Genomic DNA, 57,671 nt, shown 5'->3' with positions numbered 1-57,671 from the left:
GACATCGGCAATATCAAACAGATCTACCCTATCCTCACCCAGGCGGGCGCGGATACGCAGGGCTATAGATTCAGTGTTGCCTTCGTCGCTGCCATAAAACAAGCCGATTTTGCTCACAGTCACTCCTCTCTGCCCTAACCGGGCCACACTAGACACCTATTTGCGGGGCGGCGTATTCTCCCAGCAATAGCGGAATGCAGCAAGCTGACTCTGAAAAGCAAAAGCAGGGGAAACAAAAAGGCCCCCTTGAACGGGGGCAAAGGGTTATGAACCTACCGGGCCTCTGGGGAAGGGCGCGCCCGGTGGATCGCACAAGGAGTCTATAGAAGGGTAATCAGGAGTCTGAAGAGCGGCGCTCAAGGCGGCCTTCGCGCCATTTCATTCGGCGCTCTTTGCGCTCAGCTTTTAGCTCTTCAAACTTGGCTTTCTGCTCATCGGTGAGAATCGCCTCAAATTGCTGGCGCATCTGGTGGTGACTCTGCATTTGCTGTACCTTCAGCCGACCCAGTTCGGCACCCAGCTGATCCACTGTAGCCTGGTCAGCACCTGACTCTATCGCAGTATGGATTTGCTTTCGCAGAGCATTCAGCTGTTCACGCTGGGCATTTCTCGCCTCACGGGTACCATCGCGGTTGGCTTTTAGCTGTGCCTTTTGTCCCTCGGTCAGCTGCAACTCACGGGCCATGTGCTCAAAGCCGCGCTTGTGGTGATCCCCACCCCCGCCAGACGCCATCGTCGCTGCGGGGAAAGCTAAAACACCCGCCAGGGCCAAACTGCTTACCGCCAGTTTCCAGTTCTTCATCATTCTGTCCTCTCGTTTGCATTCAGTGATTTCATAGTAAGTGTGGCCCGTGTAAACAGGGGCAAACCGGGGTAAACAATTGTTAAGAACGGTAAAAAGCCCACAGGGCTGCGATAACTAGCGCCAGTGCTTTGCATATAATGGCACCACAGCAACAGAGAGAACGCCATGAGCCGAATCCTCCTGATCGATGACGACACAGAATTGACCGACCTGCTGAGGGAGTTCCTCACCGGCGAAGGCTTTGAAGTAACAGCGGCCAATGATGGCGGCCGGGGGCTTGAGCTGGCACAGAGCCAAAACTTTGACGCCCTGGTACTGGATGTAATGCTTCCAGTACACAACGGTTTTGACGTGCTGCGTAAACTCCGCGAAGAGGCCTCCCCAACGAGTAGATCCCTGCCTGTCATCATGCTCACAGCCAAAGGCGATACCGTGGATCGCATTGTGGGCCTGGAAATGGGGGCCGATGACTACCTGCCCAAACCTTGTAATCCACGTGAGCTGGCCGCGCGCCTGCGCGCTATATTACGCCGTGGGCGGGTTGAAATAGAAGAAAATGACGACAACCTTAGCAGCGGTCAGTTGCGACTTTTACCAGCTGAACACCAGGCCTACTGGAGCGAACAGGCCCTATCCCTCACTGGTGCTGAATTCTCAGTACTCAAAGTGCTGGTGCAGCACGCCGGGGATGTGGTTGGTAAAGAGGTTCTGACCGAAAGTGCACTAGGGCGCAAGCTTATGCCCTACGATCGCTCAATCGACGTACATGTGAGCAATATCCGTAAGAAGCTCGCCGACAAAGGCGCCAGCCGCGATCTGATTATCAATATTCGCGGCGCTGGCTATATGCTCACCCAGGCCAAGCAGTAGGTAGTATCAAAATGCGCAGCCTCTTCTGGAAAATGTTTTTTGGCGCATGGATCACCGCCATGGTGATGGTGGTTGCCGCCATTTACATTACCCATTTTGGCGAGTTTGGCGACCCACGCCAGGAGGAGCGCTGGGAGGGGCCCGCACTATTTCGAGAAGTCATGCGCAATATGCGTATAGCCCGCCGCCATGGTCCTGAGCAGTTCCAGCACTGGCTGGAGCGAGCGCCTAAGAAAGTCCAACGCCGCGTCTACGCGGTGGACCACCTGGGCAACGATCTGCTTGGGCGCCAGGTTCCTACCGATATGAAGCCTCTGATCAACAGCCTGGATTACCGCAATCGCGAAGCGCACATGTTAGTGGACAATAAACCCACCGTGGGCTTCTTCCTGCCACTACGCACAGGGGACCCTCTACGCATCGCCCTGGTTGCCGGCGATAGCAAGGAAGGCCTTTTGCTGCGCTTCCTATGGCGCAATTTCTGGCCCATGCTGCTGCTTTCAATGATCGCTTCCGGAGTTGCCTGCTACTGGCTGGCCAGCTACTTGAGCCGCCCCCTTGAACAGCTCCGAACCGCCACCAGACGAGTCGCTGCCGGTGAGCTGGACTACAGGGTTGCTCCGAGTTTGCGCACCCGCAACGATGAACTGACAGACCTTGCCCTCGATTTTGACTCAATGACCGCACAACTGCAGGAGTCCATGTCCGAACAGCGCCGCCTGATCAAGGATGTTTCTCACGAGTTGCGCTCCCCCCTGGCTCGGCTCCAGGTAGCTTTGGCTATCGCCCGCCAAAAGCAGGTGGCAGGGCTTGACACCGAGCTGGACAAAATCGGCAAGGCTGCGGATTACCTGGAGGATATCATTGCCGATGTATTGTCCCTGCCAGTCAGTAGCCAGGAGCAGCGTCCACTGGATGATGTGGTCGAGTTGAACAGCCTGCTTTCGGCATTGATTGATGATCTGCACATAGAAGCTGAGGAAAAAAGCCTGAGCTTTGATGTGAGCACCACTGGCGAAGAGCTTTTAATCGCTACTCGCGGCAGCTCACTGACCGCAGCACTGGAGAATATTCTGCGTAATGCCATCAAATACAGCCCCTCAGGCGGCCTCGTACGAGTACTGGTAGAGGAGTCCGGAGAATCCTGTAGCATCTCTGTAATCGACTCTGGCTCAGGGGTCGAGGAGGATGAACTGGAGGCTATTTTCCGCCCCTTCTATCGAACGGACAGCGCACGCACCCGGGAGAGTGGTGGCTTTGGCCTGGGTCTGGCTATTGCCCAACGCACTCTGCTGCACCATGGAGGCAGTATCAGTGCGCGCAATAGCATTGGTGCCGGCCTGTGTGTCGAGATTCAGCTGCCACTTCTGCATATCACCGACGATTGAACGGCGCAAAAACTGCTATAAACAATCTATCGCCAGCACGGGCTGGCGATCATGACTATTTGACCGCCAATAGCAAAGGACCCTGCTATGCGCTGGATCATCTATATCCTCATATTCCTGGTATTGTTACTGCTCGCCGGATATCTGTTCCCTCGAGAGGTAAGCCTTGAGCGGAGCGTCTATATCGATAAGCCTCCCCAGGCCGTCTTTCCCTACGTCAATAATTTTCGCAAATTCAATAGCTGGTCCCCTTGGCGCAATATAGACCCATCTATGCAATACGATTACAGCGGACCTGAAGAGGGCGTGGGCGCGGAAATGAGTTGGCGTGGCGAGAACTCGAAGGCAGGCAGCGGCAGCCAGACTATCACCGCCAGCACGCCAAATTCTATGGTCCGCACCAAACTGGCTTTCGGTGATGGTAGCACTGCGGAGGCGGAGTTTAAGCTCCAACCCGAGGGTGAAGGCACCAAGATAACCTGGGCCTTTATGAGCGATACAGGAGGCGGCCCCAGGGAACGCTGGATGGGCCTGGCTGTGAAAAAAATGGTAGGTGAGTCCTACGAACACGGACTGTCAAAACTTAAGAATTTGTTGGAATCCAGTACTGATGCAATTGAGGGTCCGACGCCCGGCGGAGCAGACCAGGGGAGCAGCAATACTACAGACTCCGTCTCAGATATTCCCTCGGATGTTGATGATGCTATGGGGGGAGGCCCGCAGGGTGTTCAATCGGAAATGCAAAACCAACAGCAGGAGGAAGCTGGGGAAACACCGGAGAATGAACCCCAATCACCATAGACCGCGCTACCAGCCTCATTACTATTTTCAATAAAAAAGCCCGCTAATGGCGGGCTTTTTTATTGGGGCTTACCTGGACTTGTTGCGGCGCTGCGCCGGCACCGGCGACTTGCGTAGCTTTCGGCGCTGGCGCTCAAGAGTCTGTTTTTCTCCCTGTGTGAGCGGTCTCTGACCAAGTTTTGGCAGACCCGCAGTAACACACAGATCATCAATTTCGCGGGGCTCCATCTCAATCCACTGGCCCACACGTACATGGGAGGGGATAAATACACTACCGTAGCGAACTCTCTTGAGGCGGCTCACTCGCACACCCTGCGATTCCCACAAACGCCGCACTTCACGGTTGCGCCCCTCCATTACCACGCAATAGAACCAGCGGTTCCTACCCTCACCGCCGCTCTCGACGATATCAGTAAAGCGCGCAGAGCCATCATCCAGCAATACCCCTTTGACCAAGCGCCTTTTCATCTCATCGTCCACTTCGCCCTGGATTCGTACCAGATATTCGCGATCGATCACCGAGGAGGGATGCATCAATTTGTTGGCCAGCTCACCACTGTTGGTAAACAATAGGAGTCCACTGGTATTAAAATCCAGGCGCCCCACAGAAATCCAACGGCCCGTCTTCAACCTTGGTAATCGATCGTAAACTGTCGGGCGCCCTTCGGGATCGTGGCGTGAGCAAATCTCACCGACCGGCTTGTTGTACAGAATGACGCGGCAGCGATTCTCCTCGGTCGATGGCAGTCGCTGACCATCAAATTCAATGCGGTCCTGATCGGTAACCCGCTCACCTAGCTCCGCCACTTTTCCATTGATTGTCACGCGGCCAGCATCGATCGCGCGCTCCATCTCTCGCCGTGAACCAAGGCCACTGCGTGCCAATACTTTCTGCAATTTTTCGCCTGCTGGCGAGGTGCCATCACTCATGGGGTGGTGTTTTCCACTTGCACTACATCCTGGGAATCATCATCGACATCAGCATTTCCTTCGGCCCTATCTTCCAGTCCGACTTCGCTCGCTGTGTCGTTATCACCAAACAGGCTACTAGGCGGCAGGGTCGCCGCTATCGGGGCTGTGCTATGCGCCTCCGCTACCAGTTCAGTCTCTCTATTATCGTCTTGGGGGGCGGCTTCAGTATCACCTGTGTCAACGGCACCCAAATTCTCTAATACCGTTTCTTCCTGCTCCCGCTCAATCTCCATCGCAACCAGCGATGCCGCAGCCTCAACCGCATCATCCCGATCGCCCTCATCTAATTTCTCATCAATTTTCTCTCGCTCCACTGGCGACACAGGCTCAACTTCTTCAGCAGGCTGGTCTTCTGACTGCGCTACAATTTCCTCTACCAGCGCTTCAACCCGCACATCTCCATCAATATCATCAGGCTCGTTATCAATATCGCCCACTGACTCTTCAGCCGCAATATCAACAACTTCTTCTTCAGAACCCTCCTGGACCTCCGACTCTCCACTTTCTGCAGAAACCTCACCGCTGATTTGCGACACCTCAATATCTGCACTATCAGTCTCTGCCGCAGTAATCTCCTCTGGGGACAACCCCTCTGCTTCAAGGATCTTGTTGAGACTCTCTATATCGCGAATCTCAGCCAGGGTTGGCAAATTATCTAGGGAGCTTAGATTAAAGTAATCCAGAAATTCCCGCGTGGTCGCATACAGCGATGGTTTGCCAGGCACATCACGATGGCCAACTACTTTGACCCAACCGCGCTCAAGCAGGGTTTTAACAATCTGCGAACTCACTGCTACACCGCGAATCTCCTCGATATCTCCGCGGGTTACCGGCTGGCGATAGGCGATGATTGCCAGGGTTTCCAAAGTTGCGCGGGAATACCTCTGCGCTTTTTCCTCCCAAAGGCGGTTTACCCAGGGCGCCAAATCTTCAGGCACCTGGAAACGCCAGCCCGTGGCCACCTTCCTGAGTTCAAAGCCGCGCCCAATACAATCCTGCGCTATCTCCTCAAGGATATCTCTCAAGGTTGTATTGGAGGGCTGCTCCTCTTCTTCAAGCAGCGACAATAACTTTTCTTCACTCAGAGGCTGCCCTGCCGCAAGCAGGGCGCCCTCTACAATTCTGCGCAGTAATTCCGGAGCGATTGTCATCTTCTATTTTCTAACTCTGATGCTTTCTCGGCAATTCATCCGGCACGTCCCACTTTTACGCACCAGCTAACTCTTCGCTTGGCTGCCCATTCTGCTCTACTGCCGACTGCTCATCCTCAGCAGTCAGTGTGTCATTACCCTCCAGCTCACTCTCAATTGGCAGTAATTCACCACTTGGTGCTTCAGCTGGCTGAGCATCGTCGTCTCCTTCCAAGCTACTTTCAGGACCCGAGAGGTACTCGTCATGACTATCAACACTTCCGGAGCCACTCTGCCCGGCTGCCCGTACATGGATCGGGCCGAAGGCCTCGTTTTGTACCAGTTCCGCCAGGGACTCTTTCACCAACTCCATCACTGCAAGGAAAGTAACCACCACACCAAGGCGCCCCTCCTTCACGGTAAACAGGCTCACAAAAGGCACAAATTGGCCGTGGCGAATCTGATCCAGTACCTGGGTCATACGTTCACGGGTAGAGAGCTTCTCCCGTTCGACCTGGTGGCTCTCAAACATATCCGCACGACGCAATACATCTGCCAGAGCAACCAATACCTCTTTGAGATCCACATCCGGATCGGGTCGGGTGATACTGCGATCGGGGCCTTCAGCGCTGGCTTGGTGAATATCTCGCCCCATACGTGGAATCTCGTCGAGATCCTCCGCCGCAGTCTTAAAACGCTCATATTCCTGCAAGCGGCGGATCAATGCGGCCCGAGGGTCTTCACCCTCCTCTTCCTCAGCTTCCGGCGGGCGCGGCAGTAACATTCTCGACTTGATCTCTGCGAGCATGGCTGCCATCACCAGGTACTCGGCTGCAAGCTCAAAACGTATCGACGTCATCATTTCCACGTAGGCCATATACTGGCGGGTGATGTCTGATACATTAATTTCAAGAATATCCAGGTTCTGGCGACGAATCAGGTATAGAAGCAGATCCAGGGGCCCCTCAAAGGCTTCCAAAATCACTTCCAAAGCATCTGGCGGAATAAACAGGTCTGGTGGCAGGTCAGTAAAAGCCTCGCCTAATACCAGTGCCACAGGCGCATCTTCCGAATGACCTGGCGTATCTACACTCTCAGGGGGAGCTTCGGTAGAGTCGCCTTCACTCGCCGCGACCTCGGCAAGCACCTGCTCCTCCACCTCGGCTAGTAATTCTTCACTGGACACCCTGCCCCACCCTCGAAAGCGCAAACGCGCGATTATACACTAGCGTGACACTATTCAGCCCAGAATTTCATCAGCCGTTCCGCAACCCTGGCGAATCAGCTCCGGCTCTTCGCCGGTAAGATCTACAACAGTGGTTGGCTCCATACCACAGAACCCCCCATCAATCACCAGCTCGACCTGATGCTCAAGGGTATCGCGAATATCGTAGGGGTCGGTCAGGGGCTGCTCATCACCTGGCATGATCAGGCTGCAACTCATCAGGGGCTCACCCACTGTTTCAATCAGGGCGAGAGTTATTGCATTGTCGGGTACACGGATACCAATAGTCTTACGCTTCGGGTGAATAAGACGACGTGGCACTTCTGCGGTAGCCGGCATAATAAATGTATAGGGGCCAGGTGTATGATTCTTGAGTAGGCGGAACATCTGATTATCTACCTTGGCATAGGTAGCCAGCTCCGATAGATCCCGACACATTAGAGTGAAATTATGCTGTTTATCCAGCTGTCTCAATGCGCGAATGCGCTCAACGGCCAACTTTTCTCCAAGGCGGCAGCCAATGGCATAGGCAGAATCTGTGGGGTAGACGATAACCCCTCCTGCATTCACGATATCAGCAGCCTGAGAAATCAGGCGCCCTTGAGGATTATCCGGATGAATCTGAAAAAACTGCGCCACAAAAGCCCCCCAAGCCTTTAATGAATTGAAACCTCTTTGCGGACCTTGACTGACCCGCAAGGGATCTCGGTTCGACAGCATCTACAAAACATACGTAAAAAGTACGCTTGGCTAGGCTGTCATGGCATGACCGGGTCGATCCCGGTGCAGAGTGTGCCACAGATTCCATACCGGCTCGACGTCTTCTGGTAGACGCACGCAACCCAATTCCCGCCAGGGCTGGTCTGGCTGGTGAAAATCACTTCCCAGGGAACAGCGCAATTGCGGACCGTTAAGTTCAGTTGTGACCGAAGACATAAGACTCCGCAATTCCTTAGTCTGGGTAGGATTTTGGCGGCCGCACAGCAACTCTATCGCATCGCCCCCGCAGCGCGAAAACTCGCCAAGTAACCGGACCAACTGGGTGCGGGTAAACCCATACTTAAGTGGGTGTGCCAATACAGCACTGCCACCAGCCGCATGAATTGTCTCTATGGTCTCCACCATTTGGGGCCACTCGACCTTCACATCACCTACCTTACCTGCGCCTAAATAACGCTTAAAAGCCCGCGCTGTATCCTCTACATGACCCGCTTCTACTAACCATCGGGCAAAATGCGGTCTGCCCAATACAGATTCCCCTGCAACAGCACGCCCACCCTCTAGAGCACCGATGAAGCCGCGCTTGTGCAGTCGCTCAGCAATACGCTCGGCACGCTCCAGGCGAAGCCCTTCGCGCAAGCTTATGGCATTACGCAGCTCCTGCGACGTCAGATCAACATTGAGACCAACAATGTGAATCGAGCGACGCCCCCAAAGGCTGGAGAATTCAATCCCTGCCAGCACAGTGATGCCCAATTGGTCACCAGCTTCCTGTGCCTGTGCTACTCCATCCACTGTATCGTGGTCCGTGAGTGCCATCAGTGTCACACCTTGGCATTTCGCCCTCGACACCAGCTGTGCAGGACTTAAAATACCGTCAGAAGCGGTACTGTGACAGTGCAGATCGACAAGATCGGTATTCAGATCAGCAGACAGGGCTCTCAATAGTGGGCTCTCACTCAGTTTGGCGACAGTGATCGTCGCAGTATCCATTATTTTGGAACAATTACCCGGTAATGCTGTCACAGCGGCACCCGGCGTTTTCAGGGATAAGGCCCGGACCAATGGTCAGCCTAGGTGACCTCGGGGCCGGAGTCTGACAGCAGTATTGTCAGTGGGGAAGAAATTGTTTTGGAGGGACTATAGAGATATCGCCTCCAGACTGATTTCCTGCGGGCATTATCACCGGAATAGAGTATGACCGAAACGAATTCGACCACAACATCTCCCGAGAAACCTAAAAAGGAAGGGTTTCTCAGCAATATCACCTTCAATGTCATCATTCCGACATTGATACTGACCAAACTTTCCGGGGATGACTGGTTGGGCCCAACTTGGGCGTTAATCGTGGCCCTGGCCTTCCCGCTGGGATACGGTCTTCGCGACCTGCTGCGCCTGGGCAAGGTCAACTTCTTCTCGGCCCTCGGGTTTATAGGCATCCTTCTCACCGGCGGTATCAGCTTGCTAAAGCTGGACCCGCAATACATTGCGATCAAGGAAGCCGCGATCCCCGGCCTGCTGGGCGTTGCAACGGCTCTATCCGTTTATACCCGCTGGCCCCTGGTCAAAACCCTCCTCTACAACGATCAAATTCTGAATACGGCAAAAATTGCCCAGTCATTACAGGCAAATGGCAACCAGCCGGCCTTTGAGCGCACTTTGCGCCAGACTTCATGGATTGTTGCCGGGTCATTCTTTTTCTCCTCGGCGCTGAACTACATTCTCGCCAAAATGATCGTCACCAGCCCACCCGGCACCGAAGCCTACAACACCGAGCTGGGTGAAATGACGGCATATGGATATCTGGTTATTGCAATCCCATCAACCCTGATCTTAATGGGCGCCCTCTTTTTCCTTTTCTCCCGCATCGGCAAGCTGACCGGGTTGAAACTGGAAGAAGTGATGGTCGCGCAATAGCACTTTAAAGAACTAACAAGAGCATTAAATACAATGTGGTACGCAATCATCAGTGAAGATGTTAGCGATAGTCTCCCTTTGCGCAAAAAAGCGCGCGCTGATCACCTGGCTAGACTCGGCCGCCTGAAAGATGAAGGCCGCCTGCTCGCCGCCGGCCCCCATCCATCCATAGACAGTGAAGAGCCAGGTGAATCAGGCTTCAGTGGCAGCCTCGTTATTGCAGAGTTTCCCTCGCTGGAGGATGCAAAAGCCTGGGCTGACAGAGACCCCTATATCGAAGCAGGGGTCTACGCATCAATAAACGTCAAACCCTTCAAGTTAGTGCTGCCCTGATAACAACATAAAAATAGAAGCTGTATGACCATGAGAAAACTAATGTCGGGCCTGCTTGCTGCGGCACTATTAAATGTGGTTCCAGCCTTAGTAAGCGCTGAAACCCGCTATATCACCGACCAACTTCACGTACCCATGCGTTCCGGCAAGGGTAACGGGTTTCGCATTCTCCACCGGGGGCTGCCAAGTGGCACCGAGCTTACGGTCCTGGAGGACGCTGCATCTGAAGGCTGGACACGAGTGCGGACACCGGGCGGCACTGAAGGCTGGGTCAGGCGCCAATACCTGGTATCCGAACCGGTAGCAAAGCTCAAACTGGCCAGCGCCGAAGCCAACCTGGCCCGCTTTGAAAAGATGGAGGGAAATCTCGGTGGCGAGGTCCGCCGCCTGGAAGAGGAGAACAGCCGGTTGAATAGTTCCCTGAGCGCGGCCCAGCAACAGACACAAAACCTTACTACTGAACTCAAAGCACTCAAGACCCTGTCCTCGGACGCTATATCCCTCAATGAGCGTCACCAGAAACTTCTGCACCAGCACGAGCTACTCAAGCAGGAAAAAATTATGGCAGAGGCCGAGATCCAACGTCTTTCCGGCAGTGAATCCCAGAGATGGTATTTGTTTGGTGCCTTATCTGTGGCAGTCGGTGCCATACTCGCAATGATTGCCCCCCGCGTTCGCCCCCGCAAACGCCACTCCGAGTGGGCCAACTGATCTCACTTCCGGGCAAAGAAATCGCATACTATTAAGAGCTGGGATTGCGGCATTTGCCGCCCCCCGCAGCCCTTCATCCAGCATTGGACCGGGCGCGCTGTTAAATCAGATCCCTAAAACAACCCCAAAAGGACAAGGATGATGCGTAAACTTTTTGTGTGTTTTCTCTGTGCTCTCTTTGCGCTTCCCGCACTGGCCAAAAATCCCCAGGTTGAACTGAAAACTGACCTGGGCGTAATCCGGGTTGAGCTGTTCGCTAAAGAGGCTCCGGCCACAGTGGAGAATTTTCTCGCCTATACCGATAGCGGGTTTTATAACGGGATTATCTTTCATCGGGTCGTGCCCGGTTTTGTAGTACAGGCTGGCGGCTTCACTTTTGATTTCCAAAGGAAAGAAACCCGCGACGCAATTGTCAACGAATCCACCAATGGCTTACAGAATCTGCGTGGCACCCTGTCGATGGCGAGGACTAACGATCCAGATAGTGCAACCTCACAATTTTTTATCAACCTGGTGGACAACACCAGGCTCGATGCAAAAGAAGACCAGGCGGGCTATGCCGTATTTGGCAAGGTGATCGAAGGCATGGATGTAGTAGAAAAAATTGTGCGGGAGCCTCGTGGCCTATATCGAAAGCACCCGAGTGCACCCAACGTGCCTATCCGTATCCTCGACGCAAAAAGAATCGATGTCGGCGATAAAACTATCGCCAACAACACTAAGGGAGAATAAGCAGTGATAGCTCTCAGCGTAAATCTCAACAAAATTGCCCTCATTCGCAATTCCCGCGAGGGCAACTTTCCCGACGTTGTCGCCCACGGCAGGATCTGCCTAGATGCTGGCGCACAGGGAATTACTGTGCATCCGCGTCCGGATCAGCGCCATATCCGCCCTGGCGATGTACGCGAACTTGCAACTCTGTGCAGGGAACGACAGGGCATAGAGTTCAATGTTGAGGGCAACCCCTTCGCTACACATTTAGCGGACTATCCAGGCCTGGTGGAATTGGCACTGGAAACCAAGCCCGATCAGTGCACCCTGGTACCAGACAGCAATGACCAACTGACTTCAGACCACGGTTTCAATCTCAAGCTCGACGGCCCGCGCCTAGTGCCACAGATTGCGAAATTGAAGGGGGCAGGAATCCGCGTCAGTTTGTTTATGGACCCTGACCTGGAACAGATCAGCCTGGCCAGAGATATTGGCGCTGATCGTATTGAGCTTTATACCGGTCCTTACGCGGAAGCTGTTGCCAAACAGAGCCCGGATTTGGATAGTATTTTTGCCACCCACTGCGCCGCTGCCGAACACGCACGTCAGCTGGGCCTCGGTATTAATGCAGGCCACGACCTCAATCTCGTTAACTTGCATCGCTATCGTACCCTGCCGGGGCTACAGGAAGTCTCCATCGGCCACGCTCTCACGGTGGATGCCATAAGTATGGGGCTTGAGAATGCCGTAAAAGCCTACCTCGATTGCCTCGCCGGAAACTGATGCAGACACTTAACATTATTGGTGCTGGCCGCCTGGGGAAAACCCTCGGGCGCCTGTGGCAGCAAAAAGGACTGTTCCAACTTAAGTCCATCTTCAATCGCAGCTACGACAGTGCACTGGCAGCGGTTGAATTTATCGGTGCAGGCCAGGCTGCCGAGTCTATAGAATCCATGGCCGAAGCCGACTGCTGGCTGATTTCCTGCTCTGACGGTGACATTGCTGTGATTGCCCAGCGCCTCTCCGATAGACTTGCAGAGCGCAACGACGTTATCGCATTTCATTGCAGCGGAGCTCTCAGCTCGCAGGTTCTCGAAGTTCTGCGCCCCGCCTCTATCGCCAGTGCCCATCCGGTTCACAGTTTTGCCGAGCCCCTGCACTCCCTGGATACCCTCCCCGGCAGCAGTGTCGCACTGGAGGGAGACAGTCTTGCTGTCAGTGCTCTGGAAAATGCTTTCACCGCCCTCGGTTGCGAAATCCTTACCATTGAGGCTCAACACAAGTCCCTGTATCACGCTGGTTCAGTAATTGCCTGCAACTATCTCACCGCTCTGATTGACCTGAGTCTACGCAGCTTTGCCGCGGCGGGTATCGAGCGCAACAGCGCCCTCAAACTGCTTGAACCTATTGTCCTGCAGACCGCACAGAACAATATGTCCCTGGGCCCCGAAAAGTCCCTCACAGGTCCTATTGCCCGAGGTGACCTGGAGACAGTTGCCACTCAAGTGGAGAATCTTGCCTCTGTGGACCCACAATTGGCACTTCACTATCGCCAACTGGGACTCGCCTGTGTAGAGTTGGCGCGGCGCGGCCAGCTATCGGATGAGAGCGCGGCCAGTTTGATCGAATTATTGAGTGAGCCAATGCGGTGAAAGACTCCTCTGAGTACCTGAAAAAAAGAGCCTTCTACGACAGTCTTCTAACCATTTATGGGCGCAAGCCGGTTCTCGAAGCCCTGGAAGATCCCAGCCTACCGGTGCATAAACTACACCTGGCAAGCAGCAACCGGCGCGATCAACTAATCAGTCGTATGGAGGCGCTGGCCGAGGAGCGCCAGGTGGAAATTGTCCATTGGGACCGCAAGGGACTCTCACGAATCTCGAAGAATTCTCGCCAGGACCAGGGAGTGGCACTTGACCTGGCCCTCCCCCACTACAGCACCTGCGAAGGATTTCTTCAGCAGCGTCAAGGCGACAACAATAAAAAGCCCTACGAGCTGTTGGCACTCGATGGTATTACCAATCCACAGAACCTGGGCATGATTATTCGTTCCGCCTGTGCAGGCGGCATAGATGGCATAATCCTACCGCGCAAAGGCTGCGCACAGATTGACCCACTGGTGATCAAGGCCAGTACTGGCACCCTGTTTAAAACTCGCATTTTGCGCTGTGAAACACTGGCGAACACACTGGGAGAATTCCGCAAGGCGGGAGCCCGTGTCTGCGGCCTCTCCTCTCACGCGCAATTGACCCTGGCAGAGGTTACAGGTGAAGTCCCCACCATTTTTGTTCTCGGCAATGAAACACGCGGTGTCAGCGAGGCCGTATCGAAACAGTGTAATGAATTACTCCGCATCCCCATGCACAATGATGTCGAAAGCCTGAATGTAGCGGTTACCGCCGCCCTAATTAGCTTCCGCCACCAACTCTGAAGCTTCCCCGGGGGTTAAACAACTCCCGCTAAACTCTTTAACCCCCAATAAGCTCCCGCATTTGGGCACCTCTCCACGACAGCAGCTGCACTTTATCCACTAGCTACCTCTACTCACAGATTCTGTGGATATCTCTGTGATTAACTCTCAAGCGATCGGCGCAAAGGCCCATGGTTACGTCATTGTGACAATCTGAAGAAAAAATAACCAAAGCTGGAAACGTTCAAAAAATCAACGAGTTACGAATGAAAGTAAATCCTGCTTAAAAGATCCCCTAAGTAAATGACCGAAATAACAGGAAGAGACACGGCTGTGGAAAGTGGCACGCTTGGCGGGAAAAAAGTGGTGCAGGGGTGCCAAACACCCCTGCAAGCGGCGGGGAAGTAATTACTTATTTTATTCCCATTCAATAGTCGCTGGCGGCTTACTGGACACGTCGTAGGCTACGCGCGAGATATGCTCTATCTCATTGATAATGCGATTGGAAACCTTCTCAATCAGTTCGTAGGGCAAATGCGCCCAGCGCGCGGTCATAAAGTCCACGGTTTCCACTGCGCGAAGTGCCACCACATATTCGTAGCGACGACCATCCCCCACGACACCGACAGACTTCACCGGCAGGAATACCACAAACGCCTGGCTGGTTTTATGGTACCAATCGGCCTTGTGTAGCTCCTCGATAAAGATCGCATCTGCTTCGCGCAGGATATCAGCGTACTCCCTTTTTACTTCGCCAAGAATACGTACTCCCAAACCCGGTCCCGGGAAGGGATGGCGGTAGACCATATCGTAGGGCAGACCCAGCTCCAGGCCGATTTTGCGCACCTCATCCTTAAACAATTCGCGTAGAGGTTCTACCAGATCAAACTGCATATCTTCCGGCAGGCCACCCACATTGTGGTGAGACTTAATCACATGGGCTTTGCCCGTTTTGGCTGCGGCGGATTCAATCACATCCGGATAAATAGTACCCTGGGCCAGGAACTTCACATCCTGCAATTTGGAAGCTTCTCGATCGAAAATCTCGATAAAGGTATTACCGATAATTTTGCGCTTGGCTTCAGGCTCATCCACACCTGCCAGACGTGAGAGGAAATCCTCTTCCGCATCGGCTCGAACAACCCGTACGCCCATATTGTCGGCGAACATTTGCATCACCTGATCGCCCTCATTTTTGCGCAACAGGCCGTTGTCCACAAAAACACAGGTCAGCTGATCACCAATCGCCTTGTGCAGCAGTGCCGCCACAACAGAACTGTCGACACCCCCTGAAAGACCCAGTAATACCTTGCCATCGCCCACTTGTTCTCGCACTTTGGCGATGGAGTCCTCGATGATATTGGCCGGGGTCCAGAGCTTTTCACAACCGCAGATGTCGATAACAAAGTGTTCATAGATACGCATTCCCTGAAGGGTATGGGTCACTTCCGGGTGGAACTGCACACCAAAGAAGTTCTTTTCGGCGGAGTACATGCCGGCGATGGGGCAGGAATCGGTGGAAGCCAGAAGTTCAAAGCCTTCTGGCATCTGCACAACTTTATCGCCGTGGCTCATCCATACATCCAGCAGTGCCTCACCTTCATCGTTGAGATGATCTCTGATATCGCGCAGCAGATTCGAAGTGCCCTCTACTTTTACCTGGGCATAGCCAAACTCACGGACATCACTGCCCTGCACTGCGCCGCCCAGCTGGTGTGCCATGGTCTGCATGCCATAGCAAATCCCCAGTACCGGCACTCCCAAGCTGTAAACCACTTCTGGCGCGCGGGGAGAGCCCTCTTCCGGTACAGACTCGGGCCCACCGGCCAGGATAATACCTTTCGGGTTATATTCGCGGATCTCTTCTTCGCTCATGTCGAAGGCGCGAATTTCGGAAAAAACACCCAGCTCGCGCACACGGCGGGCGATCAACTGGGTGTACTGGGACCCAAAGTCGAGGATCAGAATTCGGCTGGAGTGGATATCTTGGCTCATGATTGACTCATTAACAGAATAAATAACGGCAAACGGACCTGAAAGGTCCGTTTGCGGCTTGGTACTGAAAGTTGTTCACCGGGAGGCTTAGCGTCCACCCACCGGGTAGTTGGGCGCTTCTTTGGTAATCTGTACATCATGCACATGGGACTCACCCATGCCGGCGGCAGTTACTCGCACAAACTCCGGACGGGTGCGCATGGTTTCAATATCCACACTACCTGTATAACCCATAGCTGAGCGCAGGCCGCCCAGCATCTGGTGCACTATGGCAGACAGAGGACCTTTGTAGGGGACGCGCCCTTCGATACCTTCCGGAACCAGTTTCTCTGCGCCCTTGCTGGCATCTTGGAAATAGCGGTCAGAAGATCCCTGGGTGCGCGCCATAGCGCCGAGAGAGCCCATGCCCCGATAGGATTTATAAGTACGTCCTTGATACAGTTCTACCTCACCCGGCGCCTCTTCGGTACCGGCAAACATGGAGCCCATCATTACAGAGGAAGCACCAGCGACAATCGCTTTGGAAATATCACCGGAGTAGCGGATACCGCCATCGGCAATCATAGGCACGCCTGTCCCTTTAAGTGCAGTGGAAACCTCGGCAATTGCCGTTACCTGGGGCACACCGATACCAGTCACGATTCGAGTGGTGCAAATAGAACCGGGCCCAATACCTACCTTCACTGCGTCCGCACCAGCTTCAACCAATGCACGAGCGGCTTCCCCTGTCGCAATATTGCCGCCGATGACATCCACTTGGGGGTGCATTTCTTTGATACGGCGTACACGATCAATCACGTTGAGGGAGTGGCCGTGGGCAGTATCGACTACCAACACATCCACACCAGCCTCTACAAGAGCTGCCACACGGTCATCAGTATCAGGGCTTGTACCGACAGATGCGCCGACACGTAGGCGACCATCGGAGTCCTTGCAGGAATTCGGATACTGCTCGGCCTTATTAAAGTCTTTAACGGTAATCAGACCACGCAACTCAAAGTCATCGTTCACAACGAGTACTTTCTCGATGCGGTGCTTGTGCAGCAATTCGCGCACATGATCTGAAGAGGCATCTTCGTGAGCAGTTACCAGACGCTCTTTCGGAGTCATCACACTGGCGACGCTAACATCCAGATCGGTAAGAAAGCGTACATCGCGGCTGGTTACGATACCAACCAGATTGCCTTTATCCATTACCGGAACACCGGAAATATTATGGTGGCTTGTCAGTGCGATCAGCTCGCGTACAGTGGCATCAGACTCAATAGTAATAGGATCTTTTACCACACCAGCTTCGAATTTTTTTACGGCTCGAACCGCAAGAGCCTGCTCTTCAATAGACATGCTCTTGTGGATAATACCAATACCACCTTCCTGAGCCAGGGCAATAGCCAGGCGTGCTTCCGTCACCGTATCCATAGCGGCGGATACAATGGGAATATTCAGGGTGATATTGCGGGAAAGCTGGGTTTTCAGGCTGACATCCTTGGCGGTAACCTCGGAAAAACCGGGCACAAGTAGGACGTCGTCAAAAGTGAGGGCTTCGCGCGCGATGCGCAGATTGGATTCAGACATTGTTGACACTCAAACCTCGAATAGGCGGGATTGGGTATCGGCGCGATTATACCTCTCAGCGCCCAAAGCGCAAATGTCAATTTGCAGAAAAGTGGTTTTCTCGAGTAAAGCCCTTTACCTGTAGGGGGGATACTGCAATATTGCTCCGCCAGTTATTCCCAGTGAGACCCAGATGCAATCCAGCTCCCCCAACCAAAAGCGCAGCGCCCTGTCTGTAAGCGAACTGAATCGCGAGGTGAAACACCTGCTGGAGAGCAACGTACCCCTATTGTGGATCAGCGGGGAGATATCCAATTTTACTGTGCCCAGCTCAGGCCATTGGTATTTCAGCCTTAAAGATGCACACGCACAGGTGCGTTGTGCCATGTTCCGCGGACGTAACCGCAATGTGGCCTTTCGCCCACAGAATGGTCGCGAAGTACTGATCCGCGCACGGGTAAGCCTCTATGAAGGACGCGGGGAATTCCAGCTCATTATCGAGCATATGGAAGAGGCCGGCTTCGGTGCACTGATGCGCCAGTTGGAGCAACTCAAAGCAAAGTTGCAGGCCGAGGGATTATTCGATCCATCACGTAAGCGCAACCTGCCCTACTTGCCCACCAATATTGGCATTATTACCTCACCAACCGGTGCCGCCGTTCGCGATATGATCCATGTATTAGGTCGCCGTTACCCAGCCGCGGAAATCGAGCTATGGCCGGTAGCTGTTCAGGGGCAGGGGGCGGCACAACAAATTGCCGCGGCAATTGAAAAAGCCGGTAGCAGTGGCCGCCATGAGCTGCTGATTGTGGGACGTGGAGGCGGCTCACTGGAGGACCTGTGGCCTTTTAACGAAGAAGTCGTAGCCAGGGCACTGGCTGCCTGCCCCATCCCCACAATTTCCGCAGTAGGCCACGAAACCGATACCACAATTTCAGACTTGGCCGCCGACTTGCGCGCTCCCACCCCTTCAGCCGCAGCGGAGATCGCCAGCGCAAATGCAGCGGAGTTATTTCAACGGCTCGAAAATAGCAGAGTTCGGTTATATCGCGCAATACAACACCAGATGCGCCACTTACAGCAACTGGTCATGTTGAAGCGCAACCGCCTGCGCCACCCTCGCGAGCAGTTACAGAATCGTGCCCAGCACCTGGACCACATTGAAATGCGCCTGTTTGCCGCCGGACAGCTGCAAACCCAGCAGCGTCGAGCCCAACTGGCCTCGGCCCAACGGTCATTTGTCCATTACCAACCAAAGCGTCATATTCAGGAGAAACGTGAAAAGCTGCAACAAGCAGAATCGAACCTGCAACGCGTTACTGAATTTCATTTGAAGCACAATAACGACAAACTCAACCTCCTGGCACAGTTACTTCACAATGTGAGTCCACTGGCGGTTCTACAACGGGGTTATGCTATCGCTATGGACACCAACGGCAGAGCCATTAAAGACAGCCGTACTCTGGAAGCAGACCAGGAGGTCAATATTAAACTGGCCCGCGGGAACTTTTCTGCAAGGGTGGAAAGTATTGGGGACTAAAGTCCAGAATAGAAAAGCGCCCCAGGCACGACACTATAATCGTCCTGTAGAGAGCTTATGGAGCGATCTATGGGATCTGCTAACAGTGCAGTCAGACCCACCTGTTGGGCTGTGATTTTCCTCTCAATACTTGTATTGGCCATTGCCGCATCATGTAGTAAAGAGGGAAAAGAAAGCGACCTTGCCAGCCCGGCAGGGGTTGCTACGAGCCAAGAAAACATACAGCCTGAAAACGTCACTCCCCCTGTTATCCCCGCCAAAGAGCAGCAGGTCAATTACATTGAAACCGGTGATCTGCGTGAAATAAAAAAACACGGCACTATCCGCTTTGTAAACCTGACCGGTGCATCTGAAAATATGCTGCCCCGGGATAGCGTGGTCAGCCTTCGCCACTTTGAATTGGCAAATAAACTGGCCGACAAGCTAAAACTGGAAGCCAAATGGATCAAGGCGGAAACCCCTGACGATGCCATTAAAATGCTCCTCGCCGGAGAGGCAGATATCATCGCCTATGATCTGACAGTCACCGATTCCCGTGAAGAGCAAATTGACTTTAGCGTACCTATTCGCCAGGCCCGGCGACAACTGGTAACCGGCGCCTCAGGACCAGATATCACCGAACCGAGCAAATTAAATAATGTCGAGCTTATTGTCCCTAAAGGTTCCGCCAATGTAGAGACTGCTCAGCAGCTAATCGCGGAATTTCCGGATGCCAACCTGAGCATGAGGGAATATAAAATCCACGGTAACCGCGATGGTCTTGTAGATAAGATGAACGAGGAAAATAACTGGGTGGCAGTTCTCGAGGATTATTCAGCACAAGACCTGCGTAATTACCGCGACGACTTACGCCTTGGTGCTTATGTAAGCGAACCCCAGAACATTGCCTGGGGAATGCGTAAAACCTCCAGGCGCCTGCAGTCCACTGTAGATAATTTTCTCACCCGTAATTTGGTGAAAGCGCAAGAAGAGCGAATCACTGACTGGAAAGGTATTAAAAAATCAGGAGTAATCCGCCTGCTCACCTACAATGGCCCCACCACCTATTTCCTGTGGAAGGGGTTGTTGATGGGCTTTGACTACGATCTAGCTAAGGCTTTTGCAGACAAACACAAACTCCAATTGCAGGTTATCGTGGTGCCCTATGAGGAAAACCTGGCAGATTGGCTCAGAGCAGGTCGCGGTGATTTTGCCGGAGCGGAAATGAATATTACATCAGCGGTAGAAAAACAGGGAATGGTATTTACCAAACCTGTCGTTGAATCTACTGAGCAAGTAGTGAGTGGTAGGGGAACTCCGCCCATCAAACAAATTCAGGATTTAAACGGGCGCAAACTCACCTTACGTGCTTATTCTTCATTTATTGAAACAGCAAAAACACTACAAAATGCGGGCATCGACGTGGATATACGGGTGGCACCACCGGATATTTCCCAGTCTCAGATATTTTCGATGATTGCGGAGGGCTTGGTGGATGCCACTATCGCCCACTCCGGTCGCGCAAAAATTGAAGCATCAGTTCAACCGAACTTAGTGCTAGGCACAGTACTAGGCGATCCAACACCAGAGGGCTGGCTGGTTCTGCGTCAAAACTGGCACTTGCTGCAAAATCTTAATAAGTTCCTGACAAGTTACCGAAAAACCGATAAATACAAAAAGCAATACGCAGCATATTTCGAGCCAAATAAACGTTTTATGCAAAGAGTAAGCACCCGGGTTATCCCGGGGGAAAACTTATCTCCCTACGATGACTTGGTTAAAGAATCCGCCTTTAAATACGATTTTGACTGGCGCATGATCGTCGCCCAAATGTGGCAAGAAAGTAACTTTAATCCCAAAGCGGTATCCCCAGTTGGCGCACAGGGCCTGATGCAGGTGATGCCAGCAACCGCAGAAGAAATGGGATTCCCCCCACCACTGTTTGAGCCAGAGCGTGGTATCAAAGCGGGCGTAAAATATATGGACTGGGTAAGAGACAGATTTAATCCCGCCCTGCCCACGGTGAACAAACTGTGGTTCACCCTCGCTTCCTACAACGCAGGTTACGGGCATCTACTCGATGCGCAACGGCTTGCCGAACAGCTGGGGCTGGACCCAAATGTCTGGTTCGACAACGTCGAGGTGGCCATGCTGAAACTGGCCCAACCCCAGTACTTTAAACGGGCGCGTTACGGTTATGTGCGAGGCTCCGAACCGGTACAGTATGTGCGCAATATCAGCAACCTCTACAAGGCTTATGTAGAGATGATGAGTGATGATGTATCCATGCGGCCATCAACGCAGCAAACACCCGACAGGTTTTGCTCTCCAAGCAACACACCCGAAGGGATGATTGTTCAGGTCTCCCCTCCCCCATCACAATGAGTAAAAGGAAACCGTATAAAAAAGCGCGTTAAAGCGTTAATACAATTTTTCCAATAACTTTACCGGACTCCAATAAACGATGCGCTTCAGCTACCTGCTCGAGAGGGAATTGAGCTGCAATTTGCGGGCGAATTTTTTCTGCTTCAATTAACGGCCAAACTTTGGTTTCGAGCGAATAGGCAATATCCGCTTTCACCTCAGCGGTGCGGGCTCTCAGTGTAGAACCTGTCAGTGTGAGGCGCTTAAGCATTACCGGCAGCATATTGACCTCAACTTTAGAACCTTTGAGGAAGGCAATATTTACAATCCGGCCGTCATGGGCTGCCATACGAATATTACGCTCTATATATTCCCCTCCGACCATATCCAGGATGACATCGGCACCATGGCCTGCCGTAGCTTCGCGCACTACCGCCACGAAGTCTTCTTCGTGATAATTAATTGCCCTCTCGGCACCGAGCCTCTCACAAGCCTCACATTTTTCGGTAGAGCCGGCAGTAGCAAAAACCCTGGAACCCAAGTGATGTGCCAGCTGAATAGCGGTGGTACCAATCCCGGAAGAGCCGCCATGCACCAACAAAATTTCACCGCTCTGTAACTTTGCCCTGTCGAATACATTGCTCCATACAGTAAAGAAAGTCTCAGGCAGGGCCGCCGCTTCAACCTCGGTCAAACCGGCAGGAATGGGTAAACATTGCCCCTCCGGAACTGCTACGAACTCCGCATAACCACCGCCATTAGTCAGAGCACAAACTTTATCGCCCAACTTCCAGCGCTTGACTTCATCCCCCACGGCAACCACTTCTCCAGCCACTTCCAGGCCAAGGATTGAAGAAGCTCCCGCTGGAGCCGGGTAAAGACCATTGCGCTGAACAATATCAGGCCGGTTCACCCCCGCGGCAGAAATCTTCACCAACACTTCATCTGCGGCCGGAATTGGCGTAGGCAGGTCTGCGACCTGCATTTTCTCTGGGCCACCATACTCCGGCAGATCAATTGCGCGCATGTTCACTCCTTCAACAGGGGTTATTCTTAAAATTGCCCTAAGGCTGTCTCAACTTTTTTAAAATGGGGCAGTATGAGAATCTATCAAGGCACCAGCCCAAAAGTCCTGCTTCTTTAATCAGGGAGTAAAACAGTCTATAAGCTGCAAACCAGAAGCGGCCAGGAAATCTCCCAAGAAGTTTCTAGAACTCCCCAAAAGACTGCCTGGCCGCTATTCACCATTTCGGCGAAAACGATTTACCTAACTGAGAGTAAGGGTCAATAAACTATGGCAACTTAGAACTCGTAGAGAAGCTCCAGCCCCATAACACGCCCTTTATTGAGCGGAGTAAAGCTCGCACCAACCCCTCCCATAATAGGCGGCAGCTGAGTATTGTTACCCTCTGTCACTTCATCCAGCATATTCTTACCAAACATGGAGACAGTGAAACTGCCACTATCCGGTGTATAGCCAATACTGAAGTCCAGCATATCGACTTCGGACAACATTCCGCGATTATCATCGGTATAAGGCGCCGCATCCCGATGATTAAAATTAATGCGGGAGGTCAAACTACCATAGGCGCCTAACTGCAGATCATGGACAAATCCGACACCATATGTCCATGGAGCTAGGCGAGGAATCTCAAGACCAAGGTCAGTGCCATCTACAACACCATCCCCATTGAGATCTCCCAGTACTTTGTCGTAGTCACCATCCACGTAGCCGACATTAAAAGTAAACAGCAGGTTCTCAGTTAGAACCGCCATGGCCTCCAACTCAGCTCCCCGAATAGTGGCATCGGCGGTGTTACGGATTATCTGTGCAACACCAGTGAATGGATCAGGCAGGTTTTCCTCCCTCTGCATATCATCAATGGTGTTATGGAAAACCGCCATATTGGTCCGCAAACGTCCATCCAGCCAATCTACCTTGGCACCAATCTCAAAGCTACTTTGCTCTTCCTGATCAGTTACCTGAGGGGTATAGGGCCTACCGGTACTCGGATTAATACCTGCGTTGCGGAAGTTGTAACCACCACTGCGGAAGCCCTTGGTCCAGAACGTATACAGCTGGGTATCTTCAGATACAGTCCACTGCAGTCCAACCTTTGGCGTAAAGGCATTCCAGCTCTGGCTGTCCTCAAAGTCATAGGCCGCACAACCATCCAGAGTGCAGAAATTCAATGGAATTGAGGCAATTTTTGCATCTTTTTCTTCGCTCGAATAGCGTCCGCCCAAGGTCAGTACCCAGGCTTCATTCAGATCAATATCTGCCTGTGCAAAGATGCCATAGGTACTGTGATCCTGCTCTCCTCCCCCCGTTATACTAGTTTGCCCAAACTCTAACAGCCTGTTTTCAAGATAAGTTATATCCTGACTGAACCAGTACACTCCGGTGGTCAGGGCCGTGCGACCAAAACGCCCAGCATAGCGAAGCTCATTACTAAGCTGGCTCTGGTCCACACTGGAATCTGCATGGAAAAGAGTAACCGGTAGTGAATCAATATCGCCAATACCACGGGCCTCGTACTCACGCCAGGCGAGTATATTGGTGATGGTGCCATCGCCAAAGGCTACATCTTTATTGAACTCGGTAATTATCTGGCTCCACTCATCTTTCTGGTAGCCCTCTTCATCCTGAGCTACTTCAAATGAATCTTTGCCGTTATCCCAATCATCCACGCCAAATGCTGCAGCAAATATGGGCGCACTTGGTGCGAACTGCGGCCCCTCCAAAGTCTGAACCATGGTCGATTCGTAGCCGCGGTTTTGCGCCACCACGCCATCGGAATCCATGCGGCCGTGCTCCATGCGCACCAGTAACTCCGCGGTCTCGTCCAACTGGATACTAAAGCTTGGACGAATAAACCAACTGTCGGAGGCTCCGGCATTATCATTGCCTGTTGCCACATTCTCGAACCAGCCCCGGTCATCATTGTAATAAACAGTCAGGCGACCATTGACCGAATCCGCGATAGCTCCATTGATGGAACCTGCAGTTACTGTATCCAGGTTATCTGTAACCGAGACCTTGACTCGGGAAGAAAATTCTTCTGTTGGGCGTGCGGTCTTTATTACCACAGCACCACCGGTGACATTACGACCAAATAACAACCCCTGCGGGCCTCGTAAAACCTCAATACCTTCCAGGTCAAACAGGTCAGTAACAACACCCGCATTAACCCCCAGGTACATTCCATCAACAAAAACCCCAACAGTGGGGTCAATAGATGGAATGGAGCTGTTAATTCCAAGCCCACGCACAGTAAAGTTCGCGGTATTTTTGACGGTGCCCACATCCTCCAGTTGAACATTGGGCATTTTGAATGAAAGGCTTTGCAGATCTTTAGTATGCAAGGCCTCCAGCTGATCGCCGGAGTAGGCAGTTGCCGCTACCGGAACCTCCTGCAATATCTCCGCATCGGCGCGTTTACGTGCGGTGACTTGCACCTCTTCCATAAGAGTACTAACCGAACCCTCAGCGGCAAAACTAGGGATTGCACCACTGGCTAACCAAAGAGTTGCTACTGAACAGGCGGAAAGCAGAGCAGTATGCTGCTTGAGTCTTGACGGACTTCCCATGTTTTCTCTCCATTGTTTTATTTTTTTTATCTACAACAACGGACTTATCGCAATCGGTACTACCTGGCCCCGCCGCTCTACTCTCTTATGAGATTCCGACTTTAACGGAGCTCCGATCTAAGACCGTGCTGATAAAGAGACACAGAATTTGCATGATTTCTGTGACGCAGACAGGTTACAGGCTCATACCCCTGGGTGGAAGTCTATTTATCGTGGATAACGATAAAAATAACTCAATAAGTCTGGAAAGTTCGCTTTCAACAGAAAAATAAAAAAGTAACGGATATAAAAATTGCAAAACGCACTGTTTGAGTGCAAAAAATTCTGTCTTGGGCTGCTAGCAGTCTTTTATAAATCGCACCCTCGATCGACCCTCTATTAATAAAAATAGTAATAATCTGACATCCATTGAAAATGCCAAAATAAAACAGCTCGCAATATGCACAGAAAACAATATCCATTGCCGCAGCGGATTAAAACCAATTGGACAGACTAATTAGTCATATATTTAATTTACTTACCCTAAATAGAGAAAAGTTAAAAACTGGTACTTGTAGATATTTAACTAATACCCAAAATTCATCGAGACTTATCTTGATTTGCCAAAGAATGTTAAGTACTGACCACTAAGTCCGGTTGTACTTTTGTAAATTTTATAAAGATTTTTTTGGATAATTAGTGTGTTGATGAATCAGCATCGTCCACTTGCGCAATGATCTTGTGCATTTCGTTCCCATCCAGAGTTTCATTTTCCAATAGAGCCTCCGCAAGTGCGTCCAATTGCCTGCGATGTTTCCTCAAAAGTTGCTCGACCTCTCGTTCTATGCCACTCACTAGAGCAATAATTTCATCATCGATAATTTCTGAAGTATGCTCACTAAAATCCTTTTGCTGGGCCATCTCCTTGCCCAGGAATATATGTTCTTCTCCACGGCGAAAGGCCACCGGCCCCAATTTGTCACTCATTCCCCAGTGAGTAACCATATGGCGGGCCAGGCGCGTAGCCTGCTTCAAGTCCGATTCTGCTCCAGTGCTGACCTCACCAAAAACCACACGCTCAGCCAGCCTCCCCCCCAGCATTACGCCGATGCGATCCTTCAGGTAACTGGTTCGCATATTGTGGTGCTCCTCAGCAGGAATTTGTTCCGTTGCCCCAAGACTATGCCCGCGGGGGATGATGGTGGCCTTTTCCAGGGGATCAGCATTGGGTAGCAGGCTAGCTACCAGTGCATGACCGGCTTCATGGTAGGCAACTGTTCTCTTATCATTTTCTCCCATCACCATTTCCCGCTCGCCACCGAGCACTACTTTATCCCTGGCACGTAACAGACAATCCATGTCCACCGTTGACTTATTTTCCCTGCCAGCCAATAGGGCGGCCTCATTGATTAGGTTTTCCAGGTCTGCTCCGGCAAAGCCCGCAGTCAGTGCAGCCAGGTGCTCCAAATCAACATCTTTATCAAGGGGAACTTCCCGCGAGTGAATTTGCAGTATCTCCTCCCGAGCCACTTTATCCGGCAAGTCCAGGGTAATCTTGCGGTCGAATCGCCCTGGGCGCAGGAGCGCGGCATCCAACACGTCTGGCCGGTTGGTGGCTGCGACCACAACTACCGCTTCCTGGGGATCGAAGCCATCCATTTCTCCCAGTATCTGATTAAGGGTTTGTTCGCGCTCATCGTGCCCACCGCCAAGACCGGTCCCCCGTGCGCGCCCGACAGAGTCAATCTCATCAATAAAGATAATCGCGGGTGCCTCCTTCTTTGCATCGGCAAACATATCCCTCACCCGCGATGCGCCGACACCAACAAACATCTCGATAAATTCTGAACCGCTGATACTGAAAAATGGAGCCTCACTTTCCCCCGCCAAGGCTTTGGCCATTAATGTCTTACCTGTGCCTGGAGGACCCATCAGGAGTATGCCTTTGGGAATCTTCGCCCCAAGCTTGCGATAATGCTCCGGGTCTTTGAGGTAACCGGCTATTTCCTGTAGATCTTTCTTGGCATTACTTAGACCCGCCACATCGTCAAAGGTCACTTGGGACTCACTGCGTTCATAGCGTTTAGCCGGAGAGCGTGCAAAGCCGAAAGGACTTCCAGGTGCAGCGCCACTCATACGCTCCTGCATACGACGCCCTAACCAGATAAGTAGGCCAATTATTAAGATCCAGGGAAGAAGAAGAATAAGCAAGCGTTGTAAAATACCTCCCTGGGACGACTCCGCCTGGATTTCAACTTTCTGCTTTTCCAATAACGGAAGTAATTCAGGGTCCTGTACCGAGGGTATGGTAGTAATAAAACGCTGGGGCTCGCGAGGCTCCCCCTTCCTGCCTTGTTCAAGCTTTGCCTTGTTAGTGGGTTCTTTGAAAGTTCCAATAATTCGTTCGCCCTCAAAAACCACAGTCGCAACCTTGCCCTCACTGACTGACTTCTTAAATTCACTGTAAGCAAGGGGCTCCTTAGGACTACCGAAGCGACCATTGGAGCAATATTGAAAGGTCATAATGACCAGAAAGATCAGGACCAAGTACTGCAACCAACTTAGAGGACTCTGTTGGAGGGGTTTACTTGAGAGAGGGGATTGCGGGTCCTCTGGCGGCAGCTTTTGCCCTTTATCCTGGTCGTCTGCCATTGCCATAGGATCTCACTAAATCTGGGACGGACAACTTCCTAAACTGAAGCAACCACCATAGTCTGGAGCACTAAGTATAGTTCCCCGCCAGCAAAGGCGGATGTAAGTACCCTCCCCCGCAAGTCCAAAGATTGTTACTTACAGGCGTCGGAGCAACTATTTTTAAAATAGGGCTTGCAAACTCCCTAACCACGCGGCAGAATGCGCGCCCTATCGATCTTCGAAGTCACTTCCTAGAGAGCGAAGAAGTTCGGTAAGCTGCGGATTTTTAAAGAGTTTTCCTTAAAAATTAGTTGACTTAACAGGATCAACTGACTATAGTTCGCAACCACAACGCGCTCGTAGCTCAGCTGGATAGAGTACCTGGCTACGAACCAGGCGGTCGGAGGTTCGAATCCTCCCGAGCGCGCCATACAAGAGGGCTTATATCGCAAGATATAAGCCCTTTTTCTTTTCTCTGATGCTGCATCCAAGCCCAAGTAAGCGCTCGCCTCCCCAACCTTTCCTATTGAGTTCAGTGCCTAGCACTAAAAACCCAGCACGAAGCTATCGTATAAAGTCACAGAATTTATAATGAGACCACCCATTAACGTAGAGACCTGTAGCTGCAAATAGCAATGGCAAATATCAGAAACATCGACCTAAACCTACTCAGGGCCTTTGATACTCTGATGGACGAACGCAATGTATCCCGCGTGGCTGAGCGGTTATCCGTTACCCAGCCAGCCGTTAGCGGCATGCTCACCAGATTGCGCAACAGCCTCAATGACCCTCTCTTTACTCGTTCGCAACATGGCATCAACCCCACCCCTCGGGCACTGGAACTGGCAGATCCGGTTAAGAAAATTCTAAGTGAAATAGAGAGCATCCTGGCGCCTACAACTTTTGACCCAAAAGGGAGCACCATGGCGTTTTCCATTGCGGCCACCGACTACGCACTAAAGGCAGTCGTCACACCACTAATCTACGCCCTACAGGAAGAAGCTCCAGATATTCAAATCTCAATCCAGCCAATAAATGATGTGCAACTGTTTGCCCTAATGGAGCGGGGTCAGCTGGACTTGGCAATCACTACGCCCGATGCCGCGCATAAGGAGCTACGGGCAAAAACACTATTCGAGGAAAGCTATATCTGCATTATGGCAGACGGTCACCCAATGGCCGGCAAAAAACTGACTGTAGGTAATTTCTGTAGCATGAAACATGGAATAGTTTCCTTTTCCGGCAACGCTTTCCACGGAGTTACCGACACTGTTCTGGATTCCCTGGGCAGACACCGACACGTTTCGATCTCTGTCCCCAATTTTTTATCTTTGATAGAAGTCCTGAAAAACTGTGAACTATGTGCAGTAGTTCCAAGGAAACTCATAATCGGCATTGATGGTCTTGCAACAGCTGAACTGCCATTTGATATTCCAGGATTCAGCAAAATAATGGCCTGGCATGAACGTACCCACTATAGCCCTGCACATATTTGGATCAGGGAAAAAGTTAATCAATTATGTAGTGAGGAGTCTTAGTTAACAATAATGTTCAGGGTAAGAGTTCGGGTTGACCACAATCTCGCTACTTGTCTGCTTTGACCCGTACTGACAATCCACTCGCCCATAAAAAGTGCGCTATAAAAGAGTCAATTTAAAGATTGATGTCAGGGTTAATAGGAGAGCTACAGAAAATGACCAATCCCGCACCAGGATTTAAAGAGAACCCCTACCACAAAGTAGAGATTTCACCACTAAATAGAAAGGTGCAAATACACTCTCAGGGGGTAACAATAGCATCGACAGATAAAGCACTCTCTGTAAAAGAATCCGGCCTACCTGAAGTCTTTTATATTCCATTTGACGACGTAAAACAGAAAATGCTAATAGAAAGCAAAACTACCAGCTACTGCCCATTTAAAGGCCAAGCCAGCTACTGGTCAATTCAGGTTGATAGTAACAACATTAGCGATGCTGCTTGGCAATATAAAGATCCGTATGATGAATGCCGTTTCCTTAAAGGGCATATCGCTTTTTATTCCAGCAAAGTAGACATAATTTAAAACTAACAGCCACAAACGGATAAACAAATGAGAAAATTTGAAACTATTTTCATAACAAGATAAAAAGTAGTATTAACCTAAAAAAGACCGGGATGATCCCGGCCCTTCATGTATATATTACCAGTAAAAAGTAATTTGGCCTGTCAATTACTTACAGATATCCTGCTTCTGCACCACATCGTACTTTTTCAATAACTCCTTGTAGCGGCTAGTACGACACAACTCTGCCAATCCACGATTAAAATCATCTCGTACCTTTTGATCTCGGAACCCCACACGGAAATCTGTCATTAGGGGAAAAATCTGGAAAAGGTTGACCTGATCCATTTTGTGCCCCATTTTATTACTGAAAAACTTAAACAGCTCCATATCCACAACCGCCACCACATCTTTCATTTTCCAAAACTGTGCAACCAGGTCGGGGGCAGTTGGCGCCTGAATAATATTCTGACGTTGCGTTCCGTTCGGACCATACATATTTTTAAACTCAGGCCCCAAATCCATTGGAGCACCTTGCCAGGTAATTACCTTCTTACCAGCAAGGTCCGCAATGCTGTCAATCTTCATTTTATCGCTGGCTTTGGTAATGGCGTAATTGGCAAAGCTGATCATATTGTTGGAATAAAAAAGATCATCGTCTTTTTTCATCACATTGACCGCCGCCTGTACTTTGCCCTGCTCCAGAGCCGGAGCGGTTTCCGCAAACCCCATCTGGACAAATTCCAAGGAGTATCCCGGAAGTGCCTCCCGCACAATATCTATTTCCAGGCCACTGGTAGCATTATTGATCACATAAGGCGGAGCATCGCCGGCAATCGCCACTTTCAGAGGCGTACCGCCCGACTGGGCTACCGCTTGGAGCAGGACACCGAATATCAATATGGGAGCAGCAATTAGGGAACGCATACGCATAAATATCTCCACAGTGATAGAAAAATCACCCTGACGTCATAAGTGTTGGCACCTTAAGGCCATTTTTCAAGTCGCTGCAATCAACTAAATGGTAAAACTTTAATAACCAAGAGGCTTGAAAGAAGCGCCTAACTCCCCAATTCTGAAATTATTGAAACAGAAACCGAAAAACAGATAGAAATCACCTGAATCTTAACCAAAGGTCTATTTCTCAGGCAGACTGTAAGGTCAAACTTGCAAAGTGTATGAGTTGGGATACCCAATAATTGCAAGAAAATCCACGAGGTTAAATCCAGAAAGGGAACTGCGGAATGATGTCCGATATAGAGCTGTTGATTGAGTACGAAACCGCCTTACACTGTGCAGGAATCCGTAGAAATCGGACAATAGTGGAGAAGCTATTAAACCCAGCTTTTTATGAGGTAGGGAAGTCTGGGAGCAGTTTTGACCTCAACTCGATAATTACACTGATGCAATCCAAAGAAAGTAGCGAGGGGGAAATCCACAGCCAGGATTACCACTGTACAGCACTCTCTGAATCTGTACGACTGCTACTTTATCGCAGCGCTCACCGCCATCAACAGGGTAACTATTCAGACTTCTGCAAGCGTTCCTCTATTTGGGTACTCAATAATGATCAATGGCAAATGATTTACCATCAAGGCACTCGTTGTGAAGCTTTTGAAATTGGCGAGAATATCTCCACCAAACGGTCAGCAATAAATCTATGAGTGCTTTTATCATTGTTATCCTGCTCGCCCTAGCAGTTTGGTTTGTGCCCCACTTCTATCGCCGCTGGCGTATCAGACACCGTCGCTCACAAGCACTCACTCCGGAACAATTGCAGCTGGTTCGTGAGATGCTCCCCCTATATCGCTACCTAAATGCCGACCAGCAACAAGAACTGCGTGGTAATATTGCACTCTTTCTACACGATAAGGAATTTGTCGGTTGTGATGGCCTGCAGGTTACCGAGCAAATGAGAGTTGCAATCGCCGCTCATGCCTGCCTGCTGCTGCTAGGGCGTAAGAATGAATGCTACCCTAACTTGTACAGTTTACTGCTTTATCCGGATACCTATGTCGCTCACGAGACCCGCAGGGAAGGCTTTATAGAAACAGCCAAGCGCAGTGCTCGGGAAGGCGAGGCCCACTACCGAGGACCAGTTGTACTTTCCTGGGGAGACCTGGAAGAAGACTTGCAATTTCCTCAACGAGGACACAATGTTGCTCTGCATGAATTCGCCCACAAGGTAGATGAGGAAGATGGTTTCTTTGATGGTCGCCCTCTATTTGAAAAAGTAGACGAAGGGGCCAACTGGGCCGAGGTAATGAGCCGGGAGTTTCATCGCCTCCAGCAAAGAGCCGAGTATGGCCAAATCCCGGGAGATACCCCCTCTGTGCTGGATTTATACGGCGCTCAATCTCCAGCCGAATTTTTTGCGGTAGCAACTGAAAGCTTCTACACGGTTCCCATCGCCATGAGGGCGTTACACCCTGAACTTTACGCAGAACTAAGCCGGTTCTACCGGCTGGATCCCGCCTTTCTTCTTAGTGGAAAAAGTGCAGTGACTCCAGGCTTATAAACCCCTAGAAAGCCACCTAGAAGCACAATAGAAACTGAACATGTAAATATTTAGAGTATTTACTTACTTATAGTCAAAACTTCCGCAACGACTACTTATACACACTTTTTCCTGTTAATGTGAAGCTAATTTCTTCCAGTATTAAAAAAGAGAGAAGAGATTATTTACGACTAACAAGGATGGAAAATCTACTACCCAGTGCTCCAGCCCAGTGCTTCAGAAAGTACCGAGAATAGATCCATATCTGTATTATTTATAGGGAAAAATCATAGTGAGTGAATACGCAGAATTTACTGACGAGAACTTTAGGCTTCTAGTTTTGGAAAAACTGATGTATTTCCATAAAGTCATCCAACCAGAATTTAATGTTTTCGAGTTTGCTGCCAATCATCTAGGGAGAACAATAGATATAGAGGAAGAAGGTTATGACCCGATCCATGAAGTGCAAGATTATTTTCGAAGAATAGAAATAAAGAAAGAGTGGCTCACAGATATCACAGAACTTCGTCAGGAAGGCAGTTACCCTATCTGGACTCAAATCATTCCATTTTGGTGCGGAACAACAGACGATTTTGACATACGCTCAACTGCAGATACGAATCTCCTACCTAACCTGAAAAAGCTTATCCTTTTTTACAATGAAGAAAATCCGGAAATTCTGGAGGAATTCAAAGCCAAAGGAATTGATGCAAAGTGGGTCTAAACAGAAACTAAGACAAATTACATAATAATTAGCGATGCATCACTGACCAAGGGAGCTGCAAGACAGGCCGAAAGCCCCAGCCTGTCCCACACTGTAAAAGTACTATTTTTAGACGGGTTGCACTTCTTCTAAAGTTCGAAACTTAGCTTTGGCGGCAGGTTTCTCCGGCATCGGCAGAGCAACAGGCACCTGTTGCGACTGGCCAGTGGCCATAACCACAGTACTGCCGTGGCGAGCGGCGCTCACCAGTGCATCATTGTCGGCGATAGCAGTCATAAATCGTAAAGCCTCATCGGCACTGGTGCCGGCATTAGTTAACACTTTGACTGCTTCAGCGGCACTCTCGGCATAAACTCGACGCGCTTCACCCATTTTCTCCATACGAATCTTAACCGATTCACCGTCGGCTTTGGCCTTGCCCACTTCCCGCTCACGGATTGCTTCGGCTTCATAGGTAGCCGCCTGCTTCTCCCGCTGCATTTCCATTACCTTGTTAGCCTGGACTTCGACAGACTTGGGCAGACGCGGCTCATCCGAAAGCACATCGACTATCTCAACGCCAAAGTCGTGAAAAAAATCACGTAAGCGCTCTTTGGCTTTATCAGCTATCTGTTCTTTTTTGTTGTACACATCTTCAAGTTCAATGCCATTCGCTACCGGAATTGCAGCATCAGTGGCAAAAGACTTTAGCTGAGATTGGTAATTCTCCAGATCATACAACGCTTTATATGCAAGCTTCACATCGGACGATACCTGGTGCTGTACTTTAAGTACTAAACCGAAGGTAACATGATTGCTGGTCTTCAGGTTAAGATCCACCGGCGTCTCGTGCAGAGCTGTGGATGCCTTTTTATCCACCCATGAGAGGTAGGGAATAATCAAGTTGAATCCAGGAGTAGCGGTCTTCCAGTATTTGCCAAGAAATAGCACAAAGTGGTACTGCTTTGGCTTAACGATAACAATGGCTTTTGGCAGCAGGAAAACTATAGCCAGAATGAGCACAATAGCCCAAGAGGAAATATTTATAGAGAACTGTTCGAGCATATCTTCTTTTAATCCTGAGCAAGGAATCTAACAGAATGACAATCAGGGTAATATCCTCCCAGATTTATCATCACTGATCTTATTAGGGTTATGGAACTACGAATCTTTTGGATATTATTGAGAGTATAGTTTTTGTCATCAGCAATCAATCTATGACCGAGAGATTCAAAAATACGGAAACAGTCAGCTTCAACCCATCAATGAATCATCTACCTATTCTCTCTCACCCTCTTCCAAGTTTTTTACAATCACCTCTTCTTTATTATGACACTGATACCTGGGAGATCTTACCAGATCACAACTTGTAATTATATGAAGTGACTTAGACACACCTACTAGTACTAGGCGGCCAATAAAAGGAGAGAAATGATCGCAGCAAACGGTAGCCATGGAGCGAAAAAAGTTATCTGTCATCATCCTAGTGACCATCCACACCACACCCTCCGAATTTGGCACCTCCTCATCATCACCAGCACACTGGCATCCAACCAAACACCCAGAAATTTATTCAGACAACTCTAAACGAAGGTACCAACGTATCGACTTAAAAATAAATTCAAAAAAACCAAGACTTACACACAAACAATTTATTAGACAAAGAAAAATGCGACTCAAAATTTACTCACTCACAGGTTTAAATGTAATATTAGTAGCTCTCCCCCTAATATACGATCAAGTTGCACGCTGTGCCAATCAAACTCTCATACGAAATAAAGGAAAAATAAATGAGCTACTTACAAGAAGGTGGATGTTTTTGTCGCAATGTACGTTACAAAATCAAGGGGGAACCTGTATTACAGCTTTTTTGCTTCTGTAGTGATTGTAGAATGATAACCGGATCAGATGCCTGGCCAGGATTTATGGTTAGGAGTTCAGATTTCTTATGCTCACTAGGTATTCCAAAAATCTACAAAAAGGTATCAAGTGAAGGGCGGACCGTAAAACAACATTTCTGCAAAAACTGTGGCTCAAATCTTTGGGGGGAGACAGAGTTCGGCCTGATTAGTGTTGGAGCAGGCACTTTAGACAACCCAGATATATTTAACCCATCCAATAAGGTTTTCACATCTGGAGTTCCTCATTGGGCAAGAGTCCCAGAAAATCTAGAGAGCCTCTAGCTAAGCGTGGCCTCAGAAACATAGCCAAAAGAGCCTGTACCAATTTGGGCAATTAACATCGAAAAAAAATAGAAAGTAGAATTTTTACAATGAAAGTTTATAGTTACAGTATTTTTGGTCGAGAAGTTATAATTGAAAGGCATAATGACGGCTGGCTGGCATTCTTCCAAGGTCCTGAAGGAAAGCGAAGACCTGCAGGGATAATTATACCATTTGAGATTACCGAGGGGGAACTAGCCCAGTATTTATCAGATTTATGCCATGAATGGGCGTCGGAAAGATATCAAGATGTGATACTGTTGAAGGAAACAAGTATCTCAACATGACAGCAGTCCTTAATATAAAATCATAATTGCAAATAGTAGTCACCAGTCCCCTACAAAGAAAAATCGAATATTTTAATAATAATCGAACTTGGAGATAACCACTTGCGATACCCAGCAATAGACATTACCAGAGGTATTTTAGTCGTTGTTATGGCGCTCGATCACACTCGAGATTTCTGGACGGCCATCCAGTTTGACCCCCTCGACCTATCCCAAACCTCTGTGATGCTATTTCTTACCCGCTGGATCACACATATTTGCGCCCCTGGTTTTATTTTTTTAACCGGGCTAAGTGCCTATTTACATGGTAAAAAGTTAAACTCCAAGCAGGAACTCTCTCAGTTTTTGCTGGTAAGGGGCCTGGTACTAATCCTCCTGGAGCTTACATTAGTTAATCTTTCCTGGCAGTTTGATTACAACTATGCCTTTGTTCAGGTTATATGGGCGCTGGGGCTATCAATGATACTACTAGCAGGCCTGATTTACCTCCCCAATAAGTTGACCCTTATAGCCTGCCTGGCCTTAGTTGGATTGCATGGCTATATAAACGATAATTACATACGCCAACTACTGGGAAGTTACGAGTGGATATGGATCCTGGCTCATGTTCGCAGCGGATTCAGGCTATTTGAGTTTGATACCGGAATTTTCGCCGCCTACAATATCATCCCTCTATTTGCCCTTATGTACCTAGGGTATGCATCTGGCACTCTATATGAACTGGAGGCAAAAAAAAGGGTACACTTTCTCCTAATGGCAGCAGCAGTACTAGCGATCCTATTCTTTAGTTCAAGGTTTATTGGCTTTGGGGACCCCCATGTCTGGAATCCTGATGAAGGTATTCTCGGCTTTATCAATACTTCCAAATATCCAATGTCATTTAACTATATAGTAATGACTATGTGTATAGTATTACTAACAATGGCATTAGTAGAAAACAGAAAAAACAAGGTATTAAATATATTTCTTATGTTCGGCCAGGCATCACTCTTTTTCTATCTCTTACATGTACCGATTATCAATTTAGCCGCTCACCTTTGGACATATCTGGAATTTGGAGTTGCAACCAACTTCTTCAATGGCACTAAAGTATGGCCAGAAGGCTATGAGCCAAACCTGGCGCGAACCTACTTATTCTGGATTGTACTTATCGGCACATTGTATTATCCGTGTAAGAAGTACCTAAAAAAGAAAAAAGAGAGCAACTCGGTAATCTATTCATACGTATAGATTAGCTGAGGATCAGTAGCCAGAAGCTGGTACAAAACTGGATCGTTCTGCGATCCAGTTGAGATATTTTTGAGGTCTGAGAAAAAATGAAATATAGGTTGCAGGCGGCTATAAACTAATAATCCTTTTTCCACTGCAACTCTACACTGCCAGAACCACTATCTCCATCATCTGCGGTTTTGAACTCCAAGTTTAGGTTTTCACGCAATTCTATTTGCATTTCCGCCTGCCAGGGGCTCAGCGGATCGGTGCTGCGTTGCAACTCTACATAAATCCGATTGGTAATATATTTACCCAAACTAAGGGCATATTCTTCGCCCTCATCTCCTTCCTCCTGCTCAATATTAAGGGTATCGAGACGCAGCAATTCACGGGTTTTTGCTACCGGATCGAGCACGGCACGACCGGTTTGTAGGCTACGCACCACGCTCACCAGACGTACGGCTTGTAGCGGTGAAATATCTGAAAGAGACTTGCCAAATAGTAATTGCGCTAAAATTTCATCCTGAGAGGCTGAAGGATCTGAGCTGAAAGTAATATCCAGGTCAGTTGCAGAGCCTGAAATATTTGCTGTGATTTCACCATCGCGATAGCTATAAACACCCTCGACAAACACTGCCACTTCATTATTTTCGAAGCGAATCTCCCCCTCCTGAAGATTAAACTTCTTACCTAGCAGGTCAAAACTGCCGCGCACGATAGTCAGCTCACCTGAGGCTTCCGGTTTGGCCGCAGTTCCGTGAATATCCACTTGACCGCGCAACTGCGAGTTAAGTCCAAGTCCGCGCACATAGGACTGCTGATCCAGAATCACCTCGACTCCCAAACTGATCTTGCTAAGCAGCAGCGGTGCACGCTCCACCTGTGGGCCATCCACCTGGACCTCCACTACTTGAATTTCCGGAACCGTGCTGCCAATCCACTGCTCAATCTGTACTGCCAATGGTCGCAGGGTAAAACGACCGGTGATTTGCGCATCCTCAGTCGAACCCGACAGGGTAGCTTCTCCAGAGATTGCACCGCGTACTCCCGGAGTATTCAGTAAGTGTGCCCTATTCAGATTTAAGCTTAAGCTCATCTGTGGCGGTGCCTGCTCGGGAAAAAACACGGCCCCTCCCAAACTAATCGTACCGCCATCAACAACTGTGGCACTGCCCCTTTCGACAAGCCACTCTCCCGGGGTCAAGCGTGTATAAAAATCAATATTGGTAATACGGGTGTGGCTTGGGCGGTGCTCATAGCTTGCTCCACTCAGTTCTATCCCACCAACAAGGTGAGGCTCACCCAAAGTGCCGACACCATCCGCTGAGAAACTCAGCAAACCGCGCATTACATGTATCCTAGGGTCAATAAATTCAGCAACGACAGACAGATCTGCGGAACCACTGCTCACCAGCTGTAGAGGAATATCGCTCACAGACCCCGCTGAGCTATCAGAAAACAACCGTTCAAAAATGGGAGAAATCAATAACTTGGCACTGCTATCTATTGCACGGCGACCATCGTGCTCAGCCACGAGAGATACCTGCAATTCCCCACCTTCGGTATGCCATTCAAGCACTGTTGAGAGAGGCTGCACCTGCACACGCCCTTGCTCACGGCCGGGCGTATAACCACTGATTCGCAATTCCCCTTCAAGCTGTGGCTGACGTGGACTGCCAGTAATACTTGAGTACAAAACGACATCACCCTGCTCAGGTGTATTAAACGGTAACTCTCGTGAGAGATCTTCCAGTGAGGCCCTGCCCTGCAGCTGCAGATCCAGCCGCTGCTCGTTGAGACTACCGTGGGCCCACAACTGGTTGCGCCCCGCCCACAGAAATTCCAGCCCGTCCACAACCAGACTCTTATCCGCATAATCAAGCACTCCCTGCAACTGCCAGGGTTCATGGCGATAGCCACCCTGGGCCAGCACACTCGCGCGTACTTCAGGGTTGGTAAGTGCTCCCTTGATCTCGCCATCCAGGCTAAGCTCGCCTTCCAGGGTCTTGGGTAGCGGCAACCCTAACACCTCGAACAGGGGTAGCGGCAGGTTGCGCGCACTCACCCCCAGCTCAAGCCGACCCAGCTTTGGCTCAAGTGCTCCCTCAGCTTCAATCAGTGCAATTCCCTCGCGCCCCAGGCGCTGGGCTTCCTTTGCAAGTTCGGTGAGACGGCTCGCATTTTGCTCGGGCTGACTCGCCCCTTTTTGCATACTCGGGATAGTGGTCGGTGACTGGGGGCCGCGGAATTGCCCCATGTCGAAATGGTCTATGGATCCGTTGGCATATAACTCCACACGCAACCCTTGCAGATTAATCTTTTCGAGGTCGCCGCTGGCATCACCCTTCAGGTTGTATCGGTATTCGTGAACCAGGCCATCGGATTCCAGGCTAGTATTCAGGCGCGGATTGGACCAGGGACCTTCCACACCAACCTGCCCCTGCAGGCCCAAGCTAACACCCTTAGCTGAAGCGAGACCGAGATCTTCACTTGGGTTGAGATTGCGAATATCTACCTGCAGCTGCAAGTTCAGTGCTTCAGACTCAATATCTACAGTGCCACCGCCAAGGATATTTAACTTGTCCCCCACCAGGGAAAAATCCGTAATGGTTAGCCCCTTCAAGTTTCCATTGACTCGGGCTGTCAACTCATTCTGTAAATTTCGGTAAGCCGATACAGCACTCAAATCTCCCTGCAAATTCGGGTTATCCCAAGGTCCCTGTGCGGTTAGCTGTAATTGGTGCAGAGTACCGGAAAAGTCATCAGGGATTTTCAGCTGCTCTGTTTGCGGGAGGGAAAATAGAAGGCGGCGAATCTCCTCAACTCCCAGCTCCTGCACGGCCGCACTCATATCCAGGGTTTTATTTTCAGTATCTATACTGCCCGCGGTACGCATCTGTGCCCCAGCAAATTCCAGCCGCAGGGACTCCAGGTGAATCATTCCCTGTATGGTATTTACCTCGCCTATCAGCTCCAGGGGCTGCTCCCGATAACTACTGTTCAGTTTTACCTGGCCAGAGATATCGGGCAGCGGTAATGTGCCGGAAACTGTTAAGCCAGCACTGAACCAACCGCTGTGCAAGACATTTTGCCAAGGGCGGGAAAGTGTAATAGGTAAGCGATTGAGATGAAGCTCTGCGCTGATATTGTCAGCGCTAATATTGCCAGACAAGGTGCTGCGTTTACCATCCACTTGTAACCAGATGCCATCGGTATGCACCCGCCAGGGAAACAAATCAAAAAGCAAACTGCCTGTCAGCGCCAGTTTGTGCTGGGAAAAAGGTGTGGAAAGAGACTCAATATCAACCTGTATCTGTTTATCGCGACGGCGTAGGGAAATTTTTCCTCGCGCATCCAGCCCCTGCCCCTGAGGTAAATGCAACTGCCGCCCAACAAATCCCTGTGCTTTTTCACTGGCAGAGAAATCCAAAACAAATCGCCCGGGCTGACGCTCGCGCCCATCGGCAATAAACTGCAAATCACCACCACTTAATTCGCGAATTTCCAGCTGCAATTGGGTGGGCTGCCCCTCCCACCGGTAGAGGCTGTTGCCATACACAGAGATCGCAGGGATATCGGTTATCTTACTGCTGATCAATTGCAATCGCTCAAGCCGTAGCTCCCCAAGGCGGAACCTAGGTACTAAGGTTTCCCAAGTGGTGGCTTCTCTATTACCAGCCTCTTCCTGTAAATCCTGAGCGGTTTTCTCTTCCGCTCGAGCCAGGGATTTCAGTAGTTCATCGAGTACATCAATATTTAATAGAAAGTCCTTGACTACAACTCGATCAATATTGACAGGATTACTGGAAAAACTTTGCAGCTCCAATTCCAGTTGATAACCCTCCGCCAGGGTATTGCTCTCAAAATCTACCCGAAGACGCTCGAAAAACCATGCGCCGAGGCGCTCACTACCAATTCCCTCCGCCTCAATAGAGAGGCCGTCTATCACCTGCTCCGCCCCATAAAAAGCTGTGCGAGTAAGACTGACCCGCCCCTGTTCAGTACCCAAGAAATAAATCAATGAAAGTACAATCAGTAAGCACAGGCCGGTTAGAATCGATCCCCCAGCACCAAAGGATCGCCACAGACCACGCAGGAGAGCACCCAGCGCCCGGGCCAAACCCATTGCAAATGCGTTCAACCTGGCCATCAGAAAGCCTGCCCCAGGCTGATATAGACCTGGTAACGATCATCCACACCATCGCGGCGATCCAGGGGAAAGGCGAGATCGAAACGAATGGGGGCAAAAGAGGTGATATAGCGCACACCAAAACCTGTGCCCCAAAAAAGGTCTGAAAAGTTAGGGCTCGGATCTTCGTAGGCATTGCCGCCATCAAGGAATAAGACCCCACCCCAGGTATCCGTAAAACGAAAGCGCCCCTCAATAGAAACCTCACTGAGACCGCGTCCACCTATTGAGTCGGACAGGGTTTCCTCGCCGTCCTCATTAATTTCAACAATACGCGGCCCCAACTCCTGGTAGCCATATCCACGCACCGAACCGCCGCCCCCCGCATAAAAGCGCTCATCCGCAGGAAGTTCCAGGTTGGCCGCACCGGTAATAGCCCCCGCTTTAATACGCAAGGCCAGTGTGGGTTCGTAGCGCATAGACTCTGCCGTTTTATAAGCAGTCAGTTGCAGGATATTTTTTACAAAGGACGTACTGTTTTTGTTTAAGTCCAGATAGGGCTTAATTTCCAATGCGGTGGTAGCCCCACGACGAGCATCCAGTGGTTTATCTGTAGTATTCAGTTTAAAACCAAGGGGAAATGCCAGCAGATGATAGTTCTCATCCGGATCCCCATCCTCCACAGCACCATCCACTTTTTCATCCACACGGCTGAATTTGAGTTCAGCCCCTGCGCTAATAGTACGGTGCTTGCTCAATTTTCGCGATACCAGCCCCTTGAGAGTCAATGCTTTGGAGCGATAAGAATCTACATCTTCACCGGTAAGGGCCACGCTCGCGGTAAAGCGCTGCTTGTCCCTAAAGAAGCGCGGTATGGTCAGTTTGCTCTCTAAAGTCTGCTTGACTTTGTTTACCTTGCTTTCAACTTCCAACTTTTCACCGCGATGAAAAATATTGCGATGCTCCCAACTGGCGGACACACCGGGGCCCTCATCAGAGGTGTATCCCACCCCCAATGTAACTGTACGGTGGTTTCGTTCTTGCACAATAAATATGACATCCACCAAGCCGTTATAGGGTTCCGATACCTGATGAGTCACATTGGAAATTAAATTCGTGCGCAATAATCGCAACTGGGCTGCATCCAATTTGCTGCGGCTGAAACAGTCTCCAGGACTAATATTCAACTTGCTGCGCAAGTAGTCTTCTTCAATTGAGGTAGCGCCGAGAATTTGTACATCGCCCACCATTACCTCCGGGCTCGGCGCTACACGGTACACCAGGCGAGCAGCGGCCTCCTGGTGGATCACTGTAGCTTGGTAGGTAACATCGACATTGAGCAGACAGGCATTATTGTTGAGGTACGTGGTTATCTTCTGCACGCCTTCGAGTACCTCATCGGCCTGAAGCGGGTCGCCAACTGAGATAGGCAAGCCGGGAAAGCCCGCACGCAGTTCTACAGGCATTTCAATATCCAGACTTTTGATCAGGTACTGTGGGCCTGGTACAACCTGGTAAACAATTTCATTGCTCAGTACAGACTCTCGTACAGTAGCGTCATAGTACCCCTCCGAACGCAGCAATTTTGCGAGGTTGCCGCGTTCGTAGTGGGCTACATCCTGTGGGTCTTCATAGCTCTCAAGGGCGCTGCTGTTCTTGCGAAGTTCATTGAGTTCTTTACTCAATTTTTCTTGCAGCTGGGAATCACCTTGTACATACAATGAAAAGCTAGGTAATTTGGAGAAAAAAGGGATAGCTATTGCCTGCTGCAGAGGCAGCAATGCAAAACCGATAAGCAGGGAGATAAAGAGAGTTCGCAAAATATTAATCCGTTGACCGCAGCGGCTACTCCGCGCACTTCCAGGTATCCATTCCCTTCACATACGATTTTGCCCCAGAACTGGTAATGTCCAGGTGAAGTTTGCCGGCGAAAAGCAAAGCAATTGATAGCTTCACATTGCATCAATCGCCGGCCAGGAATAAACAAGTAGCTTATGGCTGGGAGCTGAGATTGCCAAGTAACGGATTACAATCCTGAATTATCACTCGCCCTTCGAGAATATTTCCCTTGGAGTATTCAGTAAAAATACATTGATTGGTTTTGGGGTCGTAGTTCTCAATCCAGAGATTGTCCTCTTTCCAGGTGGCGCCAATATGTCGGTAACCATCGGGCACGGAAATACGCATCACCCCACCGAAGCGTTTTACAAAGACCTGTTCGTAGTGGAAGTAATACGCCAACCAACCCGCAAAGAAGAAAACTGCGGCCGCAATAGCGCCAATTTTCAAGCTGCCCATACGGCTGCCAACAAAAAGGGAGAGAATGACCAGGGCGATAACCGCCGCCCAATAGAGATAAGTAACCATACCTGTTCTTCTGCCTTGAATTTATTGGTATTACTATATGGCAAGGGTAGCGCAGAACGCGGGTAAACAAAATGACGCCCGCCTACGTACCCTTCCCCCTTAATTAATAGCTTCAGTCCTCAGCCAGAGCCGGCAGGTTTTCGAACTGTGCCAGAGCCTCAGGGTTAGCAAGGGCTTCCTTATTCTTGACCAACTTGCCGTGCACCACATTACGCACTGCCAACTCGACAATTTTTCCGCTAATAGTACGCGGAATATCCGCCACCTGAATTACCTTGGCCGGTACATGACGCGGGGTAGTGTTAGCGCGAATAGTGGAGCGGATTTTCTGCACCAAATCCTCATCCAGTTCCACTCCCTCACGAAGCACAACAAAGAGCACCACGCGTACATCATCCCGCCACTGCTGGCCGATGCAGATACTATCGAGCACTTCCTCCACCTTCTCCACCTGGCGGTAAATCTCGGCGGTGCCGATGCGTACGCCACCGGGATTCAGTACCGCATCGGAGCGACCATAAATAATCACCCCCCCATGGGAGGTAATTTCCGCATAGTCACCGTGCGCCCAAACGCCCGGCCAGTTTTCAAAATATGCACTGTTATATTTTGTCCCATCGGGGTCATTCCAGAAGCCGATCGGCATACAGGGGAAGGATTTGGCGCACACCAGCTCCCCTTTCGCTGCAGTTACTGGTTTACCATCGTCATTCCAGACCTCCACAGCCATACCCAAGCCGCGGCACTGAAGTTCTCCCGCATAAACCGGCAAAGTCGGGTTACCCAGGGCGAAGCATGAAATAATATCGGTGCCGCCGGAAATAGAAGACAGGCACAAGTCTTTCTTTATGTCTCGGTAAACATAGCGGAAGCCTTCATGGGCCAGTGGCGAGCCGGTAGACAGCACCGCGCGCAGCTTCTCCAGTTTGTGGCTTTCCCGAGGCTTACAGCCGCTCTTCTCCAGGGCGGCAATATACTTGGCGCTGGTGCCGAATACGCTAATGCCTTCCTCATCTGCCATATCCCATAGGCCCCTGGCCTCTGGATAGAAGGGAGAGCCATCAAACAGCACCAGAGTTGCACCGCAAGCCAGGCCACTTACCAGCCAGTTCCACATCATCCAGCCGCAGGTGGTGAAGTAGAACAGGGAATCCTCACGACGCAAGTCGCAATGTAGGCGATGCTCCTTCAGATGTTGGAGTAAGGTACCACCCACCCCGTGCACTATGCACTTCGGCACTCCAGTGGTACCCGAAGAGTACATGATATACAGGGGGTGATCGAATGCGGTCTGGGCAAAGGTAAGTTCGCGCTTGGGCGCTGCAGCTTCGAACTCCGACAGTAACACCACTTTATCCAGCGGTTCTGCCGCTAGTACTTGAGCCGTTTCCTCTTGAGAGCGGGCGACAGGTACCACCACCAGCTTCTCAATAGAATCGATACGGGCCACTATCTCACGCAGGCGCGGCAGCGAGTCGATCACTTTGCCGTTATAGAGATAGCCCTCGCAGGCAAATAGCACTTTCGGCTCCACTTGGCCGAAACGGTCAAACACACCATTAATGCCAAAGTCCGGCGAACAGGAAGTCCAGATAGCACCGAGGCTAGTAGTTGCCAGCATGGCCACTACGGTATCGATCACATTTGGCATAAAGCCAGCCACACGATCCCCTTTGGACACGCCCTGATTGGCCAGGGCTGAAGCCAAGCGCTCTACCCGGTCGTACAGCTGCGCGTAACTGAGCTGGCGGCGGCTACCATTCTCCAGGCGCTCAACCAAAGCCGCCTTATCGTCGCGGTAGCGCAGCAGGTTCTCAGCAAAATTAAGTTGTGCACCGGGGAACCACTCAGCACCCGGCATACTGTCGTGGCCCAAGATCTCTTCTCCGCGCACACCAGCTTCTACTTCGCAGAAATCCCACAAATCGCTCCAGAAGTCCTCGCGCTCTTCAACAGACCACTGGTATAGCGCGTTGTAGTTTTCCAGCTGTAGCTGGTGTTTCTCATTAACCAGCCGGCGAAACTCATCCATTTGGGTTGAGGCTATGGCCTTTGGGCTCGGTTGCCAAAGGGGTTGTGCATTGTCCTTCATCTCAACAGACCTTGTAGGTTCATTATTCTCGGTGATTGTTTGACCTTCGCCAGGGCGAAAGCGGCAATCATGCCTTGCCCGACGACTTTAAACTATTTTAATCTTTCGATGGTTTCTTTAATAAAATTTAACATTCCCTGAAGTATCTGGAGCCCCAGTGAGCGCTACTATTAAACAACTTCGTGCCTTCGTTGTCGTAGCGCGCAGCCGCAGCTTGGCGCAGGCCAGTGCCCAGTTACACTCTTCCCAGCCGGCGCTCTCTATAGCCATCCGTAATCTGGAAGAAGCCACCGGAGGCCCCCTATTCAGTCGCGATGGTCGCCAACTGGTCTTGACCCCAGAAGGACGCGAGTTCCTGGTTCGTGCGGAACAACTGCTTAATAGCTGGGACCAATCACTGGATGCTATACAGCAGCGCTTCCGCCTGGAACGCGGTCAGCTACGGCTGGCGGTTATCCCCGCTTTTGCCTTAAACCGGGTACCCTCTCTATTGGCTGACTTCCACCAGAAGTTTCCCCAAATCAATATTGTGCTGGAAGATGTGGTTATGGAACGGGTTGTAGAGGCGGTGCAGGAGGGACGCGCGGAATTGGGTATCAGTTTTCGCCCGGATGAACTGGGCGGAATGGAGTTTGTGCCCTTTGAACGCGATCGTTTTATCGCAGTAGTGCCCAAAGAGCACATATTGGCGGAAAAAAAGACAATACGCTGGCGCGACTTGGCCACTCACCCTTTTATATCGATGAACCGTGGATCAGCGGTAAGGCGCTGGACGGATACTGCCTTTAACCAGTGTGGGAAAGCCGCTCAATATGTTTGTGAAGCCAACCAACTAAGCACTATCGGGCAGCTGGTCAGGACAGGCTTGGGAGTCAGTGCCGTACCAAGTCTTTGTGAGGCACAAATGCGAGAGCATGGTTTAACCTGTCTGCCTCTCTCCGCTCCGGCGGTGACACAGGAAGTTGGCACGCTGCTCAAAAGCCGCGGCAACCTCTCTGCACCCGCCGGTGCTTTCCTGGAGTTGCTCACTGAGCAGTAAGCACCGCAGGAACAGTAACTTGCCCAGAGGGCCAGCCACTACTTGCTGCTGGTGGCGCGCAGCATCCAGGCAGTTTTTTCATGGACACTCATACGATCGGATACCAGGGCAATAGTCGATTCATCCTCTCCCTTTTGCGCAGCTTTTAATACATCGCGGCAAGTTTTAATCACTTGCTCATGGCCCTTGGTGAGAATTTTCACCATATCCTCGGCTGCGGGAATTTCCACAACTTCTTTAATAGAGCTCAACTGCCCAAAAGCCTGGTAGGTGCCTGGCGCAGAAACCCCCAAGGTGCGAATCCGCTCGGCAATATCATCTACCGCGGTGGCCAGCTCGTTATACTGCTCTTCAAACATCAGGTGCAGTTCACGAAAAAATGGCCCGGTAACATTCCAATGGAAGTTGTGCGTTTGCAGGTACAGAGTGTAACTATCCGCCAGCAAGTGCTTGAGACCACCAGCGATCTTTTCCCTATCTTTTTCGCTAATACCAATATCGATTTTTTTCATTAAACAAATCCTTCTTCCAATACTTTTGTCACCGAAGTGGTTGTGATGCCATTCTGATAGCTTTAAAGATTTCTCACAAGCTATCGGGTTGATAGCTTATCTATATAGCCGAGCCAAGTTTATAAGACACTAAAAAGGCAAACATATTTATCCAGGCAACTAACTCGAAATATACCTTGAGTCTGGCGGAACCCTGCTCTAGAGCAACTGTAGGTCTAAAGTAAAAAGATAATTATTACGCCAAAAAAGGAGCAAAAATAAAGCATATTGGCTATGCATATGCTCATATTGCCAGCCCTGTATAAATCTACTGAAAGAAAAATTTAAGAGGAAACAAAGTTGCTAGGTATTACAAACCGGGCAATTACTATGGCTCGGCAGCTGCAAAGTTTGCAGAGCTAAGCTTTCCGTCTCGATTAAGTGCAATTTATTCAAGCTCGATACCGGCAACCCTACCAAGTACTTTATGGCCTCCAGAGCCTGCATACTGCCAACTACACCCAGCGCAGGACCGATCACACCTGCTGTAGAGCAGTTCTGGACTTCAGCCTGCTCCTGGGGCGGAAACAGGCAGGCATAACAGGGACCTTTTCCTTCAGAAAAATCAAAACTAATCAGCTGGCCGGAAAACCCCTGCACCGATGCCATTACCACCAGACATCCTGCCTGATAACAAACCCGGTTGATCGTATGGCGGATTTCCAGGTTATCGGTGCAGTCCAACACCAGATCCACCTGTTTTACCTGCTCACGCAGCCAGGATTCATTCGCCATTTGGCTGTGGGGGTGAATGCGAATAGTTGGATTGGCCGCAGCCAATTGTTGTGCAGCCACCATGGCTTTGGATTTTCCCTGGTGATTGGTTTTGTACAAAACCTGGCGCTGTAAATTGGAGAGATCGATATGATCACCGTCCACCAGGTGCAGCTCTCCAATACCGGCTGCGGCTAGATACATCACTGCCGGGCTGCCGAGCCCACCTAAGCCAACAATCAGAATTCGCGCAGAAGACAGCTTTTTCTGTCCCTCTTCACCCACCTGGGGCAACATTATCTGGCGACTGTAACGCTGTAATTCCTTACTACTTAACATGGCTCTACTTCCGCATGCTTACCTTTCAACAGGACATTAAAATCGGCAACCGCCTGCTTGTAGTCTTCCGCTTTAGTAACAGCGCTGACCACGGCGATACTGCCAACGCCGCTAGCGATAACCTCACTGGCCCGCTGCATATTAATACCACCAATTGCCACGAGTGGATAATCGGGCAATAGTGCTGCCATTCGCGCAAGTTTCTGCACGCCCTGCAACTGATCCGACATATCCTTGGTGTTGGTCGCATAAATTGCACCAATCGCCAGGTAGCTGGGGCGATAACGGTAGGCCAACAGTAATTCATAGAAGCCGTGGGTACTGATACCCAGCTTTAATCCTGCCGCTTGAATTGCCCTCAGATCAGCAGATTGCAAATCCTCCTGGCCCAAATGCACACCGTAGGCGCCGCACTCAATCGCCAACTGCCAGTAATCATTGATAAACAGGCGCAGGTTATACGTCCTGCCAATAGCCACTGCACGCTCAATCTGTGCGCGCAGGTCCCCACCCGGATTCTTTATTCGCAGCTGTAAAGTACGCACTCCCAGCTCAGCCAGACGCTGCAACCACTCCACTGTATCCACAACCGGATATAAACCCAATGCTTGAGAGTCTGTTTGGGCAAACCCTTGAACAAGAGGTCGGACAGTATCAAAGCCATAATCCGACGCACGCTCTTCTCCGGGCAGTAGAATCTCCGGGAAGTCGATTAAATCCAGGGGCCAGCCACAGTGGCCTACAGGGCCGGCACCAGCGCCGATGTGTGCATTATTTCCCCGGCGCAAACCCCGCTGAACATAGGCTTTACCCACAACGCAGGCATCTCGCAACGGGTAGCCCAAAGCGCGGCAAGCGGCAATAGCGGAGGACAGGGTGCAGCCTGTGCCATGTGTGCCTGTACTGGACACTTCCCGGCCAATAAACCAATCGGCTTTTTCACCATCCCACAGTAAGTCGGCAACTTCTCCCGCACGCAATTGCGTATGGCCGCCGGTAACTAAAATTGCGGTACCGCCGTGAGCGTGCAACTGACGCGCAGCCTGCACAATAGATTCCGCACCCGTGACACTGGCTCCGGTAAGCCATTCCAATTCATGTAAATTGGGAGTGACCAGATCACACTGTGGCATCAACTGAGCCAACACCGTTGCGGTAATACTTCCTTCAGTGAGCCCGGCTCCATTGGTAGCAACAGCAACCGGGTCGTAAATAACCGGAACCGGCTGCACCGCTTGCAGCTGGCGCAGGAAATCTGCCACCGCAACAACTTGTTCAGCATTCGCTAGCAGACCGATTTTAATTGCGGCAGGAAATAGATCCCGCCGTAAAGCCTGTAACTGAGAACCCAAGACCTCTAGGGAAACTGCATTAATTGCAGTAACTTCCACCGTATTCTGTGCGGTATTGGCCGTGATAGCACTGCAACCATGGCAGCCGAGGTCGGCAAAAGTCAGCAGGTCCGCCTGAATGCCGGCGCCACCGCCGGAGTCACTGCCGGCAATGGTCCAGACAATTGGCTTTTTCAATTGGAGTTGATCGCGCATAAAAATACTAATCCTGCAATATGCTCTCTGCCTGCTGCCAGAAAGGCATATCCAGGGTGGGGGTGCTGGGGCTGGCAGTTTGACGCCTGAGCATCAAGCCGGCATTAAAGGCGGCGCGCCCGGATTCCACAGCAAGTTTAAAAGCATTAGCCATCAGTACCGGATCCTGGGCTTTTGCAATCGCAGTATTCAATAACACCGCATCAAAGCCCATCTCCAGTGCTTCTGCCGCCTGTGATGGCGCACCGATTCCGGCGTCAATAATGAGCGGTACATCACTCAGGCGCTCGCGCAGTGTTTGCAGGTTATATTTATTGAGCAGGCCCTGCCCGGTACCGATGGGAGCCCCCCAGGGCATTAATACCTCGCAACCCACATCCAAAAGTTTTCGACACAACACCAGGTCATCTGTGCAATAAGGCAAAACCTTGAAGCCTAATTGAATTAATTCCCGCGCAGCTTCTACCAGACCAAAGGGGTCTGGCTGCAAATTGTAATCATCACCAATCACTTCCAGCTTGAGCCAATCGGTCTGGAAAATTTCCTGGGACATTTTTGCCAGCTCCACCGCTTCTCGCGGCGATTTACAACCGGCGGTATTGGGCAACAGCTGACAGCCGGACTCGCGAATATAATCCCAAAATATATTGTCCTGCTGCTGTGCCGGATTTTGCCGGCGCAGGGACAAAGTAATAATTTCCGAAGCTGAGGCTTGCACGGATTCGCGCATAATCGCAGGGGAGGGATACAGGGCGGTGCCCACCAAAAGCCGGCTGTTAAATGCCTTTCCGTACAGTGTTAGTAGATCGCTCACCTTTACCCCCCCACTACCGGAGCAACAATATCCAGGCTATCGCCGTTATTTATCTGTGTATTGCTATATTCCATACGGGGAATAAATCCACCGTTGATCGCAACGGCAAATGTTTCTCCGCGATAGCCGAGCTGCTGTAAAAGCACAGAGAGTTTTAGCGGGGATTCAAGGCTCTGTGTTTCCCCATTAATTAATACCTGCATCAAACCACCTGTAACAGTTGTTGTGCCACTTGACTCGCCACTTGCTCCACTACTGCCGGCGCTAAAAGATAACCGTGACGGTAAAGGCCATTCACCCGAATCAGGCCATCCTCGCTGTGGATATAAGGCATATTATCCATAGTGGCGGGGCGACAATTTACGCGGGTCTCAACAATACGAGCCTCGGCAAAAGCCGGGTTGAGGGAGTAAAGCGCGGAAGACAATTCCATACTGGAGCGCACGGAAATGGGCGACAGATCTTCGCTCTCAATTTCTGTGGCGCCGATTACAGTGCGTCCATCGCTGCGTGGTACAGCGTAGAGCTTATAGCGTGGGTGGAGCAGGCGCACTGGACGCTGCAAAACCACTTCCCGGGATTCCACCACCATCACCTCACCACGGACACCGCGTAAGCCTTCAATCTGCCCCTTGGCACCGAGACCACGGCAGTCGATCACGCAATCAAATTGTTCGCACTCCGAGTTCACAGAGATATACCCGGCTTCGCAATTTACCTTGCTATGCTCTCGCAGAGTGACAGCTCCTCGGTGCAATGCGCTGAGTAACGCAGGCAACAAGCGGTGATTATTGATATCCGCCTCACCTCGTAAGTAAAGCCCCTGTTCAAAGCCGTGTAAGGAGGGCTCTAATTTCGCTAAAGTATTGCTATCGAGTGCCTCCACCTGCTCCCTGGCAGATTCACCCAACTTGCCCTGCAACTCCCGCAGGAATTGCAACAGCTCACTTCTATCCTTGCCGTGAGCAACCAGTACTGAGCCCGCCCTGCGGTATTCCACGTCCTGCCCGCTCTGCTCCTTCAGCTGCCGGGCCCACTCAGACCAAAGCTCAAGGCTTTTCAGCCCCAGGTTGTAAACCTGTTTATCGCTGTGCACCAATTCCGATAGTGGTGAGATCATTCCCGCTGCCGCCCAGCAGGCTCCCCCGACTGGTGCCGACAAATCACCCGCTTCAAACAGGGTGATATCCAGTTCCCGTTGGCAGAGCCGCCAGGCGAGCAAGCGACCTAACAGGCCGCCACCGGCAATAGCTACTTTGGCTTTGGTTTCGCTTGTCACAGACCACCTATCTTCGCAAATCCAAATCGACACCCGGCGATAATCTCTATGCACTCGCCGTACTTTTGCTATCCGATTCTTGGGGGAGAGGATTCTCCCCCAAAATACTCATCAGCCCTTGTGATAAATCTCGCTGCCCATGTCCTTAAATTTAATCGACATTTCCTCCATGCCCTGTGCCGCTTCCTGCTTGGCCGCATAATCGCGCACATCCTGGGTGATTTTCATGGAGCAGAATTTTGGGCCGCACATGGAGCAGAAGTGAGCTACCTTGCCGGATTCCTTTGGCAAGGTTTCATCGTGATAGGTGCGTGCCCGCTCCGGGTCCAAGCCGAGATTGAACTGGTCTTCCCAACGGAATTCAAAGCGGGCTTTTGACAGGGCGTCATCGCGCTTCTGTGCCCGCGGATGCCCTTTGGCCAAGTCTGCGGCATGAGCCGCAATCTTATAGGCCATAAGGCCCTCTTTAACATCCTCTTTATTGGGTAGGCCCAGGTGCTCTTTGGGGGTCACATAGCAGAGCATGGCGCAGCCGTAGGTGCCGATAAGTGCAGCGCCGATGCCGGAAGTAATGTGGTCGTAGCCGGGAGCAATATCCGTGGTCAACGGACCTAGAGTGTAGAAAGGTGCGCCGTGGCAGTGCTTTAGCTGCTCATCCATATTTTCTTTGATCTTATGGATAGCCACATGGCCGGGGCCTTCGATCATGGTCTGAACATCGTGCTTCCAGGCAATTTCAGTCAGCTCGCCAAGCGTGTGCAGCTCGCCAAACTGGGCTTCATCGTTAGCATCCGCAATTGAGCCCGGGCGCAGGCCATCACCGAGACTAAAGCTCACATCGTAAGCCTTCATAATCTCGCAGATTTCCTCGAAGTGGGTGTAGAGGAAATTCTCTTTGTGATGGGCGAGGCACCATTTGGCCATGATGGAACCACCGCGAGAGACAATCCCGGTCATACGTTTGGCAGTGAGCGGCACATAGCGCAAAAGCACGCCAGCATGAATAGTGAAGTAATCCACCCCCTGCTCTGCCTGCTCAATCAAGGTATCGCGGAACACATCCCAGTTAAGATCTTCAGCAATTCCGTTTACTTTCTCCAGCGCCTGGTAAATCGGCACGGTACCGATGGGCACTGGCGAGTTGCGCAGAATCCACTCGCGGGTTTCGTGGATATTGGCACCGGTGGACAGATCCATCACCGTGTCCGCGCCCCACTTGGTAGACCAAACCAGTTTCTCCACTTCCTCTTCAATGGAAGAAGTCACAGCAGAATTACCAATATTTGCATTCACCTTGCACAGGAAGTTGCGCCCGATAATCATCGGCTCCACTTCCGGGTGATTAATATTCGCCGGGATAATTGCCCGCCCCTCTGCAACTTCCCGGCGCACAAATTCCGGCGTGATTTGCTCGGGGATGTAAATACCATCACGTGCCTTCTGGTATTCACTTTCACTCATTTCCGCTGCCAACTTGGCTCGCCCCATATTTTCGCGCACTGCGATAAATTCCATCTCTGGGGTAATAATGCCGCGGCGGGCATAGTGCATCTGAGATACATTCTGTCCCGGTTTGGCCCGGCGAGGGCTGGGAAGGTTTTCAAAGCGGATATGATCCAGCCCCTGGTTCGCCATACGCTTCTGGCTGTAGGCCGCTTGGCGAGAGTCCAGCAGTTCAGTATCTCTGCGGGCCTCTATCCAGCCCTGGCGCAATTTGGGCAACCCTTCCCGTACGTCCACTTTAAAATTGGGCTCGGAATAGGGGCCCGAAGTGTCGTAAATGGTTAGGGGCTCATTGGGTTCAAACACCGGATTCTCTGCATCCCCCCCTACCAAACTATCTCCCAAACAGATCTGGCGGGCACCAACCTGAATGTCGGGAGTTTCACCGGGCAAATACACCTTGCTCGAGTTGGGGAAAGATTGAACCGTGAGATTTTCAAGAAATTCTTTAGCGGAATCGCGACTGGCAGCGCGGGAGGACTTTCCGGCTTTACCGGATTGTTCAATGATCTCAGACATGCGTAACCTTAAAACTTGGAAATTTAAAGGTCGCAGCATCCAGGGCACATACAAAGAGAAAAGACGCCAAACTGTAACAAAACAGGCGACTTCAGATCTTGTTCCCTACGCGGGGGTTACCCCGATCAGGTTCAACGGATCTCGCAACAGCGATCTCAGCCCACAGGCACTCCGACAAGTAGAGCGCAGTATAGTGGAAGCTAACAGATATGAACAGAAGGTCACCCGGGCGGATAAATATCATCGCATAGATCTTTAATAGAAGTGGCCTTGCAGAAAGAAATGTTACAGACGACAAAACCCCAACCCACTTCAACTTATTAAACTCTGACTAATTAGTCGGAAGCATTCACTTCTCTCCCTTTTCCACTCCGACCTACACTCCACTGGTTCACCGATGCAGTACCAAAAAAATAATTATCTACGACGAAAGTCGGTGTGGGAGAAAACACAATGTGGAATAAATATGGAGTAGTAATAACCCTGGCTTTGTGCGTTTTGTCGATACAGCCAGCAATGGCAGCCCCCTCCAAGTCGGTCGCCGCGGGTGACAGTATTACCATGGCATTCGGAGCGGACTGTACCCGCAATAAGTATTTCTGGGATCTTTTCTGTCTCCTTGGTGGAGACCAACCAGAGCACTCCTGGTTTGATGGTGATGACAATTCAGTTGAAAGTATTCATGACAAGTATAAAGTTAATTCACCAAATATGGCCGCTAATAAAAATGCGGCGGAATCTGGAGCGGAAATGCTCAGTGGTGGAGACAATTTCTCTACTCAAGCCGACCGGATTCTTTCGCAGAATAATGTAGCTGACCACGTAGAAGTAGTTTTAGGCGGTAATGATATCTGTAACCGCGAGTGTGTAGATCCGGCGAATTGTGATGATCCACTTTACACTGATAGTGAATGGCGCTCTGCAATTCGCGCGGGGTTAGACAAACTGGTCGAAGGCCTGCCCAATGGCTCTACTATTCTTCTCGGTTCGGTACCCCGTGTACAAGACCTGCGCGCAGCAGGGTTGGAAAAGCAAGCCGGAAACTCTCGGGTAGACTGTGAAAGTGTCTGGTCTACCTTTGGTATCTGCCGAATTGCTACCAATGGCGGTACTATGAATGGAGAGGATTTTACCACTCGCTACAACGGTATTAGCGCAGCCCAACGTCGATATAACGAAATACTTGCCGAGGAGGCAGAAAGCTATAATGGCACCAATGGCGTTGAAGTAATAGCCGAGTACACTGGTGAAGGTGAGGTAAATGCCGGTACTTTCCAATTTGGTAAGGACGATATTGATGGCGGTGACTGCTTCCATCCCAGTGTCCAAGGCCAGAATATAGTGGCTGATCTTTTGTGGCAAGGCAATACAGATAAGTAATTAAGTTCAAGTTTTACTGCTCGGTGGATATAGAGCCTGTTGCTTTTTTAGATTGTTGTTACAGCAGGCTCATTTCTTATTTCTGTTATTCTTTCTCGCTATCCGGCTCTTCTTCAAAGTATCCTAACTCTTCAACAACGTACTGTAATCGATGTGGCAATCCCTTACGCATGAATGCCACATCAATTATCTTTCCGCTGGTCAGCGCATCCCATAGGGCATTTTGACCACTATGAACCCAGCTATCATTAACCCTCAGCAATACATCATTTTCCTGAAAGCCTAATGCAGTAAAGAATTCATTATCAGCAACGCCTTCCAGTCGCATCAGGTGATACCCTTCGACTTCCAGTTCTGCCTCTGTAAACTTAGACTCCAGGATTTCACGCTCCTCCAATTGTCTACTCAACCATTCCTGCCCCAGGGTAAGCACTCCAGATGGAGAGATTAGCTGACGGGTTCCAGGTCCCATCGGTTGTTCAATACGACGCTTAAGTTTCTCACTATGTATATATGACTGGGTCAATAAAATATCAGTGCCCTCTTCACCTTCAAGGGGAAGTTTCGCCAATCCCTCATTGCTCTCAATGACGGCAAACTTGGAATAGAGCCGCAGCAGCGAGACTCCCTCTAAAAGCGCTTGTCCCAAAGTGAAATATTGAGCCGTTGCCCCATTCACTTCAATTAATGCTTTTGATCTATTTTTGACACTCGACTCGCTAATCCCAAGCAGTCGAAGCGGCAATTTAGTTAAGGGTAAATTTCGCTCATTGATATTATTGCTATCTTTCTGGACAGCTTCATCTTTTGGGTTTATTCCCAAAGAATACAATTCCTTTTCAATCCAGAAAGAATACTGTTCAAAAGTGCGAGGTCCCTTTAGGTATAAGCCGTTGATAAAAACTACGGGTACATTTTTTAGTCCAAGAGCAATGGCTAGTTTTTGGTCTTCAAGCACCTGAGATCTATATAGCCCGTCAGCTCTACAACGATCAAACTGTGAACTATCCATTTGAAGCTGTTTAGCCAAGCGTACGTATTCGTTTTTATTAACGCTTGGAGCCAGAGTATATAATGCATCATGGTACTCCCAAAACTTGCTTTGCTCTGCTGCACAACGTGTTACAGCTGCAGCCATTACACCCTCTCTATGAAACTTCAAAGGAAAATCGAAATTAACCTGCCTTATCCATTCCTGATACTCAACCATTAAGCGCCTAAACACAGGCTGAGTGGATTTACAATGTGGCGACTGAAAAGAGCAAAATACTGCGATGGTGACAGGCGCCCGGGGATTTCCTCGAATATTTCGTGCACTATAAGTCAGCTCAATACGAGGCGGCTGTGGAAAAGGTAATAATATCTCGATATCAGCTCTACCCTCCCCCGTACTACCTATTAATTCATGAAGCTTATTTAATCGTAACTCGTATTGCATTTCAGCTATATCATATAGAGCAAATTGAAGCTCGCTATCCAGTGCCTCAATGCTAATTTCATGCTTACCTACCCGAGCTGCAATCTCTCGATGCTTCGTTTTTTCATAACCTAAAGGAAAATCAGAAAACTTTGAATAACCACTAAAAATAGTGAAAGTGGTCAAAGCTCCCAAGACTACATAAAGAAACTTAAGCTTCCACATGGCTTATATCCTCATGGTGTTTTATCTATGTTACCAGGGAAGATATTTTCTAGCCTTACTTGGTAGAATTTCTAAGAAATAATTTATAGAAGTGGGAACTAAGCTTACCTTTTGGCACCGCATTCAGCAGAAATTTAACATCCCATATTTACGATGCAATGGTCTTTAATAGTCAATACTGTTAGAATTAAAGTGAAGGAACGCTATAATCGATACTTTGCATATCGACTTTATATATAAATATAAAGTAATGAATGACATCTAGTGAAAATTGAAAATATAAGAGATAAATCTTATAAATTCAAAACAACAGCCCCTAAAAGCCATTTAATGAAAGTAAAATCGTCCTGACAGAATAATGCTCTTTTAATATAACTTTTAAAAGAGCACCTGATTCACTATCTGATTCAAATCGAATTAGTCTTTATTGTTTGTAGCAGTATCTTTTTCCTTATAGGTGGTTCCCACCATCGAAATACAGTTTGGGCAGCCAGAATACCCCTTACCATAGGATGTTCCCCCTCCTGTTCCGAGTTGCTGGTGCTCTATAACAATCACATGCCCCCCTAACTGTGCCGCTTGATTCTTCAAATCAGTTCGGCATTGCTTTATATTAGTGATTGCTGATCGTGCATTAAATCCAAAGTTACAAGCAACCTCACCAACTTCATAATATTTATCAAGATCAGAAATAGATATCTGTTGCACAATTTGTATATCTCTTCCTGCATCTGTTAATTCCACAGTTGCACAAGAAGATAGCAGCATAATTAAAGCAATTATTAAAAATCTCACCCTACCTGGCATAAAGCCCCCTTGACCCTATTTATTATTTTCAAAAGGATTATTACTTCATAGCGACTGAAATAGTCAGTTACAGCCCACATGTTACTTATTGTATTCCAGTTAAGTATTATCTTTTAGTGAAGCTAATCAAGTAATTTGAAGCCTAAAAATAGATAAACACAACCCACATCCGGACTTTACGGCCTTTCCCAGAGTACGGAATCATAATTTAGGTCTTTGTTTGTTTTTTACACACATAAAAAAAGGGCCACCCATTGGGTGGCCCTTTCGGATTAGAAGCCTGACGATGACCTACTCTCACATGGGGAAGCCCCACACTACCATCGGCGATGTTGCGTTTCACTTCTGAGTTCGGCAA

The 57,671-nt window shown here is 50.2% G+C and carries 48 protein-coding genes, 1 tRNA gene, 1 rRNA gene, 1 pseudogene and 1 riboswitch (1 of these 52 running past the window's edge); of the genes and pseudogenes, 23 read left to right on the top strand and 28 right to left on the bottom strand.

The genetic code is table 11. The features are described from left to right. Positions 1 to 117, bottom strand: the 5' end (the start) of a protein-coding gene (locus ABWV76_RS15540) for a flavodoxin (protein WP_020413538.1). The gene continues 435 nt to the left of window position 1, outside the view; only the first 117 of its 552 coding nucleotides appear in the window; the start codon lies at positions 115 to 117; its stop codon lies beyond the left edge, outside the window. 217 nt (positions 118 to 334) lie between these two features. Beyond that, positions 335 to 805, bottom strand: coding sequence for a Spy/CpxP family protein refolding chaperone (locus tag ABWV76_RS15535; RefSeq protein WP_353376522.1), 471 nt, complete (start codon positions 803 to 805; stop codon positions 335 to 337). Between the two features lie 165 nt (positions 806 to 970). On the opposite strand from ABWV76_RS15535, the gene ABWV76_RS15530 reads away from it, so the two are divergent. The 3 genes from ABWV76_RS15530 to ABWV76_RS15520 all read left to right on the top strand — a co-directional run bounded on the left by ABWV76_RS15530 (position 971) and on the right by ABWV76_RS15520 (position 3,864). Further along, the gene (locus tag ABWV76_RS15530; protein WP_353376521.1) at positions 971 to 1,675 is read left to right on the top strand and encodes a response regulator; all 705 of its coding nucleotides are present in this window, start codon (positions 971 to 973) and stop codon (positions 1,673 to 1,675) included. 11 nt (positions 1,676 to 1,686) lie between these two features. Further along, the gene (locus tag ABWV76_RS15525) at positions 1,687 to 3,063 is read left to right on the top strand and encodes an ATP-binding protein (protein ID WP_353376520.1); all 1,377 of its coding nucleotides are present in this window, start codon (positions 1,687 to 1,689) and stop codon (positions 3,061 to 3,063) included. An 87-nt stretch (positions 3,064 to 3,150) separates the two neighbouring features. Beyond that, positions 3,151 to 3,864, top strand: a complete 714-nt coding sequence (locus ABWV76_RS15520) for an SRPBCC family protein (protein ID WP_020413544.1) — start codon at positions 3,151 to 3,153, stop codon at positions 3,862 to 3,864. 69 nt (positions 3,865 to 3,933) lie between these two features. Here ABWV76_RS15520 and rluB read toward each other — a convergent pair whose 3' ends face one another. The 5 genes and pseudogenes from rluB to ABWV76_RS15495 all read right to left on the bottom strand — a co-directional run bounded on the left by rluB (position 3,934) and on the right by ABWV76_RS15495 (position 8,937). Further along, positions 3,934 to 4,794 carry a 23S rRNA pseudouridine(2605) synthase RluB gene (rluB, locus tag ABWV76_RS15515; RefSeq protein WP_020413545.1) on the bottom strand — a complete coding sequence of 287 codons (861 nt, stop codon included), beginning with the start codon at positions 4,792 to 4,794 and terminating at the stop codon, positions 3,934 to 3,936. After that, complete coding sequence (gene scpB / locus ABWV76_RS15510; RefSeq protein WP_353376519.1) at positions 4,791 to 5,987, bottom strand: SMC-Scp complex subunit ScpB; 1,197 nt, start codon at positions 5,985 to 5,987, stop codon at positions 4,791 to 4,793. Before scpB ends, rluB begins: the two co-directional genes overlap by 4 nt. Before the next feature lie 271 nt (positions 5,988 to 6,258). Then, positions 6,259 to 7,023 (bottom strand): annotated as a pseudogene (locus ABWV76_RS15505) (segregation and condensation protein A); the annotation flags it as partial. A 183-nt stretch (positions 7,024 to 7,206) separates the two neighbouring features. Next, positions 7,207 to 7,830, bottom strand: coding sequence for an L-threonylcarbamoyladenylate synthase (locus ABWV76_RS15500; RefSeq protein ID WP_020413548.1), 624 nt, complete (start codon positions 7,828 to 7,830; stop codon positions 7,207 to 7,209). A gap of 111 nt (positions 7,831 to 7,941) precedes the next feature. Next, positions 7,942 to 8,937, bottom strand: a complete 996-nt coding sequence (locus ABWV76_RS15495) for a PHP domain-containing protein (RefSeq protein ID WP_353376518.1) — start codon at positions 8,935 to 8,937, stop codon at positions 7,942 to 7,944. Between the two features lie 171 nt (positions 8,938 to 9,108). On the opposite strand from ABWV76_RS15495, the gene ABWV76_RS15490 reads away from it, so the two are divergent. The 7 genes from ABWV76_RS15490 (at position 9,109) to rlmB (ending at position 14,014) form a co-directional block, all read left to right on the top strand. Next, positions 9,109 to 9,828, top strand: coding sequence for a VC0807 family protein (locus tag ABWV76_RS15490; RefSeq protein WP_020413550.1), 720 nt, complete (start codon positions 9,109 to 9,111; stop codon positions 9,826 to 9,828). Between the two features lie 33 nt (positions 9,829 to 9,861). Then, positions 9,862 to 10,161 (top strand): YciI family protein, encoded by a 300-nt coding sequence (locus tag ABWV76_RS15485; RefSeq protein ID WP_353376517.1) that lies wholly within the window; start codon positions 9,862 to 9,864, stop codon positions 10,159 to 10,161. A 24-nt stretch (positions 10,162 to 10,185) separates the two neighbouring features. Beyond that, entirely contained in the window at positions 10,186 to 10,872 is a 687-nt protein-coding gene (locus ABWV76_RS15480) for a TIGR04211 family SH3 domain-containing protein (protein WP_353376516.1), read from the top strand. A 141-nt stretch (positions 10,873 to 11,013) separates the two neighbouring features. After that, complete coding sequence (locus ABWV76_RS15475) at positions 11,014 to 11,604, top strand: peptidylprolyl isomerase (protein WP_157533499.1); 591 nt, start codon at positions 11,014 to 11,016, stop codon at positions 11,602 to 11,604. Positions 11,605 to 11,607: 3 nt separating this feature from the next. Beyond that, positions 11,608 to 12,366, top strand: coding sequence for a pyridoxine 5'-phosphate synthase (locus ABWV76_RS15470; RefSeq protein ID WP_353376515.1), 759 nt, complete (start codon positions 11,608 to 11,610; stop codon positions 12,364 to 12,366). Beyond that, entirely contained in the window at positions 12,366 to 13,235 is an 870-nt protein-coding gene (locus ABWV76_RS15465) for a Rossmann-like and DUF2520 domain-containing protein (protein ID WP_353376514.1), read from the top strand. Before ABWV76_RS15470 ends, ABWV76_RS15465 begins: the two co-directional genes overlap by 1 nt. Then, entirely contained in the window at positions 13,232 to 14,014 is a 783-nt protein-coding gene (gene rlmB, locus ABWV76_RS15460; protein ID WP_020413556.1) for a 23S rRNA (guanosine(2251)-2'-O)-methyltransferase RlmB, read from the top strand. Before ABWV76_RS15465 ends, rlmB begins: the two co-directional genes overlap by 4 nt. Positions 14,015 to 14,410: 396 nt before the next feature. Here rlmB and guaA read toward each other — a convergent pair whose 3' ends face one another. Together guaA and guaB are read right to left on the bottom strand one after the other, a co-directional pair. Then, on the bottom strand, positions 14,411 to 15,988 hold the full coding sequence (gene guaA / locus ABWV76_RS15455; RefSeq protein ID WP_020413557.1) for a glutamine-hydrolyzing GMP synthase: 1,578 nt from the start codon (positions 15,986 to 15,988) through the stop codon (positions 14,411 to 14,413). A gap of 87 nt (positions 15,989 to 16,075) precedes the next feature. After that, entirely contained in the window at positions 16,076 to 17,563 is a 1,488-nt protein-coding gene (gene guaB / locus ABWV76_RS15450) for an IMP dehydrogenase (RefSeq protein ID WP_020413558.1), read from the bottom strand. Between the two features lie 172 nt (positions 17,564 to 17,735). Between guaB and xseA the strand changes: the two genes are divergently transcribed. Together xseA and ABWV76_RS15440 are read left to right on the top strand one after the other, a co-directional pair. Beyond that, the gene (gene xseA, locus ABWV76_RS15445; protein WP_353376513.1) at positions 17,736 to 19,082 is read left to right on the top strand and encodes an exodeoxyribonuclease VII large subunit; all 1,347 of its coding nucleotides are present in this window, start codon (positions 17,736 to 17,738) and stop codon (positions 19,080 to 19,082) included. Between the two features lie 69 nt (positions 19,083 to 19,151). After that, the gene (locus ABWV76_RS15440; RefSeq protein ID WP_353376512.1) at positions 19,152 to 21,446 is read left to right on the top strand and encodes a transporter substrate-binding domain-containing protein; all 2,295 of its coding nucleotides are present in this window, start codon (positions 19,152 to 19,154) and stop codon (positions 21,444 to 21,446) included. Between the two features lie 28 nt (positions 21,447 to 21,474). On the opposite strand, the gene ABWV76_RS15435 is transcribed toward ABWV76_RS15440, so the two are convergent. From ABWV76_RS15435 to ftsH, 3 genes are all read right to left on the bottom strand, one after another. After that, complete coding sequence (locus tag ABWV76_RS15435; protein ID WP_020413561.1) at positions 21,475 to 22,452, bottom strand: NAD(P)H-quinone oxidoreductase; 978 nt, start codon at positions 22,450 to 22,452, stop codon at positions 21,475 to 21,477. Between the two features lie 275 nt (positions 22,453 to 22,727). Beyond that, complete coding sequence (locus ABWV76_RS15430) at positions 22,728 to 25,016, bottom strand: TonB-dependent receptor (RefSeq protein ID WP_353376511.1); 2,289 nt, start codon at positions 25,014 to 25,016, stop codon at positions 22,728 to 22,730. 675 nt (positions 25,017 to 25,691) lie between these two features. Then, positions 25,692 to 27,653, bottom strand: coding sequence for an ATP-dependent zinc metalloprotease FtsH (ftsH, locus tag ABWV76_RS15425; protein WP_353376510.1), 1,962 nt, complete (start codon positions 27,651 to 27,653; stop codon positions 25,692 to 25,694). Positions 27,654 to 27,982: 329 nt separating this feature from the next. On the opposite strand from ftsH, the gene ABWV76_RS15420 reads away from it, so the two are divergent. The 3 genes from ABWV76_RS15420 (at position 27,983) to ABWV76_RS15410 (ending at position 29,691) form a co-directional block, all read left to right on the top strand. Next, positions 27,983 to 28,059 (top strand) — tRNA-Arg (locus tag ABWV76_RS15420). Positions 28,060 to 28,264: 205 nt separating this feature from the next. After that, on the top strand, positions 28,265 to 29,167 hold the full coding sequence (locus tag ABWV76_RS15415) for a LysR family transcriptional regulator (protein ID WP_353376509.1): 903 nt from the start codon (positions 28,265 to 28,267) through the stop codon (positions 29,165 to 29,167). A 155-nt stretch (positions 29,168 to 29,322) separates the two neighbouring features. Further along, the gene (locus tag ABWV76_RS15410) at positions 29,323 to 29,691 is read left to right on the top strand and encodes a DUF427 domain-containing protein (protein WP_020413565.1); all 369 of its coding nucleotides are present in this window, start codon (positions 29,323 to 29,325) and stop codon (positions 29,689 to 29,691) included. A gap of 147 nt (positions 29,692 to 29,838) precedes the next feature. Here ABWV76_RS15410 and ABWV76_RS15405 read toward each other — a convergent pair whose 3' ends face one another. Beyond that, positions 29,839 to 30,603 carry a substrate-binding periplasmic protein gene (locus tag ABWV76_RS15405; RefSeq protein WP_282952818.1) on the bottom strand — a complete coding sequence of 255 codons (765 nt, stop codon included), beginning with the start codon at positions 30,601 to 30,603 and terminating at the stop codon, positions 29,839 to 29,841. Positions 30,604 to 30,914: 311 nt separating this feature from the next. Between ABWV76_RS15405 and ABWV76_RS15400 the strand changes: the two genes are divergently transcribed. The 3 genes from ABWV76_RS15400 to ABWV76_RS15390 all read left to right on the top strand — a co-directional run bounded on the left by ABWV76_RS15400 (position 30,915) and on the right by ABWV76_RS15390 (position 32,891). After that, positions 30,915 to 31,334: a nuclear transport factor 2 family protein gene (locus tag ABWV76_RS15400; protein ID WP_282952817.1), complete on the top strand. Its 420-nt coding sequence runs from the start codon at positions 30,915 to 30,917 to the stop codon at positions 31,332 to 31,334. Next, the gene (locus ABWV76_RS15395; RefSeq protein WP_282952816.1) at positions 31,331 to 32,188 is read left to right on the top strand and encodes a M90 family metallopeptidase; all 858 of its coding nucleotides are present in this window, start codon (positions 31,331 to 31,333) and stop codon (positions 32,186 to 32,188) included. The genes ABWV76_RS15400 and ABWV76_RS15395 overlap by 4 nt, the downstream gene beginning before the upstream one ends. Positions 32,189 to 32,459: 271 nt before the next feature. After that, positions 32,460 to 32,891 (top strand): DUF6892 domain-containing protein, encoded by a 432-nt coding sequence (locus ABWV76_RS15390; RefSeq protein WP_282952815.1) that lies wholly within the window; start codon positions 32,460 to 32,462, stop codon positions 32,889 to 32,891. A gap of 108 nt (positions 32,892 to 32,999) precedes the next feature. Here ABWV76_RS15390 and ABWV76_RS15385 read toward each other — a convergent pair whose 3' ends face one another. Further along, the gene (locus tag ABWV76_RS15385) at positions 33,000 to 33,935 is read right to left on the bottom strand and encodes an SPFH domain-containing protein (protein WP_020413570.1); all 936 of its coding nucleotides are present in this window, start codon (positions 33,933 to 33,935) and stop codon (positions 33,000 to 33,002) included. Between the two features lie 725 nt (positions 33,936 to 34,660). Between ABWV76_RS15385 and ABWV76_RS15380 the strand changes: the two genes are divergently transcribed. From ABWV76_RS15380 to ABWV76_RS15370, 3 genes are all read left to right on the top strand, one after another. Continuing rightward, on the top strand, positions 34,661 to 35,053 hold the full coding sequence (locus ABWV76_RS15380; protein ID WP_083922733.1) for a GFA family protein: 393 nt from the start codon (positions 34,661 to 34,663) through the stop codon (positions 35,051 to 35,053). An 89-nt stretch (positions 35,054 to 35,142) separates the two neighbouring features. Then, positions 35,143 to 35,379: a DUF7661 family protein gene (locus ABWV76_RS15375; RefSeq protein WP_353376508.1), complete on the top strand. Its 237-nt coding sequence runs from the start codon at positions 35,143 to 35,145 to the stop codon at positions 35,377 to 35,379. 102 nt (positions 35,380 to 35,481) lie between these two features. Then, positions 35,482 to 36,609, top strand: a complete 1,128-nt coding sequence (locus ABWV76_RS15370; RefSeq protein ID WP_157533500.1) for an acetyltransferase domain-containing protein — start codon at positions 35,482 to 35,484, stop codon at positions 36,607 to 36,609. A 115-nt stretch (positions 36,610 to 36,724) separates the two neighbouring features. Here ABWV76_RS15370 and ABWV76_RS15365 read toward each other — a convergent pair whose 3' ends face one another. The 4 genes from ABWV76_RS15365 to ABWV76_RS15350 all read right to left on the bottom strand — a co-directional run bounded on the left by ABWV76_RS15365 (position 36,725) and on the right by ABWV76_RS15350 (position 45,179). Beyond that, positions 36,725 to 40,741 (bottom strand): translocation/assembly module TamB domain-containing protein, encoded by a 4,017-nt coding sequence (locus ABWV76_RS15365; protein WP_353376507.1) that lies wholly within the window; start codon positions 40,739 to 40,741, stop codon positions 36,725 to 36,727. Then, entirely contained in the window at positions 40,741 to 42,540 is a 1,800-nt protein-coding gene (locus ABWV76_RS15360; protein WP_020413574.1) for an autotransporter assembly complex protein TamA, read from the bottom strand. The genes ABWV76_RS15365 and ABWV76_RS15360 overlap by 1 nt, the downstream gene beginning before the upstream one ends. A 172-nt stretch (positions 42,541 to 42,712) precedes the next feature. Then, positions 42,713 to 43,087, bottom strand: a complete 375-nt coding sequence (locus ABWV76_RS15355; RefSeq protein ID WP_020413575.1) for a hypothetical protein — start codon at positions 43,085 to 43,087, stop codon at positions 42,713 to 42,715. 112 nt (positions 43,088 to 43,199) lie between these two features. Further along, on the bottom strand, positions 43,200 to 45,179 hold the full coding sequence (locus ABWV76_RS15350) for an acetoacetate--CoA ligase (RefSeq protein ID WP_083922734.1): 1,980 nt from the start codon (positions 45,177 to 45,179) through the stop codon (positions 43,200 to 43,202). Positions 45,180 to 45,336: 157 nt separating this feature from the next. Here ABWV76_RS15350 and ABWV76_RS15345 point away from each other — a divergent pair, with 157 nt between their 5' ends. Then, positions 45,337 to 46,218, top strand: a complete 882-nt coding sequence (locus tag ABWV76_RS15345; protein ID WP_353376506.1) for a LysR family transcriptional regulator — start codon at positions 45,337 to 45,339, stop codon at positions 46,216 to 46,218. Positions 46,219 to 46,256: 38 nt separating this feature from the next. On the opposite strand, the gene ABWV76_RS15340 is transcribed toward ABWV76_RS15345, so the two are convergent. The 7 genes from ABWV76_RS15340 to thiC all read right to left on the bottom strand — a co-directional run bounded on the left by ABWV76_RS15340 (position 46,257) and on the right by thiC (position 53,484). Next, complete coding sequence (locus ABWV76_RS15340; protein ID WP_020413578.1) at positions 46,257 to 46,730, bottom strand: Dps family protein; 474 nt, start codon at positions 46,728 to 46,730, stop codon at positions 46,257 to 46,259. Between the two features lie 342 nt (positions 46,731 to 47,072). Continuing rightward, a complete protein-coding gene (locus ABWV76_RS15335; protein ID WP_353376504.1) occupies positions 47,073 to 47,822 on the bottom strand; it encodes a HesA/MoeB/ThiF family protein in 750 nt (249 codons plus the stop codon). Then, positions 47,816 to 49,369, bottom strand: a complete 1,554-nt coding sequence (gene thiE, locus ABWV76_RS15330) for a thiamine phosphate synthase (RefSeq protein WP_353376503.1) — start codon at positions 49,367 to 49,369, stop codon at positions 47,816 to 47,818. The genes ABWV76_RS15335 and thiE overlap by 7 nt, the downstream gene beginning before the upstream one ends. Before the next feature lie 7 nt (positions 49,370 to 49,376). After that, positions 49,377 to 50,183 carry a thiazole synthase gene (locus tag ABWV76_RS15325; RefSeq protein WP_353376502.1) on the bottom strand — a complete coding sequence of 269 codons (807 nt, stop codon included), beginning with the start codon at positions 50,181 to 50,183 and terminating at the stop codon, positions 49,377 to 49,379. A gap of 2 nt (positions 50,184 to 50,185) precedes the next feature. Continuing rightward, positions 50,186 to 50,386 (bottom strand): sulfur carrier protein ThiS, encoded by a 201-nt coding sequence (thiS, locus tag ABWV76_RS15320; RefSeq protein WP_353376501.1) that lies wholly within the window; start codon positions 50,384 to 50,386, stop codon positions 50,186 to 50,188. Next, positions 50,386 to 51,462 carry a glycine oxidase ThiO gene (thiO, locus tag ABWV76_RS15315; protein ID WP_353376500.1) on the bottom strand — a complete coding sequence of 359 codons (1,077 nt, stop codon included), beginning with the start codon at positions 51,460 to 51,462 and terminating at the stop codon, positions 50,386 to 50,388. The genes thiS and thiO overlap by 1 nt, the downstream gene beginning before the upstream one ends. A 111-nt stretch (positions 51,463 to 51,573) precedes the next feature. Then, complete coding sequence (gene thiC / locus ABWV76_RS15310) at positions 51,574 to 53,484, bottom strand: phosphomethylpyrimidine synthase ThiC (protein WP_353376499.1); 1,911 nt, start codon at positions 53,482 to 53,484, stop codon at positions 51,574 to 51,576. 85 nt (positions 53,485 to 53,569) lie between these two features. Further along, a riboswitch (TPP riboswitch) is annotated at positions 53,570 to 53,668 on the bottom strand. A 269-nt stretch (positions 53,669 to 53,937) separates the two neighbouring features. On the opposite strand from thiC, the gene ABWV76_RS15305 reads away from it, so the two are divergent. Beyond that, positions 53,938 to 54,864 carry an SGNH/GDSL hydrolase family protein gene (locus tag ABWV76_RS15305; RefSeq protein ID WP_020413586.1) on the top strand — a complete coding sequence of 309 codons (927 nt, stop codon included), beginning with the start codon at positions 53,938 to 53,940 and terminating at the stop codon, positions 54,862 to 54,864. Between the two features lie 85 nt (positions 54,865 to 54,949). Here the strand turns inward: ABWV76_RS15305 and ABWV76_RS15300 are convergent, their stop codons facing one another. From ABWV76_RS15300 to rrf, 3 genes are all read right to left on the bottom strand, one after another. Then, positions 54,950 to 56,506 carry a thioredoxin domain-containing protein gene (locus tag ABWV76_RS15300; protein WP_020413587.1) on the bottom strand — a complete coding sequence of 519 codons (1,557 nt, stop codon included), beginning with the start codon at positions 56,504 to 56,506 and terminating at the stop codon, positions 54,950 to 54,952. Between the two features lie 417 nt (positions 56,507 to 56,923). After that, on the bottom strand, positions 56,924 to 57,313 hold the full coding sequence (locus ABWV76_RS15295; RefSeq protein ID WP_353376498.1) for a hypothetical protein: 390 nt from the start codon (positions 57,311 to 57,313) through the stop codon (positions 56,924 to 56,926). Positions 57,314 to 57,591: 278 nt separating this feature from the next. Further along, positions 57,592 to 57,671 (bottom strand): 5S ribosomal RNA (gene rrf / locus ABWV76_RS22065); the annotation flags it as partial.

Source organism: Microbulbifer sp. NBRC 101763 (genome assembly GCF_040371615.1).
Classification (GTDB): Bacteria; Pseudomonadota; Gammaproteobacteria; order Pseudomonadales; family Cellvibrionaceae; genus Microbulbifer; species Microbulbifer variabilis.
Note: the sequence above shows the minus strand (reverse complement) of the source record. Positions and strands in the feature narration are given on the sequence as shown.

Excerpts from the sequence above, each read along its gene's own strand:
- ABWV76_RS15535 (WP_353376522.1), bottom strand. The coding sequence starts at position 805 with ATGATGAAGAACTGGAAACTGGCGGTAAGCAGTTTGGCCCTGGCGGGT.
- ABWV76_RS15530 (WP_353376521.1), top strand. The coding sequence starts at position 971 with ATGAGCCGAATCCTCCTGATCGATGACGACACAGAATTGACCGACCTG.
- ABWV76_RS15525 (WP_353376520.1), top strand. The coding sequence starts at position 1,687 with ATGCGCAGCCTCTTCTGGAAAATGTTTTTTGGCGCATGGATCACCGCC.
- ABWV76_RS15520 (WP_020413544.1), top strand. The coding sequence starts at position 3,151 with ATGCGCTGGATCATCTATATCCTCATATTCCTGGTATTGTTACTGCTC.
- rluB (WP_020413545.1), bottom strand. The coding sequence starts at position 4,794 with ATGAGTGATGGCACCTCGCCAGCAGGCGAAAAATTGCAGAAAGTATTG.
- scpB (WP_353376519.1), bottom strand. The coding sequence starts at position 5,987 with ATGACAATCGCTCCGGAATTACTGCGCAGAATTGTAGAGGGCGCCCTG.
- ABWV76_RS15490 (WP_020413550.1), top strand. The coding sequence starts at position 9,109 with ATGACCGAAACGAATTCGACCACAACATCTCCCGAGAAACCTAAAAAG.
- ABWV76_RS15485 (WP_353376517.1), top strand. The coding sequence starts at position 9,862 with ATGTGGTACGCAATCATCAGTGAAGATGTTAGCGATAGTCTCCCTTTG.
- ABWV76_RS15480 (WP_353376516.1), top strand. The coding sequence starts at position 10,186 with ATGACCATGAGAAAACTAATGTCGGGCCTGCTTGCTGCGGCACTATTA.
- ABWV76_RS15475 (WP_157533499.1), top strand. The coding sequence starts at position 11,014 with ATGCGTAAACTTTTTGTGTGTTTTCTCTGTGCTCTCTTTGCGCTTCCC.
- ABWV76_RS15465 (WP_353376514.1), top strand. The coding sequence starts at position 12,366 with ATGCAGACACTTAACATTATTGGTGCTGGCCGCCTGGGGAAAACCCTC.
- guaA (WP_020413557.1), bottom strand. The coding sequence starts at position 15,988 with ATGAGCCAAGATATCCACTCCAGCCGAATTCTGATCCTCGACTTTGGG.
- guaB (WP_020413558.1), bottom strand. The coding sequence starts at position 17,563 with ATGTCTGAATCCAATCTGCGCATCGCGCGCGAAGCCCTCACTTTTGAC.
- xseA (WP_353376513.1), top strand. The coding sequence starts at position 17,736 with ATGCAATCCAGCTCCCCCAACCAAAAGCGCAGCGCCCTGTCTGTAAGC.
- ABWV76_RS15440 (WP_353376512.1), top strand. The coding sequence starts at position 19,152 with ATGGGATCTGCTAACAGTGCAGTCAGACCCACCTGTTGGGCTGTGATT.
- ABWV76_RS15435 (WP_020413561.1), bottom strand. The coding sequence starts at position 22,452 with ATGCGCGCAATTGATCTGCCGGAGTATGGTGGCCCAGAGAAAATGCAG.
- ABWV76_RS15430 (WP_353376511.1), bottom strand. The coding sequence starts at position 25,016 with ATGGGAAGTCCGTCAAGACTCAAGCAGCATACTGCTCTGCTTTCCGCC.
- ftsH (WP_353376510.1), bottom strand. The coding sequence starts at position 27,653 with ATGGCAATGGCAGACGACCAGGATAAAGGGCAAAAGCTGCCGCCAGAG.
- ABWV76_RS15415 (WP_353376509.1), top strand. The coding sequence starts at position 28,265 with ATGGCAAATATCAGAAACATCGACCTAAACCTACTCAGGGCCTTTGAT.
- ABWV76_RS15410 (WP_020413565.1), top strand. The coding sequence starts at position 29,323 with ATGACCAATCCCGCACCAGGATTTAAAGAGAACCCCTACCACAAAGTA.
- ABWV76_RS15405 (WP_282952818.1), bottom strand. The coding sequence starts at position 30,603 with ATGCGTATGCGTTCCCTAATTGCTGCTCCCATATTGATATTCGGTGTC.
- ABWV76_RS15400 (WP_282952817.1), top strand. The coding sequence starts at position 30,915 with ATGATGTCCGATATAGAGCTGTTGATTGAGTACGAAACCGCCTTACAC.
- ABWV76_RS15395 (WP_282952816.1), top strand. The coding sequence starts at position 31,331 with ATGAGTGCTTTTATCATTGTTATCCTGCTCGCCCTAGCAGTTTGGTTT.
- ABWV76_RS15385 (WP_020413570.1), bottom strand. The coding sequence starts at position 33,935 with ATGCTCGAACAGTTCTCTATAAATATTTCCTCTTGGGCTATTGTGCTC.
- ABWV76_RS15380 (WP_083922733.1), top strand. The coding sequence starts at position 34,661 with ATGAGCTACTTACAAGAAGGTGGATGTTTTTGTCGCAATGTACGTTAC.
- ABWV76_RS15375 (WP_353376508.1), top strand. The coding sequence starts at position 35,143 with ATGAAAGTTTATAGTTACAGTATTTTTGGTCGAGAAGTTATAATTGAA.
- ABWV76_RS15365 (WP_353376507.1), bottom strand. The coding sequence starts at position 40,741 with ATGGCCAGGTTGAACGCATTTGCAATGGGTTTGGCCCGGGCGCTGGGT.
- ABWV76_RS15355 (WP_020413575.1), bottom strand. The coding sequence starts at position 43,087 with ATGGTTACTTATCTCTATTGGGCGGCGGTTATCGCCCTGGTCATTCTC.
- ABWV76_RS15350 (WP_083922734.1), bottom strand. The coding sequence starts at position 45,179 with ATGAAGGACAATGCACAACCCCTTTGGCAACCGAGCCCAAAGGCCATA.
- ABWV76_RS15340 (WP_020413578.1), bottom strand. The coding sequence starts at position 46,730 with ATGAAAAAAATCGATATTGGTATTAGCGAAAAAGATAGGGAAAAGATC.
- ABWV76_RS15335 (WP_353376504.1), bottom strand. The coding sequence starts at position 47,822 with ATGTTAAGTAGTAAGGAATTACAGCGTTACAGTCGCCAGATAATGTTG.
- thiE (WP_353376503.1), bottom strand. The coding sequence starts at position 49,369 with ATGCGCGATCAACTCCAATTGAAAAAGCCAATTGTCTGGACCATTGCC.
- thiS (WP_353376501.1), bottom strand. The coding sequence starts at position 50,386 with ATGCAGGTATTAATTAATGGGGAAACACAGAGCCTTGAATCCCCGCTA.
- thiC (WP_353376499.1), bottom strand. The coding sequence starts at position 53,484 with ATGTCTGAGATCATTGAACAATCCGGTAAAGCCGGAAAGTCCTCCCGC.
- ABWV76_RS15305 (WP_020413586.1), top strand. The coding sequence starts at position 53,938 with ATGTGGAATAAATATGGAGTAGTAATAACCCTGGCTTTGTGCGTTTTG.
- ABWV76_RS15300 (WP_020413587.1), bottom strand. The coding sequence starts at position 56,506 with ATGTGGAAGCTTAAGTTTCTTTATGTAGTCTTGGGAGCTTTGACCACT.
- ABWV76_RS15295 (WP_353376498.1), bottom strand. The coding sequence starts at position 57,313 with ATGCCAGGTAGGGTGAGATTTTTAATAATTGCTTTAATTATGCTGCTA.